Raw genomic sequence first — 57671 nt, forward strand, 5'->3', positions numbered from 1 at the left:
GCAATATTCTTTTTACACGAAATCTTCTAAAAACTTTAAAAGTTATTGAATGTTCTTCCTATTATATAGGTACACATTATATGTAACGAGAATAATTCCGCCGAAAGGCTAAACCCACATACCCTAATAAATAGTATTAATAAAAACAAAAGCTTCAGAAGTTAAGGGGTGCAAAAAAACAGCATTACAAAACTAGGCATCAATAATATTGCTATCATTATGGATGAAGTAATTCACCCTTCCGCCGAAAGGCTTATAAAAATGAGTTAATATTAAACAAGAATTAACCTATCTATATAGTAAGTCGTAATTAGCCAAAAGCAAACGCCAATCATTAGATTCGATGTAATCAATAATATCTTGAGATATTTCGTTCTTTAATGCGGCATCAAATTGTTTAGAAAACGCCATGGCATACATAGAGGTATTAAAGGAAAACTTGGATACTTCGTATTTTGAATCGTCTAAATCCTTTAATGTAAATCTAATTAAAGGTTCGTCGTAAGCTAAGGCTTGAATTTCATCGTTATTTAAACCTTCCATTAATTCTGAAAATGTTTGATAAGAGCTCACTTTATTAAAGTAGTGGTTTACTAACCAGGATTCGGTTGCTGATTTTTTAACGGTACCAATTTTGTAATTCTTAAATGTATCAAAACTATCGTCGGAAATACGCAGTTTATGCACGGTTAACGATGATGCAATACTGGCTGTTATACCTGAAATAAGAACGATAGCGGTAAACATCCAAATTAACCCGACAAACCTACCTCCTACCGTTTTAGGAGATTTATCGCCATAACCTACCGTTGTCATGGTTACTGCAGACCACCAAATACTATTAAAAACACCATGCCAACCTGGGCCAAACTCATCTTTGTTTTTATGACGCTCGAAAAACCAAACTAATACCCCAAACAGGGTTAATAAGAATAGTAACGTTCCTATGACTTTTAAGAAGTTGAAACTAAAAAAAGAATTAAGATAATCAATTAGCCTACCGCCTTGAGATTTACTTTTAATCAAGCCCTTACATTCGGATATATAATAAGGTACAGAAAAGTCCATAACAGCATGGCGATCACTAGTGATGGTTAATGGCGATAACGACATATCTATTTCGCCATTTCCAACTCCTTCTAATAAATGTTCTAATGTGCGTTGTTCATAGATATAAACATGATCATTTAAGGATTTATTGATTTTATGCCACAACCTCACACTTATCCCTTCTAATTTTCCGTTTTCTAAAAAGCAAAAAGGCGGATCAATATTATAACCGATTATAATAGTATCTTTTCCTTTTAATATATCGCTATCTATTTGTTGGGCGCTAACCGCCTGTAAACTTAATAAAGCGATTAAAAGGGTTATTAGTTTATTCATAAAATAGGTTGTTGATTTCAAATATAACAATTTATAAAACGTGTACAACCCTAACTGTAGCAACTATAAACAATCCATTTTAATGCATTTTAGTATTCATAACATCAACCTTACTTACGTTAATACTGTAAACGTTCAATTATAAAAACTTAGTTATAATATGCACCGGTATGATAAGGATTATAGGATTAAAAAAAGTACGTCCACTTATATCAAAATAGGCCGAGCAATGATTAACCTGCCAAAAATCATTAAAATAATAGCTATCAACTTTAAATAATAATACACTGTAATTGTATTAACAATTTTATACCATTATCTTTGCAGCCAGATTTTAAAATATTTTATGATACATATTACATTACCTGATGGCAGTGTGAAAACGTTTGATGAAGGCGTTACACCTATGGATGTTGCAAAAAGCATTAGTGAAGGATTTGCTAGAAACGTGATTTCTGCAAATTTTAATGGTACAACTATTGAAACAGTAACTCCATTAACTACCGATGGTGCTTTAATTTTATACACCTGGAGGGAGGACGAAGGTAAAACCGCTTTTTGGCATAGTTCTGCTCACGTTTTAGCTCAAGCTATTGAGGAATTGTATGAAGGCGCTAAACTTACTATTGGTCCGGCTATCGAAAATGGTTTTTATTATGATGTTGATTTTGGCGACCACACTGTTTCTGAAAAAGATTTTAAAGCCATTGAAACTAAAATGCTTGAAATCGCAAGAGGAAAGCATGAGTTTAAAATGCGTTCGGCAAGTAAGGCTGAAGCTTTAGACCTTTATAAAGAAAATCCTTTTAAAACAGAATTAATTGAAAACTTAGAAGATGGCACCATTACATTTTGTGACCACGCTACGTTTACCGATTTATGTCGTGGTGGGCACATTCCAAACACCGGAATCATCAAAGCAGTTAAAATATTAAGTGTTGCTGGTGCTTACTGGAGAGGTAATGAGAAGAACCCACAATTAACACGTGTTTACGGCATTTCGTTTCCGAAGCAAAAAGAGCTTACCGAATATTTACATATGCTTGAAGAAGCAAAAAAACGCGACCATAGAAAACTTGGTAAGGAGTTAGAACTTTTTACATTTTCTAAACGCGTTGGACAGGGTTTACCGTTATGGTTACCTAAAGGTGCTGCTTTACGCGAACGTTTAGAGAATTTCTTGAAAGCGGCTCAGAAAAAAGCAGGCTACGAAATGGTGGTTACCCCACATATTGGACAAAAGGAACTGTATGAAACATCAGGGCACTATGCTAAATATGGTGAAGATAGCTTCCAACCTATTTTAACACCTAAGGAAGATGAAGAGTTTTTATTAAAACCAATGAACTGTCCGCACCACTGTGAAATTTACAACAGTGCACAATGGAGTTATAAAGATTTACCAAAACGTTATGCTGAATTTGGTACCGTATATAGATATGAACAAAGTGGCGAATTGCACGGTTTAACTCGTGTACGTGGCTTTACTCAAGATGACGCCCACTTATTCTGTATGCCAGAACAATTGGATAAAGAATTTAAGGATGTTATCGATTTAGTACTTTATGTATTTGGTTCTTTAGGATTTGAAAACTTTACGGCACAAGTTTCTGTAAGAGATCCTGAAAATCCAGATAAATATATTGGTGATGTTGAAAACTGGGAAAAAGCAGAACAAGCGATTATTAATGCCGCGACCGATAAAGGTTTAGATTTTGTTATTGAAACTGGAGAAGCTGCTTTTTATGGTCCGAAGTTAGATTTCATGGTGAAAGATGCTTTAGGAAGACGCTGGCAATTAGGAACGATTCAAGTAGATTACAATTTACCAGAACGTTTTGATTTAACATATAAAGGTAGCGATAATGAATCCCACAGACCAGTTATGATTCACCGTGCTCCTTTTGGAAGTATGGAGCGTTTTGTAGCACTATTGCTAGAACATACAGGGGGTAATTTCCCGCTTTGGTTAATGCCAACACAGGTAATTATCCTATCAATTAGCGAGAAATATGAAAAATACTCACAAAAAGTTTTAAATTTGCTAGAAAATGACGAAATTCGCGCCCTTGTAGACCATAGAAATGAAACTATAGGGAAGAAAATTAGGGAAGCCGAAATGCAAAAGCATCCTTATATGATCATTATAGGCGAGCAAGAAGAACAAGAAGGTAAAATCACTGTACGTCAGCACGGTGGCGCAGATTTAGGAATGATTTCTGTTGAAGCTTTCTCTGAAATTATAAAAGAAGACATTAAAAAAACGTTGAAATCGTTTTAGAAAATAATAAGTTTAATTTAAAATCATAAGGCCATAGCAATTAGAAGAAGACAGCAACCAAGAAGGGTTTCGCAAGAAGACAAGCATAAAATTAACTCTAAAATTACTGCTCAAAAGTTACGTCTAGTAGGCGATAACGTAGAGATTGGTATTTACACTAAAGGTGATGCTTTAAGAATAGCGAATGAGCAAGAGTTAGATCTTGTAGAAATATCTCCTAATGCAGACCCACCGGTTTGTAAGGTTATGGACTATAAAAAGTTTCTTTACGAACAAAAGAAACGTGATAAGGCTTTAAAATCTAAAGCGACGAAAGTTATCATTAAAGAAATTCGTTTTGGTCCACAAACCGATGATCATGACTACGAGTTTAAAAAGAAACACGCAGAGAAGTTCTTAAAAGAGGGTGCAAAATTAAAAGCATTCGTATTCTTTAAAGGACGTTCTATCATATTCAAAGAACAAGGGCAAATTTTATTATTAAAATTAGCAACCGATCTTGAAGAATTTGGAAAAGTAGAGCAAATGCCTCGATTAGAAGGTAAGCGTATGACCATGTTTATTGCTCCAAAAAAGTAATAAGCATTAGTTAAAGTAGAACAAAAAGCTGAACATATATTCAGCGTGAAAATAATTAAGCGAAATAATTATAAACTAGGAAGAAGAAAATGCCTAAAATGAAAACAAAATCTAGTGCCAAGAAACGTTTTAAAATAACGGGTACTGGAAAGATCAAAAGAAAGCACGCTTTTAAGAGTCACATCTTAACAAAGAAATCTAAAAAGCGTAAGCTAAAGTTAACTCATGATGGTTTGGTACACAAAGCAGATGAGGATAACATTAAAACTATGATGCGTTTAAAATAAACACATCGGTTTTAATCGGTTAAAACAATTTATAAACCCTGGAGTTAGGCCAGTAAAAAAGAGTTAAAAATTAAAAGTTAGAAGTTTTAAATCTAGAAATAGACCAAAAATGAATAACTAGAAAGCATTTTAACCGCCTACTACAAAACACATTAAAATTATGCCAAGATCAGTAAACTCTGTAGCAAAAAGAGCCAGAAGAAAAAAGGTTCTAAAACAAGCAAAAGGTTACTTCGGACGTCGTAAAAACGTTTGGACAGTAGCAAAAAACGCGGTTGACAAAGCGATGCAATACTCGTATAGAGACCGTAGAAACAAAAAGAGAACATTCCGTGCCTTATGGATTACGCGTATTAACGCTGCAGCCAGAGAACATGGTTTATCTTATTCTCAATTCATGGGCCAATTAAAAGCTAATGATATCGAATTAAACCGTAAGGTTTTAGCCGATTTAGCTATGAACAACCCAGAGGCTTTCAAAGCTGTAATTGAAAAAGTAAAATAAGGCTTTTTGCCTATTGTAAAACATATTATTCGCTTAATAAAAAATCCGATTCGCAAGAATCGGATTTTTTTTGTGGTATTTTGGGCGCTTGCTTCTTTATGCTATTACGCAGAGAGGCACTGAGATTTCACAGAGTTTCACTGAGAAAATCAATGAATTAATACGCATGCTATTATGTAAAAAATTAGTAGGCGAGCAAGGCTCCAAAAACTAATAACCAAAAACCAGCAACCAATTTCAAGAAGCTATTACGCAGAGTTTCACAGAGAATGACACAGAGCTCCACTGAGAAAATCAATAACTTAATGTGCATACTATTATGTAAAAATTAGCATACGACTAAGCCTCCAAAAACTAATAACCAAAAACCAGCAACCAATTTTTCCAGACACAGATTTCACCGATTTACACAGATTTTAGCTCAAAACCTTATTTTTGACACGAATTACACTAATTATCATTAATTTTTGTGTGCTACATCTTGGCGACTTTGTACCTTTTCGAGAAATAAAATACTAGATTGAACTTCGTTAAAAATTTACTCAAATGGCTCCTTAGGTAATGCTTTTAGGTTTTTGATGTACCGTTCTAGATTGAATGGTTTTTGATTTTTTATAACTTCAAATAACTCAACAGACACGCACTGTCCAATCATCTGTTTGGTATCAAAATCATCATATCCGTTTTTTATCAATCTATTATATGTCACCTTAACTTCAGGTGGATTATTATCCCTAAGTTGATTTTTTATAATCTCAAAAATCTGTTCTCTAATTTTTTCATTTGCTTCCATAAATATAGTATCTCTAAGTTCGTTAGACTTCAATCTATAATTTTATTAATTCCCAAAAGCCGTAACCACAAGACTACGAGCCCCTCCATAATCACGATGTTCACACAAATAAATACCTTGCCAAATCCCCAAATTTAATCGTCCGTTTGTAATAGGGATTTGAACAGAAGCACCTAATAAAGAAGCTTTAATATGTGCTGGCATGTCATCAGGACCTTCGTAATTATGTTTGTAGTAGGGCGCATTTTCAGGAACCATTTTATTAAAATGACTTTCAAAATCTTGACGCACGGTAAAATCGGCGTTTTCGTTAATGGTTAAACTGGCTGAAGTATGCTTGATAAAAACTTGCATCTGCCCCATTTGTAAATCTTTAATTTCAGGCATTGCCTTTAGAATGTCCTCTGTAATTAAATGAAACCCTCTAGAATGTGGTTTTAATTTTATTTCCTTTTGAAAAAAATTCATGATTGAAAATATAATCGTGCAAAATAATTGTTACTGATCAGTGAAGAACTTGTACTTACAATACAGTCGACCTCGACTGCGCTCGGCCTGACACTTTACTAATCATGTTATTTAAAAGTATAAATCTAACAAAGAAAATTCAATTAAGTTTTTTGTTTCTTCTTTTTTGCAGCTGGAAACAACACATTATTCAAAATTAGGCGATAACCTGGAGAGGTTGGGTGTAAGTCTAATTCTGTTTTAGCATCCCCTACCCGATGCTGATAATCTTCAGGGTCATGTCCGCCATAAAACGTAAAAAAACCTTTTCCTTTTATTCCATGAATGTATTTGGCTTCACCATTGGATTTTGTTTCACCCAGAACTAATACATTCGATTTAATTTCTTCACGTGTAAACGCCGTAGTTTGTCCCATAAAACCTTTTACTAAAGCCGTATGATTCTGGCACAACATAGTCGGAATAGGATCCCATTTTGCCGAAAAATCCATTAGTGAAAAATAATCTGCTGTTTTAGGAATCATGCGTTTTCTTGTCATATCAATAGAAGAGAACTCATAAACTACTGGGCTGCGTTCAATCAAAAAATCGGTAAACGCAAAGGTTTTAGTGTAGTCAATTTTATTCTGATAATTTGGATCACTACCATCGCCGTCAAACATAGGTTCACAAATATCGACACCTTCAGCAGAGAGTGCGATATCAAAACTATCGGTCGCACTACACATGGCAAACATAAAGCCGCCACCAATAACATAATCTCTAATTTTTAAAGACACGGCTAATTTTTCCTCAGAAACTTTACTATAACCCAATTTTTCGGCTAAATCTTCGGCTTCTTTTTTCTCGTCTATATACCATGAGGTTGCACGATATTGGGCATAAAATTTGCCGTATTGCCCTGTGAAATCTTCGTGATGCAAGTGTAACCAATCGAAAACAAGTAAACCATCGTTTAAAACTTCTTCATCGTAAACCGTTTCATAAGGGATTTCGGCATATTGAAGTACCATGGTTACGGCATCATCCCAAGGTAATTTTCCTTTAGGTGTGTAAACCGCTATTTTTGGTGCCTTCTCTAAAACAACAGCTTCCATGTTTTTGCTGGGACTGCTTATATCTTCAAGGATACTTTCTGTTTTAGCATTAGAAATGATTTCAAAAGAAACCCCTCGAATTTGACACTCCCTTTGAATATCTTCGGTATCAGGCAATAAAAAAGAACCACCTCTAAAGTTTAACAGCCACTTCACTTTTAAGTCTCTGTTAAGTGTCCAATAGGTAATTCCGTATGCTTTTAGGTGATTTTTTTGGCTCCCGGCATCCATAGGAATGAGGATGTAGGACGCATAGGAATTAAGCCCTAAAAATATAAAGAATAAGGTAAATATTATTTTTTTCAATTTGAAAATAAAAGTTTTTAAGTTTTCTCAATCGTTACTTTTCGTAAGGAAAAAACTCAAAGGATTATAAACTGAAAGATACTTAAAAATTACAGCTCATTAAACCATTTAACGAAATATTACGCGTTAAAACGGCACTTCATTATCATCGTCATCATTGAAAGAGCTACCAAAAGCTTGATCTGGACTGGCCTTAAAATTATCAGATTGGAACGTATTATCGTTTGCTGCGGCATTCATTTTGGAATGAAATTCATTGTCTCCAAACGGCGAATCAAAATCATCTAAATTATCAAACTTACCTAAGTGACCTAAGAATTTTAAACGGATGTTTTCCAAACCACCATTACGGTGCTTTGCTACAATAAACTCACCTTGCCCTTCTGTTGGAGAACGTTCTTCGTCATCCCATTCGTCAATTTTATAATATTCTGGTCTGTAGATAAAGGATACAATATCGGCATCCTGCTCAATCGCTCCAGATTCACGTAAATCGGAAAGTAAAGGTCTTTTACTACCGCCACGAGTTTCAACGGCACGTGATAGCTGAGATAAGGCAATTACAGGTACCATAAGTTCCTTTGCTAAAGCTTTAAGGTTTCGAGAAATCATTGAGATTTCTTGCTCACGATTTCCACCATGGTTAGAACCACCTGTCATTAACTGTAAATAATCAATCATGATCATTTTAATACCATGTTGCGAAGCCAAACGGCGCGCTTTTGCTCTTAGATCAAATATAGAAAGTGACGGCGTATCATCAATAAATAACGGTGCGTTTTCTAAACCTTTCACCTTTACATTTAATTGTTCCCATTCGTGTTTTTCTAATTTTCCAGTACGTAGTTTTTCCGAAGATAATCCTGTTTCACTAGAAATTAAACGCGTAATTAATTGTACCGATGCCATCTCTAATGAGAAAAAGGCCACTGGAATGTTTTGATCTACGGCAATATTTCTTGCCATGGATAAGGTTAATGCTGTTTTACCCATACCAGGACGGGCTGCAATAATAATTAAATCGGAAGGCTGCCAACCTGAGGTTAGTTTATCCAATTTATGAAAACCTGTAGGAATACCACTAAGCCCCTCTTTATTTGAAATTTCTTCAATTTTCTTTTTCGCTTGAATTACCAAGTCCAGTGCTGTTTCACTAGATTTTTTAATATTACCTTGGGTAACTTCGTATAATTTTGATTCTGCTGTATCTAATAAATCAAAAACATCTTTAGTTTCATCGTAGGCTTCTTCTATAATTTCATTAGAAATTTTAATTAAACTACGTTGAATAAATTTCTGTAAAATAATACGTGCATGAAACTCAATATGAGCCGATGAAGATACCTTATTTGTTAATCCGATAAGGTAAAAATCACCTCCAGCAGCCTCTAACCTAGCGTTCTTTTTTAATTGGGTAGAAACGGTTAATAAGTCGACAGGCTCACTGTTTTCAAACAGCTGAAAAATAGCTTCAAAGATGTATTGATGGGCTTCTTTATAGAAAGCATCTTGACTTAAAATATCAATAACTTCATCTACACCTTTTTTATCAATCATCATAGCACCCAACACAACCTCTTCTAAATCAATTGCTTGAGGCGGAATTTTACCTTTTTCAAGGCTAATAAGCGTACTTTTGTCTACTTTATAGGAAGAGATTTGATTTGGTTGTTTCATGACTGCGAAAGTAACTAAAAAGAAAGTGTTTTGATGAATTTTAACGCTTAGGGTTGTTCACTACTCGTTAACAATCAGCTGTTAATAAATAAATTATTTTGTTAATAAGCACAAAAAATCTGAAGTTGGTATTACTTCAGATTTTAATACGTTTCGGTTTCAATAGGCTTAGCCTTTAAAGACTCCCATATTAGCATATTTATCCATACGCTCTGAAACCAAATCTGCTGGTGATAACTTTTTAAGCTCCTCAAAAGATTTTAAAATAGTATCACTAACCGATTGAAATGTTTTTTCACGATTTCTATGTGCGCCACCAAGTGGTTCTTTAATAATACCATCTACAAGTTTCAATTTTTTCATATCTGAAGCTGTAAGTTTTAAAGATTCAGCAGCTTGTTCCTTATACTCCCAGCTACGCCATAAGATTGAAGAACAAGATTCTGGCGAAATCACAGAGTACCATGTATTTTCTAACATGAAAACTTTATCACCAACACCAATACCTAAAGCTCCCCCAGAAGCTCCTTCACCAATTACGACGGTAATAATAGGCACTTTTAAACGCGTCATTTCTAAAATATTTCTAGCAATCGCTTCTCCTTGTCCGCGCTCTTCAGCTTCCAAACCTGGATAAGCTCCCGGTGTATCTAAAAAAGTTACCACAGGAATACCAAATTTTTCAGCAGACTTCATTAAGCGTAACGCTTTTCTGTAACCTTCTGGATTAGCCATTCCGAAGTTTCTATATTGCCTAGTTTTGGTATTAAACCCTTTTTGCTGACCAATAAACATAAAGCTTTGGTCTCCAATTTTACCTAAACCACCAAGCATAGCCTTATCATCTTTAAAGCTTCTATCGCCGTGAAGTTCTAAAAAAGAAGTGCCACAAATCGCTTTAATATAATCTAAGGTATATGGTCTATCTGGATGACGTGATAATTGCACACGTTGCCATGGCGTCAAATTTTTATATAATTCTTTTTGAGTATCTTTTAACTTCTTTTCAATCTGAGAACAAGTCTCAGAAACATCAACATCACTTTCTTGTCCAATGATTGCACATTTTTGCAATTGGTCTTCAAGTTCTTTTATTGGAAGTTCAAATTCTAAATATTCCATAGAAATTTAGTTATTACTTTTTAAACAAAGGTTAGTCTGCAAATATAAAAACTTTAATTATGATATGATGTTAAGTTCGCTTTCTTTTTAGTTTTCTTCCCCCTTTTAATCTAGCGTTTACAACAATGAATCCAATAATAACAAGGGCTCCGATATAAAAATTAGTGCTCATATTTTCTTTTTCAGGAAACAAATTAACGGCTAATGTAATACCATAAACTGGCTCTAAATTATAGGTTAACACAACAGCATACAGGTTAATAATTACAACTGTTTAAGTCTAACGTTTGGCATTGGACATCAGGAATATAGCCAAAATACCAAAAATAACATTTGGAAACCATACAGCTACTAACGGCGGAAAATCAGATTGCTCTGCCATTACCCCGAAAATCTTATCAAAAAACACGAAAACCATAGCGATGCAAATACCAACAGCTAGATTAACTCCCATACCGCCACGTCGTTTCATTGATGATACAGCCACGGCAATAATGGTTAAAATAAACACAGATACTGGTAAGCTCCATTTTCTATATAGTACCAATTTAAAGCGCCCTACATTACTAGAACCTCGAGCCTCTTCTTTAGCTATAAAGTTTTTTAAATCGCCATACATTTTAGTTTCAGCAGCATAAATAACAGGAATTAAATCATCGACATCAAAACTGAAAAGGGTATCTTTTCGTCGTACAATTTCTAATTCATCTTCACGTTCCCCAATAGTACGTTTCACATAATTGGTAAGGCGGTACAAAGTATCTTTTTCAATATATTGAATGCTCGAGGCATTAATTTTATACGCTAGTTTGTTGTCTTCAAAATGCTCTAAAGTGAAGTTATTACCTCTGCTGTTTTTAACATCGAAACTACTAACATAAATAATATCATTATCATTAATTTGTCTGTAAACATTGGTATTATCTACGTCACTACGCCCTTTTTTAAAATATTTGTAGCTAAAATCATTAAAACCTTCACTTGCCTTAGGCGCTAGAAAAAGCCCCATTATAATGGCTAGAATCGACACAATAAAAGCGCCAATCATATAAGGTCTTAAAAACCTAGAAAACGAAACTCCTGAGCTTAAAAATGCAATAATTTCGGTGTTATTAGCCAGTTTAGATGTAAACCAAATAACAGATAAGAATAAAAATAGTGGAAATAATAAATGAGCAAAATAAACAGTAAAATCTAAGAGGTACACTAAAACCTCATTTAAAGGCACATCATTATCTAAAATTTTACCAATTTTCTCTGCCAAATGCACCGTTATCCCAATGGGAATAAAGAGCAGTAACATCATAAAAAATGTAAACAAATAACGTTTTAGTATGTACCAATCTAAAATTTTCATGTTACTTATAAACGATTATCCATTTGTTTTACCATTTTGTCTTTCCATGTTCTAAAATCTCCTGCTAATATATGTTTTCTAGCTTCGCGAACCAACCATAAATAAAATCCTAGGTTGTGAATAGTGGCAATTTGTTTCCCTAGTAATTCATTAACAGTAAATAAATGACGTAAATATGCTTTCGTATACTCGGTATCCACAAAAGTGATTCCCATCTCGTCTATAGGTGAAAAATCGTCTGCCCATTTTAGGTTTTTAATATTTATAGTACCGTTGGCAGTAAATAACATGCCATTTCTGGCATTTCTAGTAGGCATTACACAGTCGAACATATCTACACCTAACGCTATATTTTCTAGAATATTGATTGGTGTTCCTACCCCCATTAAGTATCGTGGTTTGTCTTCAGGTAAAATAGAACATACTACATCGGTCATGGCATACATTTCTTCCGCTGGTTCTCCAACCGATAAACCACCAATAGCATTACCTATTGCTCCTGCATTAGCTATATACTCTGCCGATTGTTTTCTTAAATCGGTATACGTACTCCCTTGTACAATTGGAAAAAATGCTTGATTATAATCATATTTTAGCGGTGTTTTTTCTAAATGATTAATACATCTATCCAGCCAACGGTGGGTCATGTGCATGGAACGCTTCGCATAATTATAGTCGCAAGGATAAGGGGTACACTCATCGAAAGCCATAATGATATCGGCACCGATAGAACGTTGAATTTCCATTACATTTTCTGGAGTAAACGTATGATAGCTTCCGTCGATATGCGATTTAAACTTAACACCTTCTTCTTTAATTTTTCTATTGGCAGAAAGTGAATATACTTGATACCCCCCTGAATCGGTTAAAATATTCCTGTCCCAATTCATGAATTTATGAAGTCCGCCAGCTTTTTCGATAATATTCGTTTGTGGGCGCAAGTATAAATGGTAAGTATTGCCCAATATTATATCTGGATTTATATCATCCTTTAACTCACGCTGATGCACGCCTTTAACCGTTCCAACAGTACCTACAGGCATAAAAATAGGCGTTTCAATAACACCATGATCTGTTGTTAATTTACCTGCCCTAGCCTTACTCTGTGGGTCTTGTGCGTTTATTTCAAACTTCATCTTATTTCTATTATGCTTTTATGAACATGAATTCTAGGGAAAATGCTCCTTAGATTAAAGAATGTCACCATTAAGTGGACAAAGATAATTAACTGAAATATGAAAACGATTGTATTAAAAAGAAAATAATACTGTTCTAATGTCGTTAATGATTTTATATTTGAACTTAAAACAAACAACATGACAAACTTAAAAATTATGGTAAAAAAATGCTTCCAGAAATCAGGAATTGGAAAGAAACTCTTTTTTATTTTATTAATTGGAGTAGTTCCAAATCTATCCATAGCACAATCAGAAGCTGGTTGGGGTATTAAAGGTGGATTAAATTATAATGCCAATGGTGATTATTTTGATGCTGTTGAAGACGCTTATAAAGACCCCACGGCAAATGCTGGTTTTCATATAGGTGTTTTTGGAAAAACAGGAGGTTTTATATTTCTTAAACCAGAACTTGTTTACACGAATACGAAAACAGATTATGACGGTGATGCTTTTAAAATGCAAAAAATTGATGGTACTATACTTGCTGGATTAGATGTTATAGGTCCGCTAAGTTTATTTGCCGGTCCTTCATTTCAATATATTATAGATTCTGAATTTGAATCGCTTTCGATAGGTGATTTGGAAAAAGACTATACCGTTGGACTAAATATCGGATTAGGATTTAATTTGAAAAGAATAGGTATCGACTTAAGATATGAACGTGCTTTTACTAAAAATGAAGCTTCTATTATAGATTCTAATTTTCCGGGAGGCGCAACAGGACGCATCGATACGCGCTCTAACCAACTTATTTTGAGTTTATCTTTATTGCTTTAATCATTTACTTGAATTATAAACATAAAAAAACCTCGCTTAACGAGGTTTTTTTATGTTTAAATACTCTATATCTTATCTACATCGTAATTGGCTTCCGTTTCTTCGGGGTCTAAATACTTCGGAATTCCGTTTTTTCCAATATCATTTGTTGGATCCCCATCACCATCAATATCCTCATAAATAGTTAACACACCATCGCCATCATCGTCGGTATCATAAGCATCTATAACCCCATTACCATCGGTATCATCACCATCAAAAACATCGACTGCTGAATTTAAGGTGAATTGGCCATCGCCATTAATATCTTCCAAATAAGAAGGCACGCCATCACCATCATGATCATTTTCGAACATTTGTAACAGATCAAAAGTAAAAGCGATACAGGTATAAGCTGGTATACTTGTACTACCTGTAGAGTAATATGCTAATCCAGAAGGTACAAACATCACCCCTACACCATGATTTACGTAATTAGAGGTCCCGTCTGCATTTTCGTTAAAAGTTTCTGCTGTGTGAAATTCAGGAATCACTTTTTGCCAAGCCGTGATAAGGCTTAACAAGTCGGTATTAAAAGCACCATTTGTAGATCTATCAAAAACTTCATTATCCAAGGTAAACCCTTCATAATTTGTTACAACATTATCACAAAAATGTGGTGAAGGCGCATTTGGATCTACGTTTCTGTTTAAATCCAAATAATAAATTTCGTAATCTGTATCGGCATAATTCACATCCTTCGTGATCACATCATCAATTAACAACTTATGACCTACAGGAACGACATCACCATCATTAAGCTCGGTAATTACAATATCTTCAGATTTAGGATCTGGATTAGAACTATCAAATTTAGAGGCATTATAATAATGCGTTTCTAAATAATCAAGTAACAACGCTTTATCTTCAACTTGTTGTTCTGTTCTATCTCTTATTACTATTGTAGTACTATCATCATCATCGTCCTTGTCACAAGAAAAAAAACAGGTTGCTAAACCTAATACAAACAAACTTAATTTCATTAATTTCATTCTCAAAATCATTTATTAAAGTGAAGGAAAACGGGTATAAATTCAAACCCAACAGATCGTAAGCGAATTTATACGCAATAAAGTTCAATATTCCTTATTTTTGAAGCCGCAAGATACGATATAAATATATTCTTGCACAATAAGATTAACGTAGTTTTAGTATTAATTATATGCGAATAGACAAGTATTTATGGTGTGTTAGATATTATAAAACCAGAACACTGGCAACTACGGCGTGTAAAAAAGGTCAGGTTCGAATTAACCAGGAGATTGTAAAGCCAAGCCGTGATGTTTATCCTTTGGACACCGTGGAATTAAGAAAAAACCAAATTAACTATAAACTTAAAGTTAATGACCTACCCCCAAACCGTGTTGGCGCTAAGATAGTAGATCTCTATCGAACCGATATTACTCCAAAAGAACAATTTGAAGCACAAGAGCTTCTTAAATATTCGAAAGATTATTACCGAAAAAAAGGAACTGGAAGGCCTACCAAAAAAGACCGTCGAGATATAGACGATTATACCGATGAAAATTTTATTGAGGAAACAGAATCTTAAATAAAATTGAGTAATTTTATGCTTTAAATATACAATGTATGACAGTTAATAATAATATCATCCTTAATCATAACGAAATCAATCATAAAATAAGACGTATTGCGTTTCAAATTTATGAAAGCAATGTGGATGAAAAAGAGGTTATTTTAGCTGGCATTGGAACCAACGGCTATATTTTTGCGAAAAAGCTAAAATTAGCACTTCAAAAAATATCTGAGATTTCACCTGTACTTTGTAAAGTAACTATGGATAAAAAACAACCATGGTTAGAAATTACCACGTCATTAAAACCTGAAGCGTATAAAAATAAATCTTTAGTGCTGGTTGACGATGTTTTAAATTCTGGAACAACATTAATTTACGGTGTAAAGCACTTTCTAGATGTACCATTAAAGCAATTTAAAACAGCCGTTCTCGTGAATAGAAATCATAAAAAATACCCTGTAAAAGCAGATTTTAAGGGTATTTCATTATCGACTTCCTTAAAGGAACATGTTCATGTGACTTTAGAAGGTAAAAATTTTGAAGCTGTTTTAGAATAATACAGACAGTACATCTTCTACAATTTCATCTTTTGCTTTGTTATCTATTGATACTTTAATTTCAGCTTGACTGTAAAATGGCGAACGCTCAAATAAGTGTTTCCCAATGAATTCAGCCATGGCTTCTTCAGTTTCAATATGAGCAATTAACGGACGCTTGGCTTTTTTACGCAGCAACTTTTCGGCTAAAGTTGGAATCGTCGCTTTTAGGTAAATACTTTTAGCGTTTTCAGCATCTAAAATATCCTTCATGTTATTACTGTAACAAGGCGCTCCTCCTCCAACTGAAAGGATGATGTTTCCAGACATGGCTAAAACTTCTTTAAGATACTCGGTTTCTTTTTTTCTGAAGTAAACTTCACCTTTATTTTTAAATACTTCTGTAACCGAAGCATTTTCTTTTTCTTCAATCAGATCATCTAAATCTATGAAGGTATAGTTCAATTTAGCGGCTAATCTTTTTCCAATTGACGTCTTTCCAGAAGCCATATATCCTATTAATACAATGATCATTTTCTCGTTATAATTTGATTTCTAAAAACATAGATTTATCTCTCACAAAAAAACGAAAATTTATTTAAAAAAAGCATTGTATTTTTAAATAAAGCTTTTATATTTGCACCCGCTAACGACAATTAGTTAGCTTGACATAATGACCTGGTAGCTCAGTTGGTAGAGCATCTCCCTTTTAAGGAGAGGGTCCTGGGTTCGAGCCCCAGCCCGGTCACATTATACAAAAAAGCCTGTAACTTACGTTGCAGGCTTTTTTTTGTTATTACGCAAAGTTTCACAGAGGTAACACAGAGTTTCGCTGAGGAAATTTTCAAACACTGATTTCCACTGATTTTTTTTCAGGGTTCGCTAGTTCGAGTTTGTAACTCGGACTTTCACAGTTATCCCACACACAGCAAATTTATGTCTATTTCTTTTTCTTGACGGCACTCGTTGAAAACGAGCGCTAACAGGGTAGTTTTTAGCGTTTACTCAGCTTTATGAATGTCTGAGTTACAATCTCAAACTAGAAAATTACGTATAGAATCTATGAAAGTCTGTGTAATCTGTGTCTAAAATAATTCTTTGTGATTTTTCTTGAAATCTCAGCGAAGTTCTGTACATCAATAATTTTATTTCTCGCAGAGACGTAAAAACACAAAGGTTCATTACTTGAAAAACTTGAGACTTCTATTACAAATAATATTATGAAAGTCCGAGTTACAAACTCGAACTAGCGAATTACGTATAGAATCTGTGTAATCTGTGTCTAAAATAACTCCTCAGCGAAACTCTGTGTAATCCTCTGTAAATCTCAACGTAATAACAAAAAAACCTAAATAGATAGTAAAAACAAAAAAGCTCCACTATTTCTAGTGAAGCTTTTCGTGAGCCCTTCAGGATTCGAACCTGAGACCGCCTCCTTAGAAGGGAGGTGCTCTATCCAGCTGAGCTAAGAGCCCTAAAGAAAATCATTTTTGATTTCCGGTGTGCAAATATAAAAATTAACTACATACCTAACCAAAAAAAAGATGATAATTTTTATTAAAAAAACATATTTCAGATAAACAGCTTGATTTGCTGAGACTTAAATTATGTTTAATTCAGTGCCTTCTACCAAAATAACGCATACAACACGGTTAAAATGATACAAACTACAAAGGAACCTATATTAAATAACGGTGAAGTTTTGAACAACTCCTTTGATATCTCAATACCCTTAGGATCATCTGCCCCTTTATTCTGCATGTAACTTAATAGCATAATAATAGCCATAGTTAATAATGCCGTTATCCCCATTTGATGCATCCAAGGTTCTAACATTGGAATTGGTAAAAACTTAAGGGCTAAGGCAATTGGAATTGATGCTACTGCACCCCAGATAGCTGCATTATTTGTTGTTTTCTTCCAGAATAGCCCCAACATAAATACTGCTAAAATACCCGGACTTACAATACCCGTGTATTCTTGAATAAATTGAAAAGCTTGATCGATACCTCCTAATAACGGTGCCACAATCACCGCTATAATTAACGCCACAGCACCAGATATACGGCCCACGTTTACTGTAGCCTTATCGGTTGCATTTTTATTAATGTATTGTTTATAAATATCCATGGTAAATATGGTCGAAGTAGAATTTAACATTGATGCTAAAGAAGACACCACTGCAGCCGCTAATGCCGCAAAAGCAACACCTTTAAGACCTACAGGTAAAAACTGCAATAACCAAGGGTACGCTTTATCCGCTTGTTCTGCAGACGGTACATTTAACATACCTACTTCTCCTAAATTAGCCATAATAGCAGGATCGTTAACCATTACATAGGCTGCAATACCTGGTATCACAACAATTAATGGAATGATTAACTTTAAAAATGCCGCCAACAGAATACCCTTTTGAGATTCTTTTAAAGATTTTGCTGCTAAAGTACGTTGGATGATATATTGGTTGAACCCCCAGTAGTACAGGTTAGCAACCCAAAGACCACCAACTAACACCCAAATACCAGGTAGGTTGTTATAATTATCGTTTGTTTCATCAAGAATCATATGGAAATTTTCTGGTGCTGCTTCCCAAACTTTAGAAAAACCTGCTAACATGCCTTCCCCTCCTGAAACTGTATTTAAGGCCAAATAAGTGGTTGCCAACCCACCCAATACTAAGAATACCACCTGAATAACGTCTGTCCATGCTACGGCAGATAATCCGCCATATAAAGAATAGGCTGCTGCAAATAATGCTAAACCAATAATAGCATACATCATATCAACACCCATAATGGTTTCAATGGCTAAACCGCCTAAATAAAGCACAGAAGCTAAGTTCACAAAAATGTATAATCCTAGCCAGAATACTGCCAAAATGGTTTTTAAGTTTGTTGAGAATCGTTTTTCAACAAATTCGGGAATGGTATAAAGTCCCTTTTCAATAAAAATGGGTAAAAAGTACTTACCCACAATAATTAAGGTTAATGCTGCCATCCACTCGTAGGAAGCAATCGCAATACCGAGTGCAAATCCAGACCCAGACATACCAATAAATTGTTCTGCTGAAATATTTGCTGCAATTAATGAGGTACCTATAGCCCACCATGGTAGTGACTTACTTGCCAAAAAGTAATCTTCGGCGTTTTTTTGGTGTCCTTTCTTATCTCTTGATACCCAAAGCCCTACACCTAAGATTAAAATCGCATAGGCAATAAAGACTACATAGTCCCAGAAATCAAATCCTGCTGTCATAATTAGTTAGTTTATTTAGTTAAGTTAATTCCAAATATAGAGATTAATTTATAATAATCTTAAATTTTACTAAAAAAAACCAACTAGTAGGGTCTAGTATGTTTTGTGGATTTTTTTATATATTTGCCGAACACTATGATTCAAATTAAAAAAAATACAGGCATCCCAATATACAAGCAAATCATTCATGCTATTGAAGCAGCTATTGCTCAAGGGGTATTAAAAAAAGGAGACCAGTTACTTTCTATTAACAATATTAAGTCAACACACAAATTATCACGAGACACCGTTTTAATGGCGTATAACGACCTGAAAAACAGAGGCATTATTCAATCGGTAGTTGGAAAAGGTTACTTTGTAGCTAGTGAACATGTTAATATTCAGCAAAAGGTATTTTTACTTTTTGACGAGCTAAATACATTTAAAGAAGACCTCTATAATGCTTTTTTAAATCGTTTGGGACAACAGGCCGAAGTTGATATTTTCTTCCATCATTTTAATGAAAAAATTTTCAGTAAACTTATTAATGACCACGCTGGTGACTATAATCATTATGTGATTATGCCAGCGAACCTAGAAAACACCACTGAAATAATTGAAACCCTTCCTAAAGATCAAGTGTATATTCTAGATCAGTTGCATGACGAATTATCAAACTACCCAGCTATCTATCAGGATTTTGAAAATGACATTTTCAACAGCCTCACTAAAGCGGAGCATCTCATAAAAAAGTATAGTCGTATGGTTTTAGTTTTTGATTTTAAAAAACAACCTGAAGGCATGCGTAAAGGCTTTGTCAAATTTTGCGAAAAACAGAAAATGGCTTATGAAGTGACACCACATTTTCAAGCTGAAACTTTAGAAAAAGACACCATATATATTACACCCGATGATCGCAGTTTACTGAGTCTGATTAAAAGCTCTAAAAGTCAGAACTTAAAATTATCAAAAGACATCGGTTTAATCTCATACAACGAAACTCTTTTAAAGGAAGTTGTCGAGGGCGGCATCACCACCATTTCAACCGATTTTAATTTTATGGGTAATCGGTTGGCCGAAATGATTTTAAATAAAGAACAGATTAAGTTAAAAAACCCAAACAACATCATTATTAGAAACTCATTATAAAACGACCAACCCATGTACCAGATTAGACATCATAAAGCCGCTCATATTTTAGAAATTGAAAATAAAGCATCTGCAATCTCTGCTAAAATTCAGCTTAACGAAGGGGCTTCACTGCAGGAATATACTTTTAATAATTTACTAATAATTAAAAATTTAGAGCCATTAAGCTATCAGAACACCTATGCCTCGGCTATCCTTTTTCCTTTTGCAAATAGAATAAAGGATGGTAACTATACCTTTAATGGCAAAACTTATCAGTTTCCTATTAATCAAAAGGAAGAAAACAATGCGCTGCATGGGTTAATTTTCAACAAAACATTTAAAATTTCGGAAACCGAAGCGTTAGTAGATACGGCCTCAGTAACACTAGAATACACAGAAAAAGGAGACTCTCAAGGTTTCCCTTACCCCTACCATGTTTCCATTAAATACACCTTTACAAAAACAGGTCTAAGCTTAAGTTTTTCTGCTAAAAACACGAGTAACGAAGCTTTTCCTTTTACCGTAGGCTGGCATCCTTATTTTGCTTCTGAAAATTTATATGAAAGCACCCTTCAATTTGACAGTAGTAATAAGTTGATTATTGGTGATAGAAATATTGGTACAGGAATAAAAGCCAACGATACCCCTGAGGGTTTTCAAATAAAAGATCAACAGCTTGATGATTGTTGGGTTCTTAATCAGGATAAAGTGGTATTTACAACACCTCAATACAAATTACAGTGCTCTTCAAACGTTGAAGGCAATTTTTTACAGGCCTATACCCCCCCTTTAGAAAACATAATAGCAATTGAACCTACCACTGGAGTATCCAATAGTTTTAACAACAAAATAGGCCTTCAAGTATTAGACCCGGGAAACACCTATAATATCGCTTGGAACTTAAAGATAAACCACATCTAAACACACTACAATGAACAAAACACTAATTAATGATGTAAAAAAAGCATACATCGACACCTTTAAGGAAGCCCCTTTACTGGTGTTTTCACCTGGGCGTATAAATATTATTGGCGAACATACCGATTATAACGATGGTTTTGTTTTTCCAGCAGCCGTCAATAAAGGGATTGCAGCAGCCATTCAAAAAAGTAACTCAAACGTTTCTACAGCCTATGCTTTAGATAAAAACAGTAAGATTGAATTTCAGCTTGATCGCATACAACCTTCAAAAGAAGGCAGTTGGCAAAACTATATTTTTGGTGTTGTGGCCGAAATCCAAAACAGAAACAAAACTTTAGAAAACTTTAATATTGTTTTTAAAGGTGATATTCCCGGAGGCGCAGGCATGTCTTCTTCGGCAGCCTTAGAGAACTCGGTAGTTTTCGGATTAAACGAACTCTTCGACTTAGAACTTTCTAAGGAGGACATGATTTTTATTTCGCAGAAAGCAGAGCACAATTATGTTGGTGTTAATTGCGGTATCATGGACCAATACGCTAGCATGTTTGGTATTAAAGACAACGCCTTGCATTTAGATTGCAGAAGCATTCAAGCGAAACCCTATAAGATTGATTTTAAAGATCATCAATTAATGCTCATCAACACAAACGTAAAACACAGTTTGTCTGATAGTGCTTATAACGACCGTCGTTCGGCTTGTGAAAATATTTCAGAATTGCTAGACATTAAAGCTTTAAGAGACGCTTCTGAAGCGGATTTAGAACGCATTAAAGATCAGGTTACGCCTGAAAATTTTCAAAAAGCATTGTTTGTGATTCAGGAGAACAAAAGAACCAAAGAAGCCGCTAAAGCCATTGAGAATCATGACTTAGAAACCCTTGGGGAATTAATTTACGCTTCACACCACGGATTGCAGCACCAATACAAAGTAAGCTGTGAAGAATTAGATTTTCTAGTAGATCAAGCAAAAGCCAATAATCATGTTTTAGGTTCCAGAATGATGGGTGGCGGTTTTGGTGGTTGCACCATTAATTTAGTAGCAAAATCTGAAGCTAAGGCTTTTTCCGAAAAGGCTTCTTTAGCCTATAAACAGGAATTCAACAAAGATTGTTCGGTGTATTTTATTGAACTGTCTCAGGGCACGCATCGCGTCGAATAAAATCATATTTCTATTAAAATGAAAAATACAGACTTACAAGATTACTCGCATAAACGCTTTAATATACTAACTGGTGAATGGGTTTTGGTTTCTCCTCACCGCGCTAAGCGTCCGTGGCAAGGTCAAAATGAAGCGGTTTCTAATGAAAAACGCCCAACCTATGATGAATCCTGCTATTTATGTGCCGGAAACACCAGGATTAATGGTGAAGTGAACCCTGATTACACAGACGTTTTTGTTTTCACCAATGATTTTGCCGCACTCCAAAAAGATTCAAAAACTTTTAATATGAACGACGGCTTATTGGTGGCACAAAGCGAAACCGGTATTTGTAAGGTGATTTGCTTTAGTCCAGACCACTCCAAGAGTTTAGCTGATATGACTCCTACTGAAATTCAGAAAGTGGTTTTTGCATGGCAAAAGGAATTTAAAGATTTAGCCGAAAAACCAAACATCAATTACGTTCAAATATTTGAAAACAAAGGTGCCGTGATGGGCTGTAGCAATCCGCACCCACATGGTCAAATTTGGAGCCAGTCTACGCTTCCTAATGAAGTCGATAAGAAAAACACCCAGCAACTTAAATATTACAACGAAAACAAGCGCAGTTTGTTAGGGGATTATTTAGCCCAAGAGCTCGAAAAGCAAGAACGCATCATTTTTGAGAATGATGGTTTTGTGGTTTTAGTGCCGTTCTGGGCCGTTTGGCCTTTTGAAACTATGATTGTTCCTAAAAGACCACAGACTAACATCCTTGACATGAACGACCAAGAAACCTTACAATATGCCGAAGCTATCGCAGTAATCACCAAAGCTTACGACAAACTGTTTATGACGTCGTTCCCCTATTCTAGCGGAATTCACCAATCGCCAACCGATGGCAATGACAACAAACACTGGCATTGGCACATGAGTTTTTATCCGCCACTTTTAAGAAGTGCTACCGTTAAAAAATTCATGGTGGGTTACGAAATGTTCGGTTCACCACAACGTGATATTACCGCCGAAACTGCAGTAAAAATGATTCGCGCGTTATTATAAAAATTCCACAACCACTTATTACTACTACTTTAAAACCCTTGATCTTAAAAACATCAAGGGTTTTAATTTAACCATGTTAATTCTTCATTAAAACGCACGTTAAAGTCTCTTAATAAAATGCTTTCAAAAGTGATAAAGGACTTAATTTGAGCAACCAACCAATACTTATTATCGTGAAAAAGCTCAACTGGGTTCTATTGCTTTTACCTTTAACAACCCTATCTCAACAATTAAAGGGGAAAGTTTATGATAGTGAAACAACAGTAAAAGGCATTGTAGTTTATAATATCAGTGATTATTCAAAAACTTTTACAGACGATGATGGCAACTTCATCATAAAAGCTTCAAAAAACGATACTTTATCCTTCCACTCGACTTTTCATTACAAAAAAATCATTGTTTTAAAAGAAGCCAATTTTAATCAGGTTATGGTTATTGAACTTCAAAAAACAGTGAATGCATTAAAGGAAGTATTAATTACTAATAACTATAAAGATTTTAATGAAGCTAAAGCTGAAAAAACCTTAGCTGAAGAAATCACAAAAGACACCAAAGCGAATCCGCACTTATACGGTACCTACTCCAGCTATGGTCTTGATTTTGTACGCTTGTATAAATTAGTATATAAACCTGAAAAGTCTAAAAATCAACCACAGGTTATTAATGCTAAAAATTTAGATTCACTTTTTCAACATGATGATTTGTTCAATAAAAAACTTTTATATGAAGACCTTAAAATCCCAGAAGAATTTTCGCAACAATTCTTCAATTACCTCGAAGCCCAAGCCATAGATAAAAAATTGTTCTCGCCCTCCAATAAGCTTCTACTTTTGGATCAACTTATTATTTTCAGCAAATCCTATTTAAAAATACGAGAAGAAGCAAAGTAAAACTAGTGCTGATTTAGATAATTTACTGGATTTCATACTAAATCATAGCTTCAAAAGTTATATTTTTAGCCATCCAAAACTTAAGCTTTTAATGAAACGCCATTTATATTTTTTTATCACTCTTGCTTTTTTAACCCTTTGGAGCTCTTGCCGGAAAGATTTTGAATTTTCGCCAAGCACTGGAAGGTTGCATTTTTCAAAGGACACTGTGTATTTGGACACCGTTTTTACGAATATTGGATCCAGTACTTATAATTTAAAGGTTTACAACCATAGTGACAATGACATTTCAATCCCTACGGTTAGTCTTGCTTTAGGTGATGCTTCAAATTACAGATTAAGTGTTGATGGTATTGCTGGAAAAACCTTTCAAAACATAGAAGTACAGGCCAACGATAGCTTATTTATTTTTGTAGAATCTACTATAGATATTAATAGTCTGCCAAGTTTAGACGGCACTTTTCTATACACCGATCAAATTGAATTTGATGCCGGTTCAAACCTTCAAAAAGTGGAATTGGTGACTCTTGTTCAAGATGCCGTTTTTATTTATCCAGACCGTGATAACACGACGAAAATTATTGAAACTTTAAAATTAAATATTGAAGGTGAAATTGTTGAAACCAATATTGAAGGCCGCGAACTTTTACCTACCGAACTCACTTTTACAAACCAAAAACCATACGTTATTTATGGGTTCGCTGCCGTTCCAGAAAATGAAACACTAACTATTGAAGCCGGAGCTCGTATACATTTTCATGAAAACTCTGGAATTATAGTCCTTAATGAAGCATCAATAAATGTAAATGGGGCCTACAGTAACGATCAAGATCTATTAGAAAACGAAGTTATTTTTGAAGGTGACCGTTTAGAACCAGAATTTTCTGAATTACCTGGCCAATGGAGTGCTATTTGGCTTTTTGATGGTAGTAAAAATAACAGTATCAATTATGCCACCATAAAGAATGCTACCGCCGGAATTATTAGTGATGGAAACCCGATAGGGGCAACCGATAAACTCATTATCACAAATAGTAAAATTTACAATTCTAGCAGTTATGGTATTTTAGGACGAAACACCTCTATTCTAGCCGAAAATATCGTTATAAATAATTCTGGCCTATCTTCTTTTGCAGGAGTTATTGGCGGAAAATACAATTTTACACACGCAACACTTGCGAACTATTGGAATTATGGCTTCAGACAATTTCCAACAGTTTTGCTAAATAATTACACCATTGACGAGGATGACACTATTATTATAGCCGATTTAACTGAAGCTAATTTTAATAATTGCATTATTTATGGTGATGAAAATATTGAATTTATTCTTGATGAAGTTGAAGAAGACCAAGCTGATTTCAACTTTAAATTCACCAATTGCTTAGTTCGTTTTAATGATAACAATGATGAATTTGAAGGTGAAAACTATGATTTTACAAACACCAATCATTATGAAAACATCATATTTAATGAAGATCCAAACTTTAAGGATAGTGATTTAAACCAATTGCATATTGGTGATGAATCTGCAGCTATTAATGAGGGCAATGCGAGTTTTGCTTCACAAGTGCCTTTCGATGTTTTAAATGTGAGTAGAACAGCCGCTCCCGATTTAGGCGCCTACCAACATGTTACTTTTGAGGAGGATACAACACCATAATTCGTTTCATGAAAACAGTTGTAATTTCAGGGAGTTCTAGAAATGATGGCCATACTAAAGTGTTAACCGATCAACTTGTTAAAAATTCAGGTTGGGATTTTATCAACCTTAATGATTATAACTTCTCGTATTACGACTACGAACATTTAAACAGCAATGACGACTATATTCCGTTAATGCGAGAAATCATTCAAAAATACGACTGTTTAGTTTTCGTCACGCCTGTTTATTGGTACGCGATGAGTGGTATTATGAAAGTGTTTTTTGATCGCTTTACAGACTTATTAACCATAGAAAAAGACCTCGGCAGGCAATTACGTGGAAAACACCTGGCCGTAATCTCTAGTTCTATTGGTGAACATTTAGGCGATCAATTTTGGTTACCTTTTAAAGAAACTGCCAAATATTTAGGTATGATTTATATTGGAAATATTCATACGTTTTCAGGAGAAGATAACACCAAAAAGATTAGTGGGTTTGTTGATCTTGTTGATCTTGTTGAAAATAATTCTAAATAAACATTATAAGCTGACTAAGGGCTATATATTCTATAGTGGGTGTAATTTGAAAATCGAGCTTAATTTGGAGTTTTTACCAATTTTTGGTAAATTTAATTAAAAATAAAACAATGAAGAATACATCCATATCACTCGGAAATTATTTTGACCAATTTGTACAAACTCAAGTTTCTGCTGGTAGATACAAAAACGTTAGCGAAGTTATCAGAGCTGGACTCAGAATGTTGGAAAATGAAGAAAGTAAAGTAATTGCATTACGAAACGCCATACAAGAAGGATTAAACAGTCCATTAGTTGAGGATTTTGATTTTGATGAAAATCTGAAAAGACTAAAAGCAGAAAAAAGAAAGAATGGCTAAAGTTATACTGAGACAAGAAGCTATTGATGACTTAAATAGTATTTGGGAATACACTTTCGAAAAATGGTCGGAAAAGCAAGCTGACAAATATTATGCAACAGTTAAAATGGCTTGTAATGGAATTGGAAATAATCCCGATATTGGAAAAGAATATTACGAAATAAACAATAACTTACTCGGACTAAAATTTGGAAAGCATATAATATTTTATCAGCAAATGTCAAATGATAGAATTGAAATAATCAGAATTCTACACGAGAGAATGGATTTAAAAAATAGAATAAGCGAATAAAAAAACTACACCCAACAATGCCTATACTTAAGACGGGTTTTGAGTTTAATTGAAAAGTTGGTTTGTGTTTGCAAAGTCCGCCAATTCTTTTGATTTGGCTTTAGCACTAAAAAATATAAAACAAAATAATAAGATTTGGCTAAATGCTTAGTACGGAGATTATTTACTTTTAATTCCCGCACTAATCATACCATAACGCTGGCAATAATTAGAGAAACCCGATGAGAATAATAACAATAATCATTTTTTTGAATTATTTCAATCAATCTTTTGCGTGTGAATGCAAAACTTATCCAATTACTATTGAAAAAAGTCATTCGGAACTGAAATTAGAAGATAGCTTTGAAAGTTCGAATGTGATTTTTTACGGGAAATATATTGGTGATGGAATGTTTGAAACAATAAAATTATATCGCGGAAAAAAAATACTACTGAATCGGAAATTAATTGAGGAAAAAGAAGATAAGAATAATTGCGACTATTTTTTCGAAAAAAACAAAAAGTACTTAGTTTTTGGAAAAATAGATGAGAACGGAAAATTGTGGACAAGTATCTGCGTTTCGAATTCCCAAATTGACAATAAATCGGAACTGAAATTCGTAAAAAAACATCTAATTTAATAGAATTCAAACTTAAAACGTGTATAATTAATTGCTTAGGCAGGTACTTATTTGGAAACGATTCATATTTGGTGTATATTTACACCAAGCTATAAAATTATGTCAAGACAAAGTATATCATTTACAAAACCGAATGACGAATGGTTAAAAGCTCAAGTAGACAACAAAGAATATTCAAGCAAAAGTGAATTAGTTAATGACTTGATTAGACAAGCTAGAAAACAACAGGTGCAAATTGACTGGATTAGAGCAAAACTGGAAAAAGCTGAAAATAGCGGATTTACGGATGACAGTAAAGAAAGTATTTTAGCGCAATCAAAGTCCTTGCTTAATGGCTAAATACAAGCTAACCAACGAAGCAAAAAATGATTTGATTAGAATTCATCATTACGGAGTTAAAAAATTTGGAATGACTCAAGCGGACAAATATTTTGAATCCTTTTTTGAATATTTTGACATTATTTCCGAACGTCCTTTTTCATTCGAGTCAGTTGACTATATAAAAAATGGTTATAGACGTTGCGTATGCGGAGTTGATAGTATTTACTATAAAATAAATGAAAATAATATCGAAATAATGGCAATCGTCGGAAGACAAGATATAAACGAAAAACTATAACTAAATTTAGTTCCTTTAAAATGGACTTATACCCACTCATTAAAGGCCTTTCTGAATTTTAAAACAAGTTGATTACTCCTGCTCAACTTTTAGTGCGTTTTTCAATAAACTTCAGGTATTTTTTAAAGTTGTAGTTTATGCCAGAGCGTTGACATTAGTTTATACCCCTAATACGAAAGAAGCATATTTTGAAAAGTAAAATTATAAGGTTCGCATAATTAACACCCCCACAAACAAAAAAATCCTGCTTCACGCAGGATTTTTTATTATCAGCTCAAAAAATATTCAAGCTCTATTATATTTTAAAGTGCATTACACGAATAAAGGTTGATCCTTCATCATGTCATTTACTTTTACTTTTACAGCTTCTAAAACCGCTTCATCTTCAAAATTGGTGATCACTTCATCAATTAATTCAACGATAGCTTTCATATCATCTTCTTTTAAGCCACGTGATGTTACTGCAGCTGTTCCTAAACGAATACCTGAAGTTACAAACGGTGATTTATCATCAAAAGGCACCATGTTTTTGTTTACGGTAATATCAGCTTTTACTAAAGCCTGTTCAGCATCTTTACCAGATAAATTTTTATTACGTAAATCAATCAACATACAGTGGTTATCCGTTCCGTCAGAAATGATTTTATAATCTTTAGCTACTAAACCTTCAGCAAGCGTTGCAGCATTTTGCTTCACTTGTAATTGGTAGTGTAAAAAGTCGTCTGTTAAAGCTTCACCAAAAGCAATGGCCTTAGCAGCGATGATGTGCTCTAATGGTCCACCTTGATTACCTGGGAAAACTGCAGAATCTAACAAAGAAGACATTTTACGCAAGTTTCCGTTTTTAAGTGTAATTCCGAAAGGGTTTTCAAAATCTTGCCCCATCATAATCATACCACCTCTAGGACCTCTTAAAGTCTTGTGTGTCGTTGTAGTAACAATGTGACAGTGTGGTAAAGGATCATTTAAAATACCTTTAGCAATAAGCCCTGCTGGGTGTGAAATATCAGCCATTAATATAGCACCAACGCTATCTGCAATTATTCTAAAACGTTTAAAATCAATATCACGAGAGTAAGCTGATGCCCCTGCAATGATTAATTTTGGTTGCTCTTTAGTGGCAATCTCTTGAATTTTATCATAGTTTAAAACACCTGTTTCCTGCTCTACACCGTAAAACACCGGGTTATAAAGTTTACCAGAAAAGTTTACTGGCGAACCATGAGTTAGGTGACCACCATGCGATAAATCGAAACCTAAAATCTTATCACCTGGATTTAAACAAGCGTGATAAACAGCAGTGTTTGCTTGACTTCCAGAGTGTGGTTGTACGTTCACGTAGGCCGCTCCGAATAATGCTTTAGCACGATCTATTGCAATTTGTTCTACTTCATCAACAACTTCACAACCTCCATAATAACGCTTTCCAGGATACCCTTCAGCGTATTTGTTAGTTAGCACAGATCCTGCAGCTTCCATCACTTGTGGGCTTACAAAGTTTTCTGATGCAATAAGTTCTAAACCATGTAATTGGCGTTCTTTTTCAGCTTGAATAAGTTCAAAAATTTGTTCGTCGCGTTGCATAAATGTATATTTTTTTCATTTCCATGAATCCCGATAGCTATTGGGAGGAAATCTAATTCTATTTAAATATCCCGCAAAAATAGCAAATAGATTAGTTAATAGCATTAAAAAACATAGAATTACTTTTAAGTTTTCCACCATCTTATCAACTGTTAAAGCTTACTTATATTTTATTCAATTTTTTCCATTAAAATAAAAAAAATGTGTAGGTTTGATAAGAATACAATAACATTAAAAAACAAGTTATGCCATTATCAGCTAACAACCCAGATAGAAAATCGTGGTTACACGTAGATAAAAATTCCGATTTCCCGATTCAGAATATTCCGTTTGGCGTCTTTCTAACACGAGACGACATTATAACTATAGGCACCCGAATTGGTGACACCGCTATAGATTTAGGTGCTTTGCATCAATTAGGTTATTTTAATGATATCCCTTTAACAGACGATATTTTTCTTCAAGATTCTTTAAATGATTTTATTGCCGACGGAAGAAAAACATGGCGTGCCGTTAGAAATAGAATAGTTGAAGTTTTTGATGCTGAAAACGACACCCTTAAAAACAACTCAAAACATAAAGAGACCATACTTTTCAGGTTAGATGAAATTGAAATGCAATTACCAGTTCAAATTGGCGATTACACCGATTTTTACTCAAGTATGGAGCATGCTACAAACGTAGGCTTAATGTTTAGAGATCAAGAGCATGCTTTGTTGCCTAACTGGTTACATATTCCTATTGGGTATCATGGTAGAAGTTCTTCTATCATTCCATCTGGAATCCCCGTACACAGGCCAAATGGACAAACTTTGCCAGAAGGTGCAAGCGAGCCTGTTTTAGGACCAAGCCAATCGGTAGACTTTGAGTTAGAAATGGCTTTTATCACAACAGATGCTAACGATTTAGGTGAATCTATCCCAACAAATGAAGCTGAAGAATATATTTTCGGATTGGTTTTATTCAACGATTGGAGTGCTAGAGACATTCAAAAGTGGGAATATATCCCATTAGGCCCCTTTTTAGCAAAGAATTTTGCTTCGTCTATTTCTCCATGGATTGTCACATTGGATGCCTTGGAACCTTACCGTGTTGAGAGTCCGAAACCTATCAAGCCACAATTAGATTATTTAAAATACGATGGCAAGAAGAGTTACGATATTAATTTAGAAGTAGCGATTCAACCTAAAGGCGCTAAAGAAACTGTGGTTAGTAAATCAAATTTCAAATATATGTATTGGAATATGGTACAACAAGTTGCACACCATACGATAAACGGTTGCCCAATTAATTCTGGTGATATGATGGGTAGCGGAACCATTTCTGGTCCTTCGGAAGACAGTTTTGGATCTATGCTAGAACTTACCAAAAATGGTGAAAAACCATTAAAAATGAAAGACGGCAGTACTAGAAAATATGTTGATGATAATGATACCGTTATCATGCGCGGACATTGTGAAAAAGACGGAACCAGAATTGGTTTTGGAGAAGTCTCTACAAAACTACTTCCTGTTTACAAGAAAAAAAAGTAGCTACTAAGTTAAGTTTATAATAAAAAAAGGCTGTTCAAATTATTTTGAACAGCCTTTTATTTTTCACTGTAATTAAGAAAATCACCAGAAGTTATTTGCTTCAGCCCTTCTACCGGGTGATTAAAAAAGTATACCCAAGCCTCGATTACGGAATGATCTTCTAAATAAATAGACACGATATGTCTTTGAAACAAGTCAGGTTCTAGTGATTGCGGATTAACACCTTCATAAACATCTAAGGCCTTAAAAACAGTTTCAAAATCGAAAACTCTAAAAAGTGATCCATAAACTTTTTCTGAAGGGTTTTTACTCGGAATAGCTCCTGGAAACCATGAAACAAGATATAGTTTTCCGTAAAAACAACCGTCAGCTTCATGCGCTGAGTGCTTCTCTAAGAACTTAGACATGCTATGCTCTGCATCCTTTAACAGGGTGCCGTAAACAAAAATATAATCTGACTTCAATGAATTAATACTATTGCTATTCCTTCCAATTTTGAAGACGATCTAGGTACAAATAACTTTCTACAAATTTCCTATGTTCAAGACTCGTCATTTTCTCTAATAAATTCAAGGCAGAAATATAACTCGCTAAATTTCCATTGGAAGAACTAAATTTTCCGTCCTCAACAAAAGCCACAATACTATCGTCTTGTACTTTTAAATTGGGATAATCTTTCTGTAATTGTTCACCGCCACCAATCCACGTTACAATTTTATGTCCATCTGCAATGCCAGATTTTCCTAATAATTGCGCGCCAGCACAGTTACTCACCGTATATTTAGTCTCCTTATTTTTTTCTTTTATGAAATCCACAATGTTTTCGTTATGCTCCTGAGTATACATATCGTAAGCACTTGGCACAAAAAGAGCCGTTAGTTTCGGACAATTATTAAAAGTAAAATCTGGAACAAAATGCATACCTTCCTCTGTGGTGATTGGGTTTTCAGTTTCTGCGATTGAAACGACATTAAAAAGCTGTATCCCATCTTCGGTTGGTTTTGCAAAAACGTCTGAAGTCGCAATTACTTCACTCTGTAAAACGCCGTTATACATTAATAATCCGATTGTTGGTAATTCCGGATTAAACGGTTTTAAATGTTTTGTGAGCGCATCTGTTTTAGGTTCACTTTTTAAGACCTCCTGATTTTCTGTTTTAATTTTTGACTTATCAGTGTTACAGCTCGTAAAAACAGTAGCAATAACCATGAGCATCACTACAAATTGTTTCATCCTTTTTTATTTTACAAGTTACTAAACAAAGCTAGATAAATCAACACTGCTAATCGCGCCATGAGATTCATGTGCCACCACTTCCCCATTTTTAATCACTAACAATTGCGGAGACTCGTGTCTTACTTGAAATTTGTAACCTGTTTCGTTAGACACTTCTCTAAAGTTCAATAAATCTAGATAGTATAAATCTACATCATCTTGCGTTAAAGCATAAGCAGAAACAAATTGTTTCATCGCCATTCTACTAATACCGCAGGTTGTAGAATGCTTAAATATAACCTGAGTCTTCGTATTAGACTTTTCCTTGATGTCCTCCAATTGCGATACATTCACTAAAGGAATCCACGGCAAAACCTTTTCTTCTTTTTTCTCTTTCTCTACAGACGACCCAAATAATTTATTTAATAAACTCATATTTAATAGCTTTAAAGTCTTCCGCGAATCCCGATTGCTACCGGACGAAAAACTGTATATTATTTTCTTGTTGCACAATAAGTCGTTAACTTATGTAAATCTTACAAAAGACAAAAAGTCAGCTTAAAATTAACAATAAGCGACATTTTGTCTGATAAATCCTATTGGTAGGATTATTGACTTAATGTGTTTGTAAATGTAAAAGAATTAAGATTTCTCCCGATAGCCATCGGGATCTACCGAAATGTAAAAAAAAAAAAAAAAAAATAATAATCAAATGAATTTAAATAATTATACCATAAAATCGCAAGAGGCCATACAGCAAGCGCAGCAAATCGCGCAGGGTTTCGGACATCAGCAAATTGAAAACGAACACATCTTCAAAGGTATTTTTGAAGTTGATGAAAACGTTTTACCCTTCCTATTAAAAAAGCTAAATGTAAACGTTTCTATTTTAGAACAAGCTTTAGATAAGCAAATTGAAAGCTTTTCGAAAGTTTCTGGAGGCGAACTTATGCTTTCTCGTGAGGCTGGAAAAACCTTAAACGAAGCATCAATCATCGCTAAAAAGATGAAAGACGACTATGTTTCGGTAGAGCATTTAATTCTTGCTGTTTTAAAATCTAAAAGCAAAATTTCACAAATGCTAAAGGACCAAGGCGTAACCGAAAAAGGGCTAACTGCTGCTATAATCGAATTACGTCAAGGCGAAAACGTGACCTCTCAAAGTCAGGAAGACACCTATAATTCGCTTAACAAATACGCAAAAAACTTAAATCAGTTAGCCAAAGACGGCAAACTAGATCCTGTTATTGGTCGCGATGAAGAAATTAGACGAATTCTTCAAATTTTATCACGTCGAACCAAAAACAACCCGATTCTAGTAGGTGAACCTGGCACAGGTAAAACCGCCATTGCCGAAGGTTTAGCACATCGTATTATTGATGGTGACATTCCTGAAAACCTAAAGGACAAGCAAATTTTTGCCTTAGATATGGGCGCCCTTATTGCGGGTGCCAAATATAAAGGTGAATTTGAAGAACGCCTAAAAGCCGTGATCAAAGAGGTTACCACTAGCAATGGTGATATCGTGTTATTTATTGATGAAATTCACACACTTGTGGGTGCTGGTGGCGGACAAGGTGCTATGGATGCTGCTAACATTTTAAAACCTGCTTTAGCTCGTGGAGAACTGCGTGCTATTGGTGCCACAACCTTAGATGAGTATCAAAAATACTTTGAAAAAGACAAAGCCTTAGAGCGTCGTTTTCAAAAAGTGATGGTTGATGAACCTGATACCGAAAGTGCAATTTCAATTCTTCGTGGTATTAAAGAAAAATATGAAACACACCATAAAGTACGTATCAAAGATGAAGCTATTATTGGTGCCGTAGAATTATCTTCTAGATATATCACGAACCGATTTTTACCAGACAAGGCCATTGATTTAATGGATGAGGCTGCATCAAAACTACGCATGGAAATTAATTCTAAACCTGAGGAATTAGATGTTTTAGATCGTAAAATCATGCAGCTTGAAATTGAAATTGAGGCGATTAAACGTGAAAAAGACGAAACCAAGTTAAAATCGTTACGTGCTGATTTGGCCAATATTAAAGAATCCAGAAATGAAATTAATGCAAAATGGAAAAGTGAAAAAGAAGTTGTTGACAACATCCAAAACACGAAGCAAGATATTGAAAACTTCAAGTTGGAAGCTGAAAAAGCCGAACGTGAAGGTGATTACGGAAAAGTAGCCGAATTACGATACGGAAAAATAAAAGAAGCTCAGGAACAACTTGAATTTGCTCAGCAAAAATTAAAAGAACACGCCGAAACTTCTTTAATTAAAGAGGAAGTGACTTATGATGATATCGCTGAAGTGGTTGCTAAATGGACTGGAATTCCGGTAACAAAAATGCTTCAAAGTGAACGTGAAAAACTACTTAAACTGGAAGATGAATTACACAAACGTGTAGTTGGTCAAGAAGAAGCAATTGAAGCCGTTAGTGATGCCGTAAGAAGAAGCCGTGCCGGATTACAAAATCCGCACAAACCTATTGGTACCTTTTTATTCTTAGGAACAACAGGTGTTGGTAAAACAGAACTTGCTAAAGCCTTAGCTGAATACCTGTTTGATGATGAAAACGCTATGACAAGAATTGATATGAGCGAATACCAAGAGCGCCATGCGGTAAGCCGTTTAGTTGGTGCACCTCCAGGATACGTAGGTTACGATGAGGGCGGACAATTAACTGAAGCAGTAAGACGCAAACCCTATTCGGTGGTACTTTTAGATGAAATTGAAAAAGCACATCCAGATACTTTTAACATCTTACTACAAGTTTTAGATGAAGGGCATTTAACAGACAACAAAGGGCGTGTAGCCGATTTTAAAAACACCATTATAATCATGACTTCTAACATGGGGAGTCAAATTATACAAGAGCGTTTTGAAGCGGTTAAAGATATTGAAACAGCCATTGAAGGCGCAAAAGTTGATGTATTAGCCTTATTAAAACAAACGGTAAGACCTGAGTTTTTAAATCGTATAGACGACACCGTGATGTTCACACCTTTAAGTAAAGAAAACATTGTCGAAATTGTTGGCCTACAACTAAAAGGCATCACTAAAATGATTGCCGAACAGGGCATAACCTTTGATGCCACACAAGAAGCTATTAATTATTTAGCTGAAAAAGGCTACAACCCTGAATATGGTGCACGACCTGTAAAACGTGTGATTCAAAAAGAAGTATTAAATGCTTTAAGTAAAGAAATTCTAGCAGGCAAAGTAACTACAGATAGTGTCATTTTACTTGATGCCTTTGATGAGAAACTCGTTTTTAGAAACCAAGGCGATTTAGTACAAGAACAATTTTAAAAAATTAATAATAATTTAACAAGAAAAAAAGCACATAACACACTTAATTTTAAGTGATTAACAACAAAAGCAACAAGAATACCATTATAGTATTCTTGTTGCTTTTCTATTTTTACAAGGATATTCTTAATGATTTAGTAAAAAAAACTTAAATAATAAAATTTTGAAGGATGTTTTCTACGATTTACACAAGCAGTATACCGTTTATCTAAAATACGTATAATTAAGATCAATTAATTTGATATATTTTTTAGATTAGCCATGTAATTATCCCCCTAAGCATATTTTATTTTTTCACCACAGGTTGTTAATCAGAAATAAAGTATCAAAAAAAACTAATTATAAACTAAATGAACATAGCCTCTCACCTAGATTACACGCTCTTAGAATCAACCACTACAGAACGTGAAATTATAGACCTCTGCAATAAAGCTAGAGAAAACAACTATTTTGGTATTTGTATTAATGGATCATATGTATCATTAGCCAAACAATTTCTACAAGACACAGCTATTAAAGTTTCTACTGTTGTTGGTTTTCCGTTGGGCTGCTCAACAACAAAATCAAAAATTTACGAGGCCAAGCAAGCGGTAGAAGATGGTGCTGAAGAAATTGGTATGGTAGTAAATATGGGGTATGTAAAAAGCAAAAACTATGTTTCTGTTTTAAAAGATATTAGTGATGTAAAAATGGCCATTGGAGACACGCCTTTAAAAGTCATTATCGAAATTTCAGAATTAAACAAAAATGAAATTGTAAGAGTTAGTGAAATCTGTATAGATGCTAACGCCGACTTTATAGAAACTTCCACAGGGTTTTCAAAAAGTGGCGCCACCCTTACGGCTATAAAAATTATCAAAAAAACCATAAAAGATGCAGCACAGATAAAAGCATCAGGAGACATTCTTGATTATGAGTCGGCTGTAAAATACCTAGAAGTTGGTGCCGATCGTTTAGGCATATCAACAGCTTTCAAAGGACTAAACAACAATACCCGCCAGCAAAGAAACAGCAAAATCTACAAGCAATATTTAGAATCTGCGGCAAAAAAATCTGAAGGTGCAAATCAAGATACAAATCTTAAAGAAACAACCTCTACTAAGTTTTAATACCCGGTTTCAATCCTCTATTTAACACAGAAATTGTGATTAACTAGAAAAATGTTGATACCTTTGGAATAATGGCATCTCCCTATGCATTTAATGTTTAAGTAGTATGCTTGTTTATTTAAAAGTCAAGACATGAATCCGTTTAGTCAATACATCGACCACACCCTCTTAAAAGCAACAGCAACAACATTAGATATTATCAAACTATGTGAAGAAGCTAAACAATATCACTTTTTCTCAGTTTGTGTGAACAGTTGTTATGTAAGTTTAGCAAAAGCTTCTTTGTCTGAAAGTAACATAAAAGTATGTGCAGTAATCGGATTTCCCTTAGGAGCTATGTCTACCGCTAGTAAGGTATCTGAAACAGCTCAAGCATTAAAAGATGGAGCCGATGAAATTGATATGGTTATCAATGTAGGTTTCCTTAACAGTAAAGCTTTTGATACTGTTGAAAAAGAGATAAAAGCTATCAAAAGTATCATGCCAAATAAAGTTTTAAAAGTTATTCTAGAAACATGTTATTTAGATGATTCCGAAATATTAAAAGCCAGCGAAATAGCTATAAAAGCAGGAGCCGATTTTATAAAAACATCAACAGGGTTTGGAACCCGTGGGGCAAGTACGCATGATATAAAAATCATGAAAAGCGCCCTAAAAGGTGATGTAAAAATCAAAGCTTCAGGAGGCATTCGCGATGCGGAAACCGCTTTAGAATATATAAATTTAGGCGTTAAACGACTTGGAACTTCTTCAGGAATCGCCATTGTAAATGGCACAACATCAAAATCTGACTATTAAAAAGAAAGACTATGAGCGTACATATAGAAGCCAAAAAAGGTGAGATTGCTGAAACCATTTTACTACCAGGCGACCCTTTACGCGCTAAGTGGATTGCAGAAACCTTTTTAGAAGATCCCGTTTGTTTTAATAAAGTTAGAAATATGTTTGGCTACACTGGTAGCTTCGAAGGAAAGAAAATTTCCGTTATGGGAACCGGTATGGGTATCCCATCCATTTCTATTTATGCTCATGAACTTATTACCGATTACGGCGTTAAAAATCTTATACGTGTTGGAAGTGCGGGTTCATACCAGAAAGAAGTAAAAATTAGAGATATTGTTTTAGCTATGGCAGCCTCGTCAAATTCTGGATTAAATGAATTACGTTTTAATGGAGCCGACTACGCGCCTACTGCAAATTTTGACTTATTCCAAAAAGCCCTAGACGCTGCTAAAGCAAGAGACATTCCAGTAAAAGCGGGTAATATTTTTAGTTCAGATGAATTCTATGCCGATGATTTTGAATCGTATAAAAAATGGTCAAAATTTGGCGTACTCTGTGTAGAAATGGAAACCGCTGGCTTATATACGGTTGCCGCAAAGCACAACGTGAAAGCCCTTTCTATTTTAACTATCTCAGATTCTTTAGTGACTGGAGAACGCACAACGAGCTTAGAACGCGAAACCACTTTTAAAGATATGGTTGATATTGCTTTAGAACTCGCTTAAAATAATATATTATTGATACAAGTCGCTAATTTCCAATTCTTAACTTAAATATTCGGTAGAATATCAAACTGGGTACCCTCGAGTTTGAGTCTTTTTAACAAGATAACAAGAAAACCTTCGCGATAGCACCATCTTTATTTACAAATAAAACGACACTTCAGCGCTTTATAACTCCTGTTTAGCTACTCATCTTACTTAAAAACTGAGAACCAAAAAGATCAACAAAAAAAGGCCACACTCGAGTTAGTTAACTCATATTGAACAACTTCTAACCGATTATCGCAACACACAAAACTATAGCGTTAACCCCTTCATGGTCAACGACAAGAAAAACAGAATATAGAATTAGAAACACACCTTTAAAACCAGTGAAAACAAAAAAGCTGGTCTAAAATAGACCAGCTTTAAAGGAACTTAATTATAAAATAAAGTTATGAAAACTCTTAATTTGTCAAGTTAGGATTACTTTGAATCTCATCTTGAGGAATTGGCGTATCATAATCAACAGCCGCATTCCAATCAGGCTTAAGACCTTCATATCCAGAAGCACCAAATACTTGATCACCTAAATCTCTACGCTTGATATCATACCATCTTTTACCTTCGAAAGCTAATTCAACTCTACGTTCTTCTATAACATCAGCAACAGTAACAGTTCCAGTTAAATCGGCTGGTACAGCACTAGCTGGTACAGTTTCAGGAACATAACCACCATTTGTAGATACACCACCTTTTCTAGCTCTCGCTCTAACTTCGTTGATATACTTTAATGCATTAGCATTATCACCAGCTTCAGCAGCACACTCAGCAGCAATTAATAAAACTTCAGCATAACGCATCATTGGGTATTTAATACTTGTAGCACGCTTGTTACCTCTAGCATAATCACCAGGGAAACGCGTATACTTAGCAATATATGGCATGTTTCCTGCATGCTCATGACCACTAATAGTAAAGTTGGTATAATCAACAGTTGTTCCACCAATAGTAGCTTCAGTCTGGAAACTTACACGTTTTCTATAATCTCCATCTTCGAACGAATCATAAACAGCCATTACAGGAACAGCAACAGACCAACCTTGATCATCATCATCACTTCTAACACCCGTCATTGGTGCAACTTGATCGTATGCATTATCATCAGCCTCTACATTGTTATAATCTAAAGTAAAGATCATTTCAGGAGAATTTGCAGATTCACTTGCATTAAACAATGTTTGGAAATTATCATCTAAAGAATAAACACCACTATTAATTACCTTTTGAGCATATAAACTAGCTGTATTAAAATCTTTTGATTCACGAGCATCACTAGTTGCTCTAGTTAAGTGCACTAATGCTAAATAAGCACTTGCAGCTCCTTTAGATGGAATTCCTGGTGCAGCAGTAGTATCATCTAACCATTGTTCAGCATATTCTAAATCTGAAATAATGTTTTTATAAACGTCTGCTTCTGGTGTACAACTGATATTACGATAAAAATCAGAATTACTACCATCAATAGTTTCAGCGATATAAGGCACATCACCAAACAAACGTACTAGGTGGAAATAATACCATGCTCTAATAAAATAAGCTTGAGCAGTAATCGGGTTTTTTAAATCATCAGCAGCAACAACATCATCTGCTCCTTCAATAGCATTATTAGCAGCAGCAATACCTAAATAGATTCTTCTCCATGGATCGTAAACCATTTCGTTATTTCCAGTAATTGTATGCATATCCATTTCAACTCTACGAGCCTGACTAGATTGCACATTAACCATATCAGAACGTAACATTAAAGCTACAGATAGTTTTCTACCCCAGATTTGTTCATTAATTGCATGCGTTAACGCACCATCAACTGCAATTTGAATGTCTCCAGGAGTGTTAAAGAATCCATCAGGAGATAATAAACCTACTGGTTCTTCTTCTAAATCCGAACATCCCATTATTGATAATCCCATTACCAATAACCACATTATATATTTCGTATTTTTCATTATTTATATTTTTTTAAAATGATTCTTAAAATGTTAAGTTTAAGCTGAAACTAAAAGATCTAACAGTTGGATAAGATCCAAAATCGAAACCTCTAGTTGTATTGCTCGCTTGGTTGTTACCATTTGTTCCCCCTTGAGCTCCAAAATAACTTACTTCAGGATCTAAACCAGAGTAATCTGTAATTGTAAATAAGTTTTGACCACTTACAGATAATCTTAATTTTTCAATACCAATGTTTTCTATAACCTTAGAAGGTAAGTTATATCCTAAAGCTAAGTTTTTCAAACGAATATAGCTTCCGTCTTCAACAAAACGAGAAGAAATCTCTCTAAAACTTGCATTACCTACACGTGGCTCATTAGTATCGGTGTTACTTGGAGTCCAAGCATTGTTAAAATAATCGTAAGTTGTATTAGAATCACCATTATTTAACTGTACAGCTGTCATGTTAAAGATTTCATTTCCTTGAGATCCTTGGAAAAAGATATTTAAATCCCAGTTTTTATATGTGAAGTTGTTTGTGAAACCCCAAGTAAAATCTGGATTTGGATTACCAATCATAGTTCTATCGGCATCAGTAATTTCCCCATCACCATCTAAATCTCTAAATAAAGGCTCACCAGGAACCACTACTCCATTCTCTCTAGATGCAGCAATTGCAGCAGTTCCAGCAGGAGCACCTCCAGATTGAGCTACACCAGCATAATCATATCCCCAGAATTGTCCAACTTCTTCTCCTTCTCTCAACACGAAAGTATCCTCAAGACTAAAGTAAGATGGCGCTCCGTTTCCAAACCAGTCATCTCCATTAATTAAAGAAGTCACTTTGTTAATGTTTTTAGAGAAAACGAAATCAGTAGACCATGTAAAGTTATCGTTAGTAATGTTATTAGTAGTTAAAAATACTTCGAAACCAGTATTATTCATAGCACCAACATTTACTAAAGATTCGTTGTTATAGAATCCTAAATAATCAGGTTGACCTCTATTTACCATAATTAAATCTTCAGTATCGATGTTATAGTAGTCTAAAGAAAGTGTAATTCTGTTATTTAAAAATCCGAAATCCAAACCTAAGTTCGTTTGAATAGATGTTTCCCATTTTAAATCTGGGTTTGCCATTTGATATGGTGTAATTGCAGCAACAGTAGATCCAGCGCTTGAAGCATAAATAACTTCTGAACTCGCTAAAGATTGGTAAGGTGCAATAGAAGGGTTACCTGTTTCACCGTAACTTGCTCTTAATTTTAAGTTAGAAATAGCATTACTATCTTCTAAAAACTTTTCGTTAGAAATTTTCCAACCTAAAGCAGCTGAAGGGAACGTAGCATATTTATGATTTTCAGCAAAGTTAGAAGCTCCATCACGTCTTACTGTAGCAGTAAGTAAGTACTTATCGTTAAAATCAAAATTTACTCTACCAAAAACAGACTGAATTGTACGCTCGTTTGTGTAAACTTGTCCTGAAGTTGGTTGAATTAAACTTGTTGCAGTATATAAACCATAGTAAGAGAATGAATCTGAAATAGTACCGATTCCTTCATTGTAAGCACTTTTGTTTGTGTTTTGTTGGTAAGAGTAACCTCCTAATAACGTTAACACACCTTTTCCGATTTCTCTATTATAAGTTAAATAACTTTCACTTAAAACACTTTCAGATTTTGTGTTTTGCATAATCGCTCTACCATTCTCTGTACCAGCAGTAATTTTTAAGGTACGAGGCATATACATTCCTCTAAAAGTATTCTCTCCACTAATACCAAAAGTAGTTTTGAAGTTTAATCCTTCTAAAATATCATAGCTTGCAAAAAGATTTGCTCTAAAATTATCAATCTCAGTATCATCATCTCTTTCTGTTGCAACAGCATAAGGGTTATCAACTGCATCACCAATAGCATCATTCGTAGAAAACGACCCATCAGCTTCGTAAACTCCTTTATCTGGAGCAAAACGCATTGCTAAAGATACAACGTCATCACCACCCACAGTTACAGAACCGTTAGATTGTGTAGTTACACCACTTTTTTGACTTCTACCTCCTACTAAGTTTACACCAACTTTTAATTTGTCAGTTACTTGTGCATCTAAGTTAGATAAGAAAGTAAGTCTCTCGTAATCAGAGTTTACTAAAACACCATCTTGACCGAAATAAGTTGCCGAAGCATAGTATTTTACTTTTTCAGAACCACCTGAAACAGCTAATTGATGATTTACAACACTACCATTTCTATAAATCATGTCTTGCCAATCAGTATCATATGGCCCTTGAGGGTATGCATTAGAATTCCCTTGGTTTACACGAATATTATTTTGGTATTTTGCAAAATCATTTGCATTTAATAAATCTAAACTGTTAGAAGTAGATTGTACTTGGTAAGTTGTATTAAAATCAATATTTAATCTACCAACTTTACCTTTTTTAGTTGTTACTAAAACAACACCATTAGCACCTTGCGAACCATAAATCGCAGTTGCAGAGGCATCTTTTAAAATTTGCATAGACTCAATATCACCAGCTTGTGGCATGTTACCACCTACGAATCCATCTACAACAATAAGAGGACTACTACTTGCATTAATAGAAGTATTACCTCTAATTTTAATACTAATAGGAGCACCTGGCTCACCACCGTTATTAGATTGAACATCTACACCAGCAGCACGACCTTGTAATGCTTGAGAAGCATCTAATACAGGGAACGCTGTTAATTCTTCAGTTTTTACTGAAGAAACAGAACCTGTAACATCACTCTTTTTACGAGCACCATATCCTACTACTACAACTTCTTCAAGTTGACTTGCATCCTCAACCATAACAATGTTAAGAGACTTTTGATTTGAAATCGTAACAGACTGTTTAACATAACCAATGTATGAAAACTGAAGAACGTCACCTGGCTTAACGTTTAATGTAAAACCTCCATCGAAGTCTGTTGCCGTTCCTGTTGTAGTTTTGGCAATAATTACATTAATACCCGGAATAGGGGTGTTGCTTTCATCTGTTACAGTACCGGACAACTGGTACCCATCCTGTGCAAACAATGATATATTGAATATCATCATTAACATTAATGTTAGTTTAGTTTTTAAATTCATTTGTTAATTTTTTTTTGTTAATAAAATAATTAGTCTATGGTAAACCAATCTGGTTTTTTAAACTGGTACACCAATTTGGCGATGCTAATATATGTTATTAATATGTTAAAATCACAATCATTGTAGAAGAAATCTAGAAATCACGGTAAAAAAATCATGATATGATAATTAAAACGTGTTAAAACCTAGATATACTTAGTTTCTGTTTAACACTATTTTAACTAAAAAATTTAAAATATGAATTCAAAACACCACACAAACACTTTAAACTGTAAGCATATCGCCCTAATCACAATAATTCAAAAAATATTAAACGACTCTTATTTATACTAAATCTAAACCCAGACCTCTAATACATTATCTTATTGTAAACAATGTTTTAAAAAATAGTTAAGCTACTCAAACCACATCATCACTAAGCTACCGCATATATAACTACTAATCAACAAACTACACAAAACACCATATAAATAAGGAACTCCAAGAGATGATATATACTTTTGTGGAAAGTAAATTTGAGCTAAAAAGAGCAAAAAAATTAATCAAGAAATTTAAAACTGCATACTTTACCTGTATGCTTTTGAGAAAGCAAGTCAAGACTAGTAGCATTTAATTGCAAAACTCTTGGATATCCACCTGTAGTTTGACAATCGCGCATTAAAACAATCAATTTACCCGATGGCGTTAATTGAACTGTCCCAGGCAAAACCTGAGCTGTAATTATGGCTTCCAAACTATTTTCTAGAGGCTCCTCCAATTGATAAGCCATCCTATTATTGTTACTAGAAATACTAAACTGAAAAGACATGAGGTTTTGCTGCTGCTCTTCAGACAAAAAATCAAATTCAGGGCCTTTAGTTACCCTTAATTCGGTTTCTTCAAAGTAATTATGATTTACCTTTAAAGCAGCATAATGATTTACATCAATATCACTATAAGACTGAATGGATAATTCATCGCCATTTTGAATCACATGGCATGAGGTTAGACCTTGATACATGCTGCGACTATTCATAACTAATTCAGTTTGAAAACCACCTTTAACAGCCAAATAGGTTCTAAAACCATTTTTAGGCGACGAAAAACTTAAAACATCACCAGCATTTATTTTTAACAGTTTATATGCTGAAACTTTCTTATTATTAATTTTGGGTTGCATAGAGGCCCCAGAAACACTAATTAAGGTTTCGCACGTAAATTCTAGTTTGGCACCAACCATTGTCATTTCAAGAACAGCGCTATTTTCATCATTACCCAAAAGCGCATTGGCCAACTTTAATGCTTGAACATCCATAGCTCCAGAATACGGCACACCAAATTCTTGAAAACCAAATCGACCTAAATCTTGAATTGTTGAATAAAACCCGTGTTTTAAAATTTTAATCATAAAGTCCCTCGCTTTCTATTTGATACACACCAGCATCCACCAAAATTTTGATATCGTTAAACGCTTCAAGACTTACTGAATAAAATTTTATGCGGTCTCCAGACTTCGCAAAACAAGGTGGTTTTAAATTTGGGTTAAAAAAATCAATTGGGGTTTGACCAATTATATGCCAACCACCGGGACTTGGAGAAGGATATATACCTGTTTGGTTTCCGCCAATGGCAACCGCACCTTTTTCAACATTTAGTCTTGGAGTTGCTTTTCTAGGAGTGCTTAATTTTTCATCTAAACCACCCAAATATAAAAAACCAGGTAAAAACCCAATAAAGTAAACCGTGTATAATACGTCTGTATGCCGTTTTATAATTTCAGGTTGTGATACGTTTTTCGTTTGCTCGAGATCATTTAAATCTAAAGCAAAAATTTCATCATAACACACAGGAATACGCCAAGTATTAGATTTTATTTCTGAAATATTTTTTTCTGAAAAATATATCTTTTTCAACACCTCCACTTCCTTTTGAAAATCAATTGCATCGTAAAAAATAATTAAAAGGGATTGATAGGCTGATCTAATTTCCTGTATATTTTTGACTTCCGAAGTCTTTAATTTTTCCTTAAAACCTAACACATCCTTTAGAATGGATTCTAAAATCTCCTTTGGCCACTCGATTAAAATCGCTTGTTCTCCAAAAGGTTTGTATGAGAGTTTGAAACCCATCTTATATGATTTGAATCCCATTAGACTTTAAGCGATTGGTTAAAGCTGAAATTAACGCATAAGCATCAGGACTATCACCGTGAACACAAAAAGTATCTGCTTTTATATGGACGTATTCTCCTGTTGCAGTTTTTACTTTTTCATCTGTAATCATATTAAAAACATGATCAAACATAGTATCTGGATCTTTTATTAATGCGTTCGCTTTTGTTCTTGAAACTAAAGTTAAATCTGAATTATAATTACGATCTGCAAAAGCTTCGTACATGATTGGAATTTGGTTTTCAATTGCCATTTTAGCAATTACCGAATTGTAAGGCACATAAAGTCGAATGCGCAACATTAAAGCCTTCATCACCTCTATAATGACTTGTGCTATTTTTTCATCTACAGCTGCTAAATTATACAAAGCACCATGTGGTTTTACATGATGAAGTCGCAAATGCTCCTCATCTAAAACCCTTATTAAATCTTTAATTTGATTTTTAATAGACGTGTACAAAGCTATGCAAGGCATCTCAATCGCTTTTCTTCCAAAATTATCCTTATCAGGAAATGAAGGATGCGCTCCAATTTTCACCCCATACTTTTTAGCTAATCTCGAAACCGTTATCATAGATTCCAAATCGCCAGCATGACCACCGCAAGCAATATTACATGAAGTGATATATGGCATGAGTTTGGATTCATTCCCGATTCCCTCGCCTATATCGGCATTTATATCTAGGCGCGTTTGCATGGTTATTTTATTTAATTGAAAAATATTTTTATAAACAATCAAATATAAGATACTAATATTTAATTTTCTATTAAAGCCTACCTTCATAAATTACAAAACATCCTGTCGTAAATCATGATTTAAACACCTATTCAAAACGAATTAATTACGCCAACCACTAAGCATCAACCTATTAAAAAAAAAGATTATCATATCTTAAAAAACACCCCACTTAGACGCAACTATTTTCTTTTGCTAGCATCTTATTGAAACAAATTAAAACCCAAAAGACAATGAACAAATCAATTTTAGTAGTTAAAAGTATTTTAGCATTAACTTTTTTAAGCGCATTAATAGTGAGCTGTAGTGATGATACCAGTGAGAGTTTATGTATGGATCCATTAGTAGGAGCACTTACTGATCATGAAACAGAATTTTCAGGTACTTGGATACTAAAAAGCGTTGTTGCCGACGAGGCAATTGACTTAACAGATGATGATACCGATAACCCAAGTACAGATATTTACGCCCAGTATGATGCGTGCTCACAAGATGCATCCTACACATTTAGCAGCGACAGGGGCTATACTTTTGAACAAGGAAATCAAGCTGGTGATTGTGAAAATCAGCAAGAGGGCGATGGCACATGGAAATTAGAAGAAAACAACATTTTAACTTTTGTTTCTAATTGTTTTTCTGCGAATACCGCACTGGAATTAAATGAAGACATTAGTGAGTTCTCTATTGAAGGACCTGCTGTTTTTCAAGATGTTGATGGCAACAACGTGAAGGTCATCATTATTACAACTTACGAAAAACCAGCAATTAATTAGTAAGAAAATAAATAATCTAACGTTTACAACCGTGTCGTTATCCTCCAGATAAAATACCTAAAAAGGAGGCTGGCAAAATATGTAAAGTTTACTTCTACCTGAACTCGATCCGGATTATCACAATAAATGATTATCCATATCATGTGATCCTGAAATCGAAGATTCAATGCAGTTTAATAAATTCAAAATGACGTACTTTCATAATTTTTGGACAGCCTCCTTTTTTTTACCCCAACCATCCTTCACGATCTAAGCTCCTGTACTGAATAGCCTCACTTATATGTGTGCCATTTATGGCTTTTGAACCGTCTAAATCGGCAATCGTTCTAGAAACTTTTAAAATTCTATCGTACGCTCTAGCGGAAAGATTTAACTGTTCCATAGCTGTTTTTAATAATGCCTTCGAAGCATCATCTAAGGCACAATGTTTTCGAATTTGCTTGGTATTCATTTGGGCATTATAATGCACCGTTTCCGAATCGGAAAAACGTTGCGTTTGAATCTCTCGACCTCGTGTCACGCGTTCTCTAATAGCAATTGATGTTTCACTTTTTCGCTCATCTGAAAGTTTCTCAAAAGGCACCGGCGTCACTTCTATATGAATATCGATTCTATCCAACAATGGCCCTGAAACCTTACTTAAATACCGTTGCATTTCAGCAGGACTAGAAGTTACAGGCGCACTAGGATCGTTAAAATACCCACCTGGACTCGGATTCATACTCGCTACTAACATAAATGACGAAGGATACGTTACCGTAAACTTCGCTCTAGAAATGGTGACTTCACGATCTTCAAGCGGTTGACGCATCACCTCCAAAACTTCGCGTTTAAATTCGGGCAATTCATCGAGAAATAAAACACCGTTATGAGACAATGAAATCTCTCCTGGTTGCGGGTAACTTCCGCCGCCTACTAAAGCGACATTGCTTATGGTATGATGTGGACTTCTAAAGGGGCGTTGCGCCATCAATCCAGTATCTTTTACACGCCCAACAACAGAATGAATTTTAGTTGTTTCCAAGGCTTCATGAAGCGTCATTGGCGGTAAAATACTTGGTAATCGTTTAGCTAACATCGTTTTTCCCGCACCAGGCGGACCTATTAAAATAATATTATGCCCACCGGCTGCCGCAATTTCCATACAGCGCTTAATGCCTTCCTGACCCTTAACATCATTGAAGTCGAACTCAGGAAAATTCAAACTTTTATTAAACTCTTCACGTGTGTTTATAATGGTTTGTTCTAAAGGCACCCCTTTGTCAAAAAAATCAATGACTTGCTTGATATTATCAACGCCATAAACCTTAAGATTATCCACTATAGCAGCTTCCTTATCGTTAGATTTTGGCAGTATAAACCCCTTAAAACCTTCTTCTCTAGCTTTTACAGCAATAGGCAAAGCGCCCTTAATTGGATGAATACTGCCATCTAAGGACAATTCACCCATAATTAAATATTGATCTAAATTTTCAGCTTGAATTTGCTTGGAAGCGGTTAAAATTCCAATAGCCAATGTTAAATCGTAAGCACTCCCTTCTTTTCTTAAGTCGGCAGGTGCCATATTGATCGTTATTTTTTTCCCTGGAATTTTATAGCCGTTATTTTGAAGCGCTGCAGCGATACGAAAGTTACTTTCCTTGATCGCATTATCTGGTAAACCTACTAAATGATAACCAATTCCGCTATCGACATTAACCTCAACGGTAATCGTTGAAGCTTCAACACCAAAAACGGCGCTGGCAAAAACTTTTTTCAGCATAAATATTATTTATGTGATAAATGTAAGAAAAGTATTTTGTTAAACAAGAAAAATCCCGCAACTGCGGGATTTTAATTCGATTATATTTAAGTCGTACTAAAATATTAGTTCAAAAATTTAGGTTTGAACACTAACATGGCCCAAGCCCAGTTTTGAATATCATCAGCATCTACCTCAGCAACATTTTTCAGCTCATACATACCATCGGCAGGAAACATATGAGAATACCCTACTTTTAAAGCATACCCTTTAAATTGTTTAGCAAAAACTAAATCTAACTCTGTACCCAATGCCTTATCACCGCTAGGTAATTCCTGTTGTCCACTAAAGTTTAATGCTTTTACTAATAAGCTTGTTGAGTCATTAAATTTGAAATTCGCACTAACGTGAATATCAACTAAACCAATAGAATTCGCATGGTTTCCTACGTAGAAATAATCCATAAAACCATTGAATTTATGATTGGTTCCGTATAATGGAAAGAAAGCACTTGTATTAGCGACATCAGCTTCACCGTTACCACTAATAATTTCACCACCAAGACCTAAAGTAATTTTATCGGAAGCTTTAAATCCGAAATCTAAACTAGATAAATAACCACCTTTTACATCTTTGTATGAAGTCCCGTAAATTGCTTCACCTGTTTGTAAGTATAAATTAGCAGCTAAAGAAAACGCCCCTTTTCCATATTTTAAATGCACACCCATAGTTTGCAAATTAGCTACATCATTTAACCCAGCGGCATCATTTTGAAAGCCATTATTCATTAATAATAAGCTTCCTGAAAAGGCACCCCATTTATCACTTAAATGCGCCATGTACATGGTTTTATAAGAGAAAAACCCACTAGTATTATATTCATTTCCTTGTGATACAAAACCAGTTGGATTAGAATAATCTTGATTAAACGCTAAAGCTACATCTAAAGCAAAATCATTTTTCTTATATGTAATAAGCCCTGCATCATGGTTACGACCTTGTTGTGCCCAATCTAGACCACCTAAAATACGTTGATCATCATAAGACAATACTTGACGACCTAATTTTGTATTCCAACCTGACCCTAATTTAATTTCAGCCCAAGCTTCAAAAACTGCAAATGAATTGTTTTGATCGTAAGGTAAAATTTGTCTGTTTTCACCCCAAACGAATACATCTTGAAAACTGATATATGCTTTGTAAGAATCTGATTCATAGCCTGCATTTAAACGCACTCTGGTAGAAATACCATAACCAGGCTCGGAAGCTTCTGGAATTAAGGAACCAAATCCGTTACGGTATTCTGTTCTAGGTCTTAATTGCCCGTCTATTGAAAATTGAGCTTGTGCGAATTGAATACAAGCGAATAATAGCGCAAAAAGTAAATATTGTTTTCTCATGTTGTTTTTTTTTAAGTTTGATTGTTTGTTATTTTTTGTTTTGGTTTATTTATAAAATTCACTAAATATAAAAGTACGAAAATACATAGATCATGACAATTATCATGTCATATTAAATATTCAAACGCAATCTATATTCTGGTTTATTAATGTTCTAAAAAATCAATTAAATGTTTTCTGTATTTGTAATAATCGTCGTGTTCTAATACTGATTTTCTAGTTCTTGGTCTTTCGAAATCAATATTTAAAATATCTCCAATTTTTGCTTTTGGGCCACTGGTCATCATAACCACTCGATCGGCTAAGAATATCGCCTCATCGACATCGTGGGTAATCATAACTGCGGTAATTTTTTCCTTGTTCCAAATCTCAATTAGAATATCTTGAAGCTCTCCTCTGGTTAAAGAATCTAGCATTCCAAAAGGCTCATCTAAAAGCAATACTTTAGGCTTAATAGCAAAGGCTCTTGCAATACCAACACGCTGCTGCATCCCTTGAGATAAATCGCTAGCTTTCTTATGAAAGGCATCTTCTAGCCCTACTTTCTGTAAATAATATTTCGCAACATCATGACGTTGCGCTTTGGTTGCATGAGGAAAAACTTGATCGACACCTAATAACACATTTTGAAGGGCTGTCATCCAAGGCATTAAACTTGGCGACTGAAAAATAACACCTCGATCTGGGCCTGGGCCTTTAATATGCTTACTTAACACCGAAATACTTCCTCCTGAAATCTCGTTTAAGCCAGCAATCATAGACAGCATAGTCGTCTTCCCACAACCAGAATGCCCAATAATAGTCACAAACTCTTCTTTTCTAATCTGAAGATTTAAATCCTCTAGCACCACATAATCCCCTTTAGGTGTTGGATACACTTTCTTTAAATCTTTTAAATCTAGCATGACTTCAGATGAAGGAAAAACTTCAGGTTGCGTAATCACACGTTTCGGGGTATTATCTATAATATTTGTAGTCATTTTTCTAATTATTTAAAGCGTCCAACAAAACTTTTTGGTTCTAATTCAGGCAATTCAAAAACTTCTTGAGCTTCAGATTTACGATCGTTTCCAATCTCCATTAAGTATTCAATAATGGAATTTCTAGTTTCCTTGAAACTCTCATTATCGTTTAATTCGGTTTTATCACGAGGGCGTTCAATATCAATTTTAAATTCTGGTCCTAAAGTGGCTTTTGGCCCTGGTTTTAAAGGAATAATACGATCTGCCATATAAATACCTTCATCTACATCGTTGGTTATTAATAAGGCCGTTCGCTTATCTTTTCCCCAGATATTTAAAATTTCATCTTGAAGATTTCCACGTGTTAAGGCATCCAAGGCTCCTAAAGGTTCATCCATAATAATCATCTCTGGCTTCATAGCTAAAGCTCTAGCTACAGCAACACGCTGGCGCATCCCTCCAGATAATTCATTGGGACGTTTGTTAATCGCGTGCGATAAGCCTACCATTTCAACATAATCCTTAACGATCTCATTTAACTCCGTTTTGCTTTTCTTAGGAAAGGCTTCTTTAACAGCCATATATATATTTTGAGCTACAGTTAACCAAGGTAATAGTGAGTAATTCTGAAAAATCACACCACGTTCATGGCTCGTTCCAACTACGGGTTCTCCTTTAAATAAAACCTCACCACTTGTAGGTTGTATAAGCCCGTTTATAAGATTAACTAAAGTTGTTTTTCCACTTCCTGTGAATCCTACAATTGCTACAAACTCACCTTCTTCAATGGTTAAATTGATATTTGAAAGCACTTCGGTTTCGTTTTCACCTTGACCGTAAGATTTATATATATTTTTTAGTTCTAAGTAAGCCATTTCTTTTATGTTTGTTTGTTAAACCGTTGATTTGTTGATTTGTTGATTTGTTTAATCGCCTAAACCCTTCAACAATGTAATCCCATTATATCGCATCTGATTTATTAAACGATACCCAGTTTTGAATGGTAAGCATAATGCGATCTAATAAGAATCCGATAATACCGATAACAAACATGGCTACGATAATTTTTGAATTTGAATCGTTGGCTCCGTTTTGAAATTCTTCCCAAACAAATAATCCTAAACCTGGACTCTGCGCTAATAATTCAATGGCAATTAAAACCATCCATGCTACAGATAATGTAATCTTTAAACCTGTAAATATTAACGGTAAAGACGATGGTAAGATCACTTTAAAAATCTTTTGTACTGGTCCTAACTTCAAGACTTTAGCCACATTAATATAATCTTTATCTACTGAGGCTACACCCATAGCTGTATTTACTAAAGTTGCCCACATCGAACAGAAACCAACACTAATAAAAGAAATGATGAACGAGCTATCTTCTGTAGAATCGATTAAAATTGTTTTTACAATCATAAAAACTAATAAGTACCATACTACAGGCGATACAGGTTTAAAAATTTGAATAAACCAGTTGAAAGCACTTTTTAACGTCGGACTTAATCCTATAAATATTCCGATCGGGATTGCAATAATTAAGGCTAATAAAAACCCTGCGAATACCGTTTTTAAACTCATCACGATTTGATCGATAAAAGAAGGTCTACCTGTATAAGTAATCGGGTCTTTACCCGCAGCAATACGTTTTTCATTTAAAGCCGCTGTTTTTTCAATAAACGCCGCTTTATCGGCTCTAATAATGTTGTGATCTCTAATTAAAGACTGGTAAGAGCCCCAAACTTGACCAGGAGATGGTAAAGTGTTTGGCTGGCAGCTAATATCTCCAGAAGCGATACATGTACGCATAGCCTCAGCAGCTTCTGGCCCTTGGTCAACTAAAGCTGTTTGAATTTTATAATTAGCTTCTCTTTCATACAAGGCTCTTGACCCCAGTTGCCACAGTCCGATAAATAAAAGAATAGAAGCAAGCGGTACAACTACTTTACGTAAAAATTTTACAAAATCTTCTTTCTCTAACTTCCCCGTGAACAGATCCTTTAAGGTGGTTAAAAAACCCAATCCCATAAATTTGGATACTTTATCTAATGTTATACTTTGCTTCATGACTCTTATTTATTTGATTAGTGATTATCTAATAAGGAACTTCTTAACTCCTAAACTTCTATGCTTCTTTATTTTTTAATTACTGTACTGCTTCGTCTTTGTTTCCTATCTTGAAACTGTTGATGTATGATATTGGATCTTTACCATCATAAGTTGTTCCATCGATAAAGTCTGCTGTTGCCGGCTTATAACCGTCTGTTGTTGGAATATCTCCTGCAGGAATGTTTCCTTCTTCTACTAAAAGATTAGCCGCTTTAGTCCAGATATCTGGTCTGTAAATATCTTTGATCGTTTCAGCATACCAATTTGCTGGTTTCGCTTCAGGAATTTGTCCCCATCTACGCATTTGCGTTAAGAACCAAATACCATCTGAATAAAAAGGATAAGTTGCATTGTACTTGTAGAATACGTTGAAATCTGCCATGTCACGTTTATCACCTTTTTCAAATTCGAAAGTTCCTGTCATAGAGTTTGCAATTACTGCTTCATCAGCACCTACATATTGAGACATTGATAAGATTTTTACAGCTTCTGCTCTATTTCCTGGCTCATCTAACCATTTTCCAGCTCTAATTAAGGCTTTTGTAACAGCGATCGCTGTATTAGGATTTTCTTCAACAAATTTTTCAGTCATTACAAATACTTTCTCTGGGTTGTTTTTCCAGATATCTAAGTTGGTTACAACAGGCACACCAATACCTTTAAAAACAGCTTGTTGATTCCATGGCTCACCTACACAATATCCGTGAATTGTTCCAGCTTCAAGCGTCGCTGGCATTTGTGGCGGAGGCGTAACAGATAGTAAAACATCAGCATCAATTTGTCCTTGAACGTTATCAGCTGTATACATACCAGGATTAATACCTGCAGCAGCTAACCAATATCTAATTTCGTAGTTGTGTGTAGATACTGGAAATACCATACCCATTTTAAAAGGTTTCCCTGAATTTTTATATTCTGTAATCACTGGCTTTAAAGCATCGGCTTTAATTGGGTGAACAGGTTTTCCATCTGAACCATTTGGTACGTTAGGTTTCATTTTAGACCAAACATCGTTTGAAACTGTAATCGCGTTTCCGTTTAAGTCCATTGAAAAAGCAGTGACTAATTTAGCTTGACGACCAAAACCAGCACCTGCTGCAATAGGCTGACCGGCTAACATATGCGATCCGTCTAACTGACCATCAATTACGCGGTCTAAAACATTTTTCCAGTTTGATTGTGCTTCTACCGAAACAAATAAACCTTCATCTTCAAAAAACCCTTTTTCTTTTGCAATGGCTAATGGCGCCATATCTGTTAATTTGATAAAACCAAATGTTAATTGTGGTTTTTCAATCTCTAATGTTTTTGTTTTTGAAGTTTCAGGAACTATAGTTTCAGCTATAGTTTCCTTTTTTTCTTTATTACCACAAGAAAATAGCAATGCTGCTACTGGTAAGATTAATGTTGATTTTTTGAATAGTGATTTCATTATGTTTGGTTTTAATTAAACTAAGTATTAATACTTATACACGGCAAATATATAAGTAGTACTCGTTTTATTTCATGATGGATACCATGTACAAACCTCTTTTTAAACCACATTAAAACATGTTTTAAAACATGTTTTTAAACTAAAACACTATTTAACAACCTATTAACACAAAATAAACATACTTAATTACTCCCCTCATCACATACGTAGAACACTTAGTTTTCAAAGTATTTGTCAATTTTTCAAGTATTTTTCTCAATAAAACATCTAAACAAGCGCTATGAAAACGAATAAAACACGTAGTTAACTAAAAAAACAATTCATCGTATTTTTCCTTCTCATTATATACTTAGCCTTCAATCACTACTAACCACCGCACCTAGTACGTATTCTTATAAGCAAACGCATTATTAGCCCATAAAAAAACCAGCCTTTAATTTATAAAGACTGGTTAATAACCTTGTTTTGAACACAAAGCTCTAATTCATTATAGCAACAAGGTTTACTTCTCTAAACTTTCAAGCCAGGCTTCCTGGGAAAGCGCTTTATATTTTTTATGATCTCCATAAGGGTCTTTTCCACCATCAAAATAGGCCTTAATGTATTTCATAGGTATGGTATCTTTTAACTTTTCAGGGACATCATATTTATGATTTCCATGAAAATCATGACATTGAATACAAGTATTCCAGGCTTCTTGAGCAATTAATTTTTGATGAGAAACATCTAAAGGGTCATCTTCTACCTCTAAATCTTGATGACAGTTCATGCAATAATTAATATTCGCTACCGAAACACGCTCGTTGCCATGTTCGGAATGACAAGTGATACAAGTTGTCGCATCAATATGTGTAATCGCTTCCTTAAATCGAGGTTCAGAAAACCGATACGTTGGATGTCTGTCGTTAGCTCGGTCGTGACATTGCAAACAGTTATCGACCGTTACATCTTGGGTTCCAAAATCTACTCCTTTTTCTCTAGCGCCTACTGCGTGAGAGATATTAGATTGCACTTGCTGCAATAAATTACCCTTAGCATCAGCGTGACAAGCAAAACAATTAAGATCTTGATGACCTGTATTCATCGGACCAATGGAGACATAAGACTCTGTAGACTCTAGAGTTAAAATATAAAACAATGCCCCGCCCAGCACCAAACCAATGATGCTTCCTAAAACTTGTCTTTTTCGTAACGGACTTACTTTAAACATTTATTAAAAGCTTTAATTTATAATTCAATCACTACTTTTTCAGACGCAGGATAACTCACACAGGTTAAAATTGCACCACTTGCCACCTCACTTTCAGGCAACAAATGCCCTTCAACCATTTGAACTTCGCCTTCCACGCATTGTGCTTTACAAGTCGAACACATACCTGATCTACATGAATACGGAATCACCACATTTTCAGACATGGCTTGCTGCAGAATAGACTGGTCTCCCCTAACTTTTAACTCATGGGTTTTACCATCCTGTTTTAAAGTCACTTCACTGAGCAAGTTTTTTCCTGAAACTTTTATAGTAGGACTTTTAAATACCTCTAATTTTATTTTTTCTCGAGTAACTCCATTTGCATTTAATATTTCTTTAATTTTCTCCATATATCCTGAAGGACCACATATCATATACTCATGGTCTTCATACTTCAAATCGTGTTTATAAAAAACCGCATCTACAAGGTCTATTGTAGCCAAACCGGCATGGTAATTATTCTCCCCTTGAGGATTAAAAGATATGATATGCTCCACAGAAAATTTTTCAGAATAAGCAACCTCTAAAGCTTTAATTTCATCATGGAAAATAATAGAATCCATGCTTTGATTGGCGTAGATTAGAAGCACTTTAGAATTTGTCTCCTGGGTAAGTATTGATTTCACAATTGAAAACATGGGGGTTATACCGCTTCCTCCTGCAAATAACACATATTGCTTTTTGGCCTTAGCTTCTGGCTCAATACAGAATGTTCCTGCTGGAAGACCGACTTCAATTTTATCGCCTGCACTTAAAAAATCGTGTACATAATTTGAAATTAAACCTTCCTCGACGCGCTTGATGGTTATTTTCAAGTCCTTATCGGTATAAGGGTTGCTACTAAAAGAATATGCACGATTATGTTTGACGCCTTCAATTGGAATCTTTATGGTTAAAAACTGCCCCGGCTTGTACTTTAACTTCCTAAAAAAGTTTCCGTTTTTAAAACAAATACTTACCGCATCGTCTGTTTCTTTAATTATATCTTTTATTAATAGCTTCATTCTTCATTTATTTATAATAAAATACCATAACCACATGAAACAACAGCAATATACTCACCATCATAGACAGAGCGACATGAGTAATCATCCACCCTTTAAACCAAGCATCACTTCGACTCTTAATCACATCTAGATTAAGGTAACCTAGCAAGGTATTTGAGAAAAACACATAAGAAAGCAGCAATAAATAGCCGTAGCCTAACGCCATACTATGGAAGTAAAAAAACAACGGACTTATTGCACCTAACCACTTGTGAATGGTTTGCATGGTCATCGCGTGTTTACGCCATTTTGAAACCGTTCGTGTTAGCGTAAGCATCCATTGAAAGCAAATAAACAGCGCCAAAACCAAGCCAGACCAGCGTTTATACATTTGGTCCTGCTGCAA

Annotated in this window: 53 protein-coding genes and 2 tRNA genes (1 of these 55 running past the window's edge); 25 read left to right on the forward strand and 30 right to left on the reverse strand. The window is 34.7% G+C overall.

The features are described 5' to 3' along the window. Window positions 1–288 precede the first annotated feature (288 nt). Window positions 289–1386 (reverse strand): transporter substrate-binding domain-containing protein, encoded by a 1098-nt coding sequence (locus KO493_RS14955; protein ID WP_216068795.1) that lies wholly within the window; start codon window positions 1384–1386, stop codon window positions 289–291. Between the two features lie 346 nt (window positions 1387–1732). Here KO493_RS14955 and thrS point away from each other — a divergent pair, with 346 nt between their 5' ends. The 4 genes from thrS to rplT all read left to right on the forward strand — a co-directional run bounded on the left by thrS (window position 1733) and on the right by rplT (window position 5038). Beyond that, window positions 1733–3667, forward strand: coding sequence for a threonine--tRNA ligase (gene thrS, locus KO493_RS14960; RefSeq protein WP_216068796.1), 1935 nt, complete (start codon window positions 1733–1735; stop codon window positions 3665–3667). A gap of 33 nt (window positions 3668–3700) precedes the next feature. Further along, entirely contained in the window at window positions 3701–4246 is a 546-nt protein-coding gene (gene infC, locus KO493_RS14965; RefSeq protein ID WP_216068952.1) for a translation initiation factor IF-3, read from the forward strand. Window positions 4247–4335: 89 nt separating this feature from the next. Beyond that, window positions 4336–4533: a 50S ribosomal protein L35 gene (rpmI, locus tag KO493_RS14970; RefSeq protein WP_150936195.1), complete on the forward strand. Its 198-nt coding sequence runs from the start codon at window positions 4336–4338 to the stop codon at window positions 4531–4533. 160 nt (window positions 4534–4693) lie between these two features. After that, window positions 4694–5038 (forward strand): 50S ribosomal protein L20, encoded by a 345-nt coding sequence (rplT, locus tag KO493_RS14975; RefSeq protein WP_067150884.1) that lies wholly within the window; start codon window positions 4694–4696, stop codon window positions 5036–5038. Between the two features lie 538 nt (window positions 5039–5576). Here rplT and KO493_RS14980 read toward each other — a convergent pair. From KO493_RS14980 to tgt, 7 genes are all read right to left on the reverse strand, one after another. Further along, a complete protein-coding gene (locus tag KO493_RS14980) occupies window positions 5577–5864 on the reverse strand; it encodes a hypothetical protein (RefSeq protein WP_216068797.1) in 288 nt (95 codons plus the stop codon). A gap of 12 nt (window positions 5865–5876) precedes the next feature. Next, a complete protein-coding gene (locus KO493_RS14985; RefSeq protein ID WP_216068798.1) occupies window positions 5877–6299 on the reverse strand; it encodes a secondary thiamine-phosphate synthase enzyme YjbQ in 423 nt (140 codons plus the stop codon). 143 nt (window positions 6300–6442) lie between these two features. Beyond that, the gene (locus KO493_RS14990) at window positions 6443–7627 is read right to left on the reverse strand and encodes an asparagine synthetase B (RefSeq protein WP_252723256.1); all 1185 of its coding nucleotides are present in this window, start codon (window positions 7625–7627) and stop codon (window positions 6443–6445) included. Window positions 7628–7828: 201 nt separating this feature from the next. Beyond that, entirely contained in the window at window positions 7829–9379 is a 1551-nt protein-coding gene (gene dnaB / locus KO493_RS14995; protein WP_216068800.1) for a replicative DNA helicase, read from the reverse strand. A gap of 168 nt (window positions 9380–9547) precedes the next feature. Beyond that, window positions 9548–10501, reverse strand: a complete 954-nt coding sequence (locus tag KO493_RS15000; protein ID WP_216068801.1) for an acetyl-CoA carboxylase carboxyltransferase subunit alpha — start codon at window positions 10499–10501, stop codon at window positions 9548–9550. Between the two features lie 280 nt (window positions 10502–10781). Continuing rightward, window positions 10782–11858: an LptF/LptG family permease gene (locus tag KO493_RS15005; RefSeq protein ID WP_216068802.1), complete on the reverse strand. Its 1077-nt coding sequence runs from the start codon at window positions 11856–11858 to the stop codon at window positions 10782–10784. A gap of 5 nt (window positions 11859–11863) precedes the next feature. Next, window positions 11864–12994 carry a tRNA guanosine(34) transglycosylase Tgt gene (tgt, locus tag KO493_RS15010; protein ID WP_216068803.1) on the reverse strand — a complete coding sequence of 377 codons (1131 nt, stop codon included), beginning with the start codon at window positions 12992–12994 and terminating at the stop codon, window positions 11864–11866. 180 nt (window positions 12995–13174) lie between these two features. On the opposite strand from tgt, the gene KO493_RS15015 reads away from it, so the two are divergent. Continuing rightward, window positions 13175–13813, forward strand: a complete 639-nt coding sequence (locus KO493_RS15015) for an outer membrane beta-barrel protein (RefSeq protein ID WP_252723247.1) — start codon at window positions 13175–13177, stop codon at window positions 13811–13813. Between the two features lie 65 nt (window positions 13814–13878). Here the strand turns inward: KO493_RS15015 and KO493_RS15020 are convergent, their stop codons facing one another. After that, the gene (locus KO493_RS15020) at window positions 13879–14844 is read right to left on the reverse strand and encodes an FKBP-type peptidyl-prolyl cis-trans isomerase (protein WP_216068804.1); all 966 of its coding nucleotides are present in this window, start codon (window positions 14842–14844) and stop codon (window positions 13879–13881) included. A 170-nt stretch (window positions 14845–15014) separates the two neighbouring features. Between KO493_RS15020 and KO493_RS15025 the strand changes: the two genes are divergently transcribed. Together KO493_RS15025 and KO493_RS15030 are read left to right on the forward strand one after the other, a co-directional pair. Continuing rightward, window positions 15015–15404: an RNA-binding S4 domain-containing protein gene (locus tag KO493_RS15025; RefSeq protein WP_216068805.1), complete on the forward strand. Its 390-nt coding sequence runs from the start codon at window positions 15015–15017 to the stop codon at window positions 15402–15404. A gap of 38 nt (window positions 15405–15442) precedes the next feature. After that, on the forward strand, window positions 15443–15946 hold the full coding sequence (locus KO493_RS15030; RefSeq protein ID WP_216068806.1) for a phosphoribosyltransferase family protein: 504 nt from the start codon (window positions 15443–15445) through the stop codon (window positions 15944–15946). Here KO493_RS15030 and KO493_RS15035 read toward each other — a convergent pair. Continuing rightward, window positions 15938–16459, reverse strand: coding sequence for a shikimate kinase (locus KO493_RS15035; RefSeq protein ID WP_216068807.1), 522 nt, complete (start codon window positions 16457–16459; stop codon window positions 15938–15940). The two genes, KO493_RS15030 and KO493_RS15035, sit on opposite strands and share 9 nt — an antisense overlap. Before the next feature lie 141 nt (window positions 16460–16600). Between KO493_RS15035 and KO493_RS15040 the strand changes: the two genes are divergently transcribed. Further along, a tRNA-Lys gene (locus KO493_RS15040) sits at window positions 16601–16673 on the forward strand. A gap of 653 nt (window positions 16674–17326) precedes the next feature. Here KO493_RS15040 and KO493_RS15045 read toward each other — a convergent pair. Both KO493_RS15045 and KO493_RS15050 read right to left on the reverse strand, forming a co-directional pair. Continuing rightward, window positions 17327–17400 (reverse strand) — tRNA-Arg (locus KO493_RS15045). Window positions 17401–17551: 151 nt separating this feature from the next. Next, window positions 17552–19180 (reverse strand): sodium/sugar symporter, encoded by a 1629-nt coding sequence (locus KO493_RS15050; RefSeq protein WP_216068808.1) that lies wholly within the window; start codon window positions 19178–19180, stop codon window positions 17552–17554. A gap of 135 nt (window positions 19181–19315) precedes the next feature. Here KO493_RS15050 and KO493_RS15055 point away from each other — a divergent pair, with 135 nt between their 5' ends. The 11 genes from KO493_RS15055 (at window position 19316) to KO493_RS15110 (ending at window position 28372) form a co-directional block, all read left to right on the forward strand. Next, window positions 19316–20308, forward strand: a complete 993-nt coding sequence (locus KO493_RS15055; protein WP_216068809.1) for a GntR family transcriptional regulator — start codon at window positions 19316–19318, stop codon at window positions 20306–20308. Between the two features lie 12 nt (window positions 20309–20320). Then, on the forward strand, window positions 20321–21211 hold the full coding sequence (locus KO493_RS15060; protein WP_216068810.1) for an aldose 1-epimerase: 891 nt from the start codon (window positions 20321–20323) through the stop codon (window positions 21209–21211). Window positions 21212–21221: 10 nt separating this feature from the next. Then, the gene (galK, locus tag KO493_RS15065; protein WP_216068811.1) at window positions 21222–22370 is read left to right on the forward strand and encodes a galactokinase; all 1149 of its coding nucleotides are present in this window, start codon (window positions 21222–21224) and stop codon (window positions 22368–22370) included. A gap of 18 nt (window positions 22371–22388) precedes the next feature. Then, a complete protein-coding gene (locus KO493_RS15070; RefSeq protein ID WP_216068812.1) occupies window positions 22389–23411 on the forward strand; it encodes a UDP-glucose--hexose-1-phosphate uridylyltransferase in 1023 nt (340 codons plus the stop codon). 173 nt (window positions 23412–23584) lie between these two features. Next, window positions 23585–24301: a hypothetical protein gene (locus tag KO493_RS15075; RefSeq protein WP_216068813.1), complete on the forward strand. Its 717-nt coding sequence runs from the start codon at window positions 23585–23587 to the stop codon at window positions 24299–24301. Between the two features lie 91 nt (window positions 24302–24392). Continuing rightward, entirely contained in the window at window positions 24393–25964 is a 1572-nt protein-coding gene (locus tag KO493_RS15080; RefSeq protein WP_216068814.1) for a hypothetical protein, read from the forward strand. Between the two features lie 8 nt (window positions 25965–25972). After that, on the forward strand, window positions 25973–26482 hold the full coding sequence (locus tag KO493_RS15085; RefSeq protein ID WP_216068815.1) for a flavodoxin family protein: 510 nt from the start codon (window positions 25973–25975) through the stop codon (window positions 26480–26482). Window positions 26483–26592: 110 nt separating this feature from the next. Next, window positions 26593–26841, forward strand: coding sequence for a type II toxin-antitoxin system ParD family antitoxin (locus tag KO493_RS15090; RefSeq protein WP_034041375.1), 249 nt, complete (start codon window positions 26593–26595; stop codon window positions 26839–26841). After that, entirely contained in the window at window positions 26834–27133 is a 300-nt protein-coding gene (locus tag KO493_RS15095; RefSeq protein WP_216068816.1) for a type II toxin-antitoxin system RelE/ParE family toxin, read from the forward strand. The genes KO493_RS15090 and KO493_RS15095 overlap by 8 nt, the downstream gene beginning before the upstream one ends. Before the next feature lie 719 nt (window positions 27134–27852). Continuing rightward, window positions 27853–28092, forward strand: coding sequence for a ribbon-helix-helix domain-containing protein (locus KO493_RS15105; protein WP_216068818.1), 240 nt, complete (start codon window positions 27853–27855; stop codon window positions 28090–28092). Continuing rightward, window positions 28085–28372, forward strand: coding sequence for a type II toxin-antitoxin system RelE/ParE family toxin (locus KO493_RS15110; RefSeq protein ID WP_216068819.1), 288 nt, complete (start codon window positions 28085–28087; stop codon window positions 28370–28372). The genes KO493_RS15105 and KO493_RS15110 overlap by 8 nt, the downstream gene beginning before the upstream one ends. A gap of 312 nt (window positions 28373–28684) precedes the next feature. Here KO493_RS15110 and glyA read toward each other — a convergent pair whose 3' ends face one another. Beyond that, on the reverse strand, window positions 28685–29956 hold the full coding sequence (glyA, locus tag KO493_RS15115; RefSeq protein WP_216068820.1) for a serine hydroxymethyltransferase: 1272 nt from the start codon (window positions 29954–29956) through the stop codon (window positions 28685–28687). 245 nt (window positions 29957–30201) lie between these two features. Here glyA and fahA point away from each other — a divergent pair, with 245 nt between their 5' ends. Then, entirely contained in the window at window positions 30202–31488 is a 1287-nt protein-coding gene (gene fahA, locus KO493_RS15120; RefSeq protein ID WP_216068821.1) for a fumarylacetoacetase, read from the forward strand. Window positions 31489–31544: 56 nt separating this feature from the next. Here fahA and KO493_RS15125 read toward each other — a convergent pair whose 3' ends face one another. Genes KO493_RS15125 through ytxJ form a run of 3 tightly spaced genes read right to left on the reverse strand, consistent with a single transcriptional unit; the run spans window position 31545 to window position 33138 of the window. Further along, a complete protein-coding gene (locus tag KO493_RS15125; protein ID WP_216068822.1) occupies window positions 31545–31952 on the reverse strand; it encodes a gamma-glutamylcyclotransferase family protein in 408 nt (135 codons plus the stop codon). 16 nt (window positions 31953–31968) lie between these two features. Next, a complete protein-coding gene (locus KO493_RS15130; RefSeq protein ID WP_216068823.1) occupies window positions 31969–32721 on the reverse strand; it encodes a DJ-1/PfpI family protein in 753 nt (250 codons plus the stop codon). A gap of 21 nt (window positions 32722–32742) precedes the next feature. After that, complete coding sequence (gene ytxJ / locus KO493_RS15135; protein WP_216068824.1) at window positions 32743–33138, reverse strand: bacillithiol system redox-active protein YtxJ; 396 nt, start codon at window positions 33136–33138, stop codon at window positions 32743–32745. Between the two features lie 277 nt (window positions 33139–33415). On the opposite strand from ytxJ, the gene clpB reads away from it, so the two are divergent. From clpB to deoD, 4 genes are all read left to right on the forward strand, one after another. After that, window positions 33416–36022: an ATP-dependent chaperone ClpB gene (gene clpB, locus KO493_RS15140; protein WP_216068825.1), complete on the forward strand. Its 2607-nt coding sequence runs from the start codon at window positions 33416–33418 to the stop codon at window positions 36020–36022. A gap of 350 nt (window positions 36023–36372) precedes the next feature. Next, on the forward strand, window positions 36373–37131 hold the full coding sequence (gene deoC, locus KO493_RS15145; protein WP_216068826.1) for a deoxyribose-phosphate aldolase: 759 nt from the start codon (window positions 36373–36375) through the stop codon (window positions 37129–37131). 132 nt (window positions 37132–37263) lie between these two features. After that, entirely contained in the window at window positions 37264–37929 is a 666-nt protein-coding gene (gene deoC, locus KO493_RS15150) for a deoxyribose-phosphate aldolase (RefSeq protein WP_216068827.1), read from the forward strand. A gap of 11 nt (window positions 37930–37940) precedes the next feature. Next, complete coding sequence (gene deoD / locus KO493_RS15155) at window positions 37941–38639, forward strand: purine-nucleoside phosphorylase (protein ID WP_216068828.1); 699 nt, start codon at window positions 37941–37943, stop codon at window positions 38637–38639. A 443-nt stretch (window positions 38640–39082) separates the two neighbouring features. On the opposite strand, the gene KO493_RS15160 is transcribed toward deoD, so the two are convergent. From KO493_RS15160 to pxpA, 5 genes are all read right to left on the reverse strand, one after another. Beyond that, window positions 39083–40624, reverse strand: a complete 1542-nt coding sequence (locus KO493_RS15160) for a RagB/SusD family nutrient uptake outer membrane protein (protein ID WP_216068829.1) — start codon at window positions 40622–40624, stop codon at window positions 39083–39085. Window positions 40625–40649: 25 nt separating this feature from the next. Next, a complete protein-coding gene (locus KO493_RS15165) occupies window positions 40650–43721 on the reverse strand; it encodes a SusC/RagA family TonB-linked outer membrane protein (RefSeq protein ID WP_216068830.1) in 3072 nt (1023 codons plus the stop codon). Between the two features lie 538 nt (window positions 43722–44259). Further along, window positions 44260–45108, reverse strand: coding sequence for a biotin-dependent carboxyltransferase family protein (locus KO493_RS15170; protein ID WP_216068831.1), 849 nt, complete (start codon window positions 45106–45108; stop codon window positions 44260–44262). Further along, entirely contained in the window at window positions 45101–45829 is a 729-nt protein-coding gene (gene pxpB, locus KO493_RS15175) for a 5-oxoprolinase subunit PxpB (protein WP_216068832.1), read from the reverse strand. The genes KO493_RS15170 and pxpB overlap by 8 nt, the downstream gene beginning before the upstream one ends. 1 nt (window position 45830) lies before the next feature. Then, window positions 45831–46568: a 5-oxoprolinase subunit PxpA gene (gene pxpA / locus KO493_RS15180; RefSeq protein ID WP_216068833.1), complete on the reverse strand. Its 738-nt coding sequence runs from the start codon at window positions 46566–46568 to the stop codon at window positions 45831–45833. A gap of 272 nt (window positions 46569–46840) precedes the next feature. Between pxpA and KO493_RS15185 the strand changes: the two genes are divergently transcribed. Then, the gene (locus tag KO493_RS15185) at window positions 46841–47380 is read left to right on the forward strand and encodes a DUF5004 domain-containing protein (RefSeq protein ID WP_216068834.1); all 540 of its coding nucleotides are present in this window, start codon (window positions 46841–46843) and stop codon (window positions 47378–47380) included. A 226-nt stretch (window positions 47381–47606) separates the two neighbouring features. Here the strand turns inward: KO493_RS15185 and KO493_RS15190 are convergent, their stop codons facing one another. The 9 genes from KO493_RS15190 to KO493_RS15230 form a co-directional block, all read right to left on the reverse strand. Beyond that, complete coding sequence (locus KO493_RS15190) at window positions 47607–49142, reverse strand: YifB family Mg chelatase-like AAA ATPase (protein ID WP_216068835.1); 1536 nt, start codon at window positions 49140–49142, stop codon at window positions 47607–47609. Between the two features lie 104 nt (window positions 49143–49246). Continuing rightward, entirely contained in the window at window positions 49247–50521 is a 1275-nt protein-coding gene (locus KO493_RS15195; RefSeq protein WP_216068836.1) for an alginate export family protein, read from the reverse strand. A gap of 146 nt (window positions 50522–50667) precedes the next feature. After that, on the reverse strand, window positions 50668–51501 hold the full coding sequence (locus tag KO493_RS15200; RefSeq protein WP_216068837.1) for an ABC transporter ATP-binding protein: 834 nt from the start codon (window positions 51499–51501) through the stop codon (window positions 50668–50670). Between the two features lie 8 nt (window positions 51502–51509). Further along, window positions 51510–52358, reverse strand: coding sequence for an ABC transporter ATP-binding protein (locus KO493_RS15205; RefSeq protein ID WP_216068838.1), 849 nt, complete (start codon window positions 52356–52358; stop codon window positions 51510–51512). 85 nt (window positions 52359–52443) lie between these two features. Continuing rightward, a complete protein-coding gene (locus KO493_RS15210) occupies window positions 52444–53550 on the reverse strand; it encodes an ABC transporter permease (RefSeq protein WP_216068839.1) in 1107 nt (368 codons plus the stop codon). 79 nt (window positions 53551–53629) lie between these two features. Continuing rightward, window positions 53630–55024, reverse strand: a complete 1395-nt coding sequence (locus KO493_RS15215) for a CmpA/NrtA family ABC transporter substrate-binding protein (RefSeq protein ID WP_216068840.1) — start codon at window positions 55022–55024, stop codon at window positions 53630–53632. 505 nt (window positions 55025–55529) lie between these two features. Beyond that, entirely contained in the window at window positions 55530–56237 is a 708-nt protein-coding gene (locus KO493_RS15220) for a cytochrome c3 family protein (RefSeq protein WP_216068841.1), read from the reverse strand. A gap of 17 nt (window positions 56238–56254) precedes the next feature. Continuing rightward, window positions 56255–57283 (reverse strand): ferredoxin--NADP reductase, encoded by a 1029-nt coding sequence (locus KO493_RS15225; RefSeq protein WP_216068842.1) that lies wholly within the window; start codon window positions 57281–57283, stop codon window positions 56255–56257. Between the two features lie 7 nt (window positions 57284–57290). After that, window positions 57291–57671: the 3' portion of a hypothetical protein gene (locus tag KO493_RS15230; protein ID WP_216068843.1), read on the reverse strand. The gene runs 102 nt beyond the window's last position; only the last 381 of its 483 coding nucleotides appear in the window; the start codon falls outside the window, past its right edge — the gene reads right to left on this strand; it ends in the stop codon at window positions 57291–57293.

Source organism: Pseudotamlana agarivorans, from assembly GCF_018860245.1.
GTDB classification, from domain to species: Bacteria; Bacteroidota; Bacteroidia; order Flavobacteriales; family Flavobacteriaceae; genus Pseudotamlana; species Pseudotamlana agarivorans_A.

Bases quoted from the DNA above. Each gene is read 5' to 3' on its own strand.
- KO493_RS14955 (WP_216068795.1), bottom strand. From the start codon at position 1,386: ATGAATAAACTAATAACCCTTTTAATCGCTTTATTAAGTTTACAGGCG.
- thrS (WP_216068796.1), top strand. From the start codon at position 1,733: ATGATACATATTACATTACCTGATGGCAGTGTGAAAACGTTTGATGAA.
- rpmI (WP_150936195.1), top strand. From the start codon at position 4,336: ATGCCTAAAATGAAAACAAAATCTAGTGCCAAGAAACGTTTTAAAATA.
- rplT (WP_067150884.1), top strand. From the start codon at position 4,694: ATGCCAAGATCAGTAAACTCTGTAGCAAAAAGAGCCAGAAGAAAAAAG.
- KO493_RS14985 (WP_216068798.1), bottom strand. From the start codon at position 6,299: ATGAATTTTTTTCAAAAGGAAATAAAATTAAAACCACATTCTAGAGGG.
- KO493_RS14990 (WP_252723256.1), bottom strand. From the start codon at position 7,627: ATGGATGCCGGGAGCCAAAAAAATCACCTAAAAGCATACGGAATTACC.
- dnaB (WP_216068800.1), bottom strand. From the start codon at position 9,379: ATGAAACAACCAAATCAAATCTCTTCCTATAAAGTAGACAAAAGTACG.
- KO493_RS15000 (WP_216068801.1), bottom strand. From the start codon at position 10,501: ATGGAATATTTAGAATTTGAACTTCCAATAAAAGAACTTGAAGACCAA.
- KO493_RS15005 (WP_216068802.1), bottom strand. From the start codon at position 11,858: ATGAAAATTTTAGATTGGTACATACTAAAACGTTATTTGTTTACATTT.
- tgt (WP_216068803.1), bottom strand. From the start codon at position 12,994: ATGAAGTTTGAAATAAACGCACAAGACCCACAGAGTAAGGCTAGGGCA.
- KO493_RS15015 (WP_252723247.1), top strand. From the start codon at position 13,175: ATGACAAACTTAAAAATTATGGTAAAAAAATGCTTCCAGAAATCAGGA.
- KO493_RS15020 (WP_216068804.1), bottom strand. From the start codon at position 14,844: ATGAAATTAATGAAATTAAGTTTGTTTGTATTAGGTTTAGCAACCTGT.
- KO493_RS15025 (WP_216068805.1), top strand. From the start codon at position 15,015: ATGCGAATAGACAAGTATTTATGGTGTGTTAGATATTATAAAACCAGA.
- KO493_RS15030 (WP_216068806.1), top strand. From the start codon at position 15,443: ATGACAGTTAATAATAATATCATCCTTAATCATAACGAAATCAATCAT.
- KO493_RS15035 (WP_216068807.1), bottom strand. From the start codon at position 16,459: ATGATCATTGTATTAATAGGATATATGGCTTCTGGAAAGACGTCAATT.
- KO493_RS15050 (WP_216068808.1), bottom strand. From the start codon at position 19,180: ATGACAGCAGGATTTGATTTCTGGGACTATGTAGTCTTTATTGCCTAT.
- KO493_RS15055 (WP_216068809.1), top strand. From the start codon at position 19,316: ATGATTCAAATTAAAAAAAATACAGGCATCCCAATATACAAGCAAATC.
- KO493_RS15060 (WP_216068810.1), top strand. From the start codon at position 20,321: ATGTACCAGATTAGACATCATAAAGCCGCTCATATTTTAGAAATTGAA.
- galK (WP_216068811.1), top strand. From the start codon at position 21,222: ATGAACAAAACACTAATTAATGATGTAAAAAAAGCATACATCGACACC.
- KO493_RS15070 (WP_216068812.1), top strand. From the start codon at position 22,389: ATGAAAAATACAGACTTACAAGATTACTCGCATAAACGCTTTAATATA.
- KO493_RS15080 (WP_216068814.1), top strand. From the start codon at position 24,393: ATGAAACGCCATTTATATTTTTTTATCACTCTTGCTTTTTTAACCCTT.
- KO493_RS15085 (WP_216068815.1), top strand. From the start codon at position 25,973: ATGAAAACAGTTGTAATTTCAGGGAGTTCTAGAAATGATGGCCATACT.
- KO493_RS15090 (WP_034041375.1), top strand. From the start codon at position 26,593: ATGAAGAATACATCCATATCACTCGGAAATTATTTTGACCAATTTGTA.
- KO493_RS15095 (WP_216068816.1), top strand. From the start codon at position 26,834: ATGGCTAAAGTTATACTGAGACAAGAAGCTATTGATGACTTAAATAGT.
- KO493_RS15105 (WP_216068818.1), top strand. From the start codon at position 27,853: ATGTCAAGACAAAGTATATCATTTACAAAACCGAATGACGAATGGTTA.
- KO493_RS15110 (WP_216068819.1), top strand. From the start codon at position 28,085: ATGGCTAAATACAAGCTAACCAACGAAGCAAAAAATGATTTGATTAGA.
- glyA (WP_216068820.1), bottom strand. From the start codon at position 29,956: ATGCAACGCGACGAACAAATTTTTGAACTTATTCAAGCTGAAAAAGAA.
- fahA (WP_216068821.1), top strand. From the start codon at position 30,202: ATGCCATTATCAGCTAACAACCCAGATAGAAAATCGTGGTTACACGTA.
- KO493_RS15130 (WP_216068823.1), bottom strand. From the start codon at position 32,721: ATGAAACAATTTGTAGTGATGCTCATGGTTATTGCTACTGTTTTTACG.
- ytxJ (WP_216068824.1), bottom strand. From the start codon at position 33,138: ATGAGTTTATTAAATAAATTATTTGGGTCGTCTGTAGAGAAAGAGAAA.
- clpB (WP_216068825.1), top strand. From the start codon at position 33,416: ATGAATTTAAATAATTATACCATAAAATCGCAAGAGGCCATACAGCAA.
- deoC (WP_216068826.1), top strand. From the start codon at position 36,373: ATGAACATAGCCTCTCACCTAGATTACACGCTCTTAGAATCAACCACT.
- deoC (WP_216068827.1), top strand. From the start codon at position 37,264: ATGAATCCGTTTAGTCAATACATCGACCACACCCTCTTAAAAGCAACA.
- deoD (WP_216068828.1), top strand. From the start codon at position 37,941: ATGAGCGTACATATAGAAGCCAAAAAAGGTGAGATTGCTGAAACCATT.
- KO493_RS15160 (WP_216068829.1), bottom strand. From the start codon at position 40,624: ATGAAAAATACGAAATATATAATGTGGTTATTGGTAATGGGATTATCA.
- KO493_RS15165 (WP_216068830.1), bottom strand. From the start codon at position 43,721: ATGAATTTAAAAACTAAACTAACATTAATGTTAATGATGATATTCAAT.
- KO493_RS15170 (WP_216068831.1), bottom strand. From the start codon at position 45,108: ATGATTAAAATTTTAAAACACGGGTTTTATTCAACAATTCAAGATTTA.
- pxpB (WP_216068832.1), bottom strand. From the start codon at position 45,829: ATGGGTTTCAAACTCTCATACAAACCTTTTGGAGAACAAGCGATTTTA.
- pxpA (WP_216068833.1), bottom strand. From the start codon at position 46,568: ATGCAAACGCGCCTAGATATAAATGCCGATATAGGCGAGGGAATCGGG.
- KO493_RS15185 (WP_216068834.1), top strand. From the start codon at position 46,841: ATGAACAAATCAATTTTAGTAGTTAAAAGTATTTTAGCATTAACTTTT.
- KO493_RS15190 (WP_216068835.1), bottom strand. From the start codon at position 49,142: ATGCTGAAAAAAGTTTTTGCCAGCGCCGTTTTTGGTGTTGAAGCTTCA.
- KO493_RS15195 (WP_216068836.1), bottom strand. From the start codon at position 50,521: ATGAGAAAACAATATTTACTTTTTGCGCTATTATTCGCTTGTATTCAA.
- KO493_RS15200 (WP_216068837.1), bottom strand. From the start codon at position 51,501: ATGACTACAAATATTATAGATAATACCCCGAAACGTGTGATTACGCAA.
- KO493_RS15205 (WP_216068838.1), bottom strand. From the start codon at position 52,358: ATGGCTTACTTAGAACTAAAAAATATATATAAATCTTACGGTCAAGGT.
- KO493_RS15210 (WP_216068839.1), bottom strand. From the start codon at position 53,550: ATGAAGCAAAGTATAACATTAGATAAAGTATCCAAATTTATGGGATTG.
- KO493_RS15215 (WP_216068840.1), bottom strand. From the start codon at position 55,024: ATGAAATCACTATTCAAAAAATCAACATTAATCTTACCAGTAGCAGCA.
- KO493_RS15220 (WP_216068841.1), bottom strand. From the start codon at position 56,237: ATGTTTAAAGTAAGTCCGTTACGAAAAAGACAAGTTTTAGGAAGCATC.
- KO493_RS15225 (WP_216068842.1), bottom strand. From the start codon at position 57,283: ATGAAGCTATTAATAAAAGATATAATTAAAGAAACAGACGATGCGGTA.